The organism is Marinobacter sp. 1-4A (genome assembly GCF_016597725.1).
In the GTDB taxonomy this organism is placed as follows: domain Bacteria; phylum Pseudomonadota; class Gammaproteobacteria; order Pseudomonadales; family Oleiphilaceae; genus Marinobacter.
In genome coordinates this window covers 172,793-230,463 of sequence record NZ_VCGY01000006.1, presented here as the reverse complement: position 1 = coordinate 230,463, position 57,671 = coordinate 172,793, and the positions used below count along the sequence as shown (strand labels likewise).

Sequence of the window (57,671 nt, the reverse complement as noted above, 5' to 3'; positions counted from 1 at the left end):
GCCGTTCAGTTGCTGTTGGGACACACGAATATGTCGAGCACCGTGCGGTACCTTGGTGTCGAGGTCGAGGATGCTCTGGAGATAGCTGAGAGTATTGAGATCTAGGTGCGTAACTTGTGTCCTTGGTCCCTTTGGATGCCTCAGACGCTGCAAGCCCCGGTCGATGATCACCCTCGGGTTACAGGCTCCTCCCGTCGCTAAACAAAAGCGGACATTTGGGTCAGGGCTTTTCCCTCATAGACTCCAAGCTAATCAAAGCCGTCTATCTTGAAAAACACAGCAGCTGAGAACCTGATAAATTCCATTTGCCAAATTGGCATACTAAGTTGATCGAGGTGGTTAAGTGTGCCAGAATGGCACACATGGATTGAGTCCTTTGAATAACTATTATCAAGGAAGAGGGTTTTCTTGGGTTCCAGTCGATCCTATCCCACCATCGGTGAAGTATATGATGAACACACTAGGTAAAGACACGCGCTTGGTTGCCCGTGTCGATGAAGAAACGCAGAGACTTATTGCTCATGCAGCAGAGTTAACGGGCCGCAGCTTGAGTCAGTTCCTGATCTACGCTGCAAAGAAAGAAGCACAAGAGGCCGAGCGTCAGGCGCTACAAATCCAGGTTTCCCGGCAAAGTGCTGATCTTATGCTGGAGCTGCTGGATAACCCTGAGCCGATTAACCCAAAGCTTCGGGAAGCTGCACTCAACCACAGGAAGTTGGCTGGTGACTTTAAGAACCGAAGAGATCAGTAAAAAGCACAATCGGCGAGAGTTTGACTGCGGTAAACCTGCACTCAACGAGTTCTTGAAGAAAATTGCGCGGCAAAGCAGCCAGAAGAGGGCGACACGGACTTATGTGCTGATTGAAGATGAGGCCGACCCGACGGAGATTCTGGGTTATTACACTCTTCTTCCCAGCACCCTTGTCTTCCCGCAAGGGCATCCCCTGCAAAAGCGATTTCCGTCGGATCCGCCGGTTTACCGGCTGGCACGGCTTGCGGTTGATAACTCTGTGAAAGGATATGGATTAGGCGCATACCTTTTGATCGAGTGCCTGAGGCGAGTTGTTGATGCGTCGATTTCAGTTGGAGGTATAGGCTGCGCGGTAGATGCCAAGGACGCCGACTCGAAAGGATTCTACGAAAAGTTTGGGTTCGTTGCTATTGATGCCGTTGAGGGTGACTCTTTAGCTCTTTGGCTACCTTTTGAACAATGTTTGGAAGCAGTTGAACTCTCACTCGCAGGTGGTGAACAGTAGCCGGGTTCCGCCCTGTTACTGTGGATCTTGCCGAAAAGAGACGGAGTTTCTCTCGGGCAAGTATTGGCCTATCCGCCTGAATGTTCGCTTTGCGACCGTAGCAGCTAAACAAAAGCGAACATTCGAGTCAGAGCTTTCCTCCAGAGCCTCCAGTCATTCAGTAATCCTCTTCAAGCAGGCCAACAAGGTCCTGCCGAATGGATTGAGCGCTTAAATCTTCCGGCCGGATAAGCAGGCGAGGATTACCATCACGATCAAACACATAGACTGCACCGCTGTGAGTAACGGCATAGTCACCTTCTGCGTCCGGTTCTTCATGCCCGAACGTCTACCGGTATCGCTGGGTAAGCGTGCGGAGGTCAGAGGCGTTGCCGGTCAGCCCGATGATTTTGTCACCAAAAAAATTGACGTACTCCGCCAGGCGTTCGGGTGTGTCGCGCTGAGGATCGACACTGACGAACAACGTAAGTACTTCCTCCTGATTTTCCGTGCTCAGCCCGCTGACGGCCTGGCTGAGTTTTTGCAGAGCAGTGGGGCAAACATCAGGGCAAGAGGTAAATCCGAAAAACAGCATTCGTACCTGACCACTGTAATCATCGCCTGAAACCCGTGTTCCCTGACTGTCGATCAAATCGAATTCAAGCTTGGGCATCACGCCGCTGATTTCTGTCCCGTGCCAATCCGGCGGATCATCGCCCATGCAGCCAACAAGGAGGATTGCCAGCATCATCATTGCAATGGATGCAAAGCGCTTTGCGTGGTGTTGGAAGCAGGGTTTGATCATCAAGTGGTGTCCTTCAATTACGTGTTGGAAGGATTCTGGTGTCCCAGAACAATCGCCAAGTCTTCCGGCACCGCCATCGGTTCAAATGCGCTGACGTTGGCAAGTCCCGTATTGCCGACAGGAACCCGGATTCGTGAAACCAGCAACGCAGCGAAGGCCCGAGCCAGCTGACCGAGAACCTCGCGAGCATCGCGCGCGTGCCAGCCAAGCCGGAGCATGCGCAAATGTGTTGTCGTGTGCGCTAACGCGAACTTCTGGCTCAGAATATGAGCCCGTTCAAGATGTCTGAACGCTGTAGCGACATCGCCCTGATTGTCAGCATCAGCGGCTGCTGCCGGTTCTGTCAGATAGAACGTCTTGAGTTCACTGTTCACTGCTCAGTTCTCCTGCCTTATCGGCCAGCTAAGTTGTGGGCAAAGATTTGCCCGGGATCAACCGAGTCTTCCGAGTACCGGAAATGCGGATAACATCCATGATGCAAACCGGGTCATCTGTCCCGTCAGCACCATTACCCCCATAACAACCAGAACCAGCCCTGCCAGGATTCTCAGTGACTGACTCCAGCGGCTCATCCAGCGCACTCGCGCCCGAAAGTGCTTAATAAATAAAGCCGTTGCCAAAAATGGAATTGCCAACCCCAGCGAATAAACGGCCAGGTACAGCATGCCGGTTTCAGCATTCGCATGGGTGGAACTGAGAGCCAGGATAGCGCCCAATATCGGGCCAATACACGGTGTCCACCCGACGGCAAAGGCCAAGCCGAGAAGGAACGCTGCCGTGGGCCGTCCACCCTCAAGGGTTTGCCCAAAGCGCCAGTCGCGCTGTAACGCGGGCATGCTCCACCAGCCCAGCATAAATAGCCCCATCAGCACAATCAGAATGCCCGCCACCAGATTGGCTTCCTGCCGGTAGGCCATCAGCCACTGACCGAGCAGACTAGCGCTGGCACCAAAAGCGATGAACACTACACTGAACCCAAGGACAAAACAGATACTGAGCCACAGAGATTGCAGTCGACTCGAACGGTCTGTGACAGTGCCGCCCGTAACGACCGATAGATACCCCGGAACCAGCGGCAGAGTGCAGGGTGAGAAAAATGACACCAGGCCGCCAAAAAAAGCAGCCAGCATTCCCCATGTCGCAAGATCTGGCATTTCCGTGAGTCCTCAATTTTCTGAGTTCAGTTGACGGTGGAGGGCATCAAGCCCATCCGTGTTTTGTTCGACACCGGTCGACTATTTCTGTGCGTCTGGGAGCGACTCCTGAACAAGACGAAGTAGCGGTTTGGGACCAAACTCCGTGAGTTGGCGGCCATTCACGAAAAAAGTCGGGGTGCCCCGAACACCGATGGTTTTGACGTCCTGCATGTCCTGATCAAGGATGGCGCTTATCCGTTCGGATTGCATATCCTCACGGGCTTGGGACAGGTCCAGACCGGCTGCCTCGGCCGCTCCCCATGCCTTGGCAACCTTCGGGTCGTCGTGCCAGGCCGGCTGCACCTCCAACACAGCTTCCAGCACCGGTTCATAGACATCTTGCAGGCGAGCTGCTTCCAGAATTCTGGAGACTTCCTCGGAACCCTGATGGAACATTGTGTACCGCAAAACAAGCCGCACCTGGCCTGGATACTCAGCAAGTATCTGTTTCACGATCGGGTAGAACGCCCGGCAGGCTTCGCAGGAGGGGTCGAAAAACTCAACGATGATCACCGGTGCGTCGGCAGGCCCGAATGTGGGCGAATGGAAGCGTACCAATGCTTGTTGGTTCGCGATCGGTTCGGCAGCGGCAACAGACTTTTCGCCGGTGGTGGCCGTTTTTTGAGGCTGCTGGGGCTGTGGCTTGAATAGGACGGCGGCTGAAAAGGCTGCGATCAGCACGAGACACACGACAACAAAGATGGCACGACGATTCATGTATGAACTCTCCGACGGATAAGCAAGAGCAGAATGATGATGGCAACAAAAATGGCCAGCGATAGAAACGGAAGCGGCAGCCCACCAAATATCGTCATTCCGTCACCCGAGCAGGACGGGCCAGTGGCCGTGCAGGGCTGAATGGGTTGTGGAATGAGCCCCACATAAAGCAGTGAGTGGGCTAGAGCGAACAGGGAGCCAATGACAGACAGCGGCATAGCGTAGCGCCAAACGTTAAAATCCGAGTAGTAGCAGGCGACTGCGAGAATCACCGCCAACGGAAACATGAAGGCGCGCTGAAACCAGCACAGAACGCACGGAGCCTGCCCGAGAACTTCCCCGATGTAGATGGCTGAAAGCGAGGACCCCGCCGCCAGTAGCCAGGCTGACAGCAGCAGCCCCCATGGAATCACCCGGTTCTTGGTGGTCACCGGGATGGCTCTCTGGATTCATTGGCACAAGTGCTTTGCGAAGAAGAGCAGCAGCTGTTTCCAGCGGTATCGCCTTCATCTTTGCTCGATTTATCGGCGGTTTCAGCCCCACCGGCACGCCATTCCTCCATACCCTCACGGATGACCTGCCAAGCGGAGTGCAGGAATAGCGCAGCAATGGCGAGGCCCACAATGATGTCCGGCCAGAGGGTATTGGTGAGGGCGACCAATCCTGCCGCAATGATTACACTGCTATTGGCGAACAGATCGTTCCTGGAACACATCCAGGTGGAACGCATATTGAGATCGTCCGCACGATGACGGTAGAGCAACACAAAACAAACGCCGTTTGCAAACAGGGCAAGAGCGCCGACAGCGCCCATCCACTCGGCGGCGGGCACTTCCTGTATCACCAGCTTGCGGATGGCATCGGCGACAACAACAAGCCCGAACAACAGCATAAAGCCGCCTTTGAACAAAGCCGCTCCGGCACGCGCGCGACGGCTTCGGTCCAGCACGAACAGTGTCAGTGCATAGACAGACGCGTCGCCAAACATATCCAGCGAATCGCCCAGCAACGCGGTAGAGCTTGCAATCCAGCCGGCGCTGAATTCCACCACAAACATCACTGCGTTGATGGCAAGCGCAATGTAAAGCACCCGGCTTTGGCTCGCTCGCAATTGTGCCAGTTCACCGGCCTTGTTTTCACAGCAGCTGTCCACGACGAACCCTCCTAAAACGTGCAATACATCGATACACTGGTGGTTATAGTAACTATAAGGTCAATAGCGATGAGCGAAAAAAGGAACACGGTCGGTCGGCTAGCTGATGATACGGGCGTTAAGCCCGTGACCATCCGTTATTACGAAAAAATTGGACTGTTGCCGAAAGCGACCCGCTCGGAGTCGGGCTATCGTCTCTACTCCGAAGAGGATCATTCGCGGCTGCTGTTTATTCGACGAAGCCGCGGGCTCGGATTTAGCCTTGACGATATTCGTGAACTGCTTTCACTGGCGGATCGTCAGCAGGAGTCCTGTGCGGGTGTGGACGCCAAAGTTGAACAACAACTGGTTCAAGTGCGCTCTCGACTGAAAGATCTACATGCAATGGAACACGAGTTGGAAAGACTGAGTGCGTGTTGTGACGGCGGAGTTATTATGGACTGCCGAATTATCGAGACACTCTCCGGCTCTGCTTAACCACTTTGTATGTGCCCGCCAACCAGGACTGTCTCAATTCGAGTTGGGACAGTCTATTCAGTCAGGCATCCTCCTGAATAAGAGCAACGAGGTCATGCCGAATTTCTTCTCTACTCAGATCGGGCCGCATTAAGAGGCGGGGGTTACCTTCGCGATCAAATACATAAATCGCGCTGCTGTGTGACACCGCATAATTTCCATCAGCGGCAGGTTCGTCATAACCGAAGGTTGTTCTATATCGTTTTGCCAGTTCACGAAGCTGGGGTTCTTTTCCAGTGAGTCCTACAATATTGTCGCCGAAGAAATCCACGTATTTTGCGAGACGCTCAGGCGTGTCACGTTTCGGATCGACACTCACGAACAAAGTGAGTACTTCATCCTGAAGCGCGGGGTCCAGGCCACTGGTTGCCTGATTGAGTTTTTGCAGGGCGGTCGGGCAAACATCGGGGCACGAGGTGAACCCGAAAAACAGCATTCTCACGCGGCCACTGTAATCATCGCCAGATACAGACTTGCCCTGGCTATTGATCAGGTCGAATTCCAGCTCAGGCATCAAGCCACTGATGTTTTTACCGTTCCAGTCTTCCTCGTCATTGCCAAAGCAACCAGTCAGCAATAGGGCTGCTATCAGCGTTAAGGTCGCCGATATGATGTTGGTGCGCTGTCGCCAGAAGCGAGTTCTCATGACGCTGTTTCCTCAAGTTGTTTGGATTGGTTGGTATATTTTCCGTCCTGATGCATGGCTCGCCGGAGCATCAGAAGAATGCCAAGAATGCTCATCATGGCCGGAGGAATATAGGTCAGCATGCCTCCCAGTAGCTGGTCGACTTCCGGGTCCAGCGGCCAGGCCCTGCCACAGACTTCGTAAACGTCATAGACCATGTCACGTGAAAACACGATCCACGCCCCAAGAAACATCTGAAGCACACCTGCGGCGGCCAGAACCAACATGCGTCTGCCATACCCCAGCGATGAGGTGATCGCCGGCGGTCTTGGATCAAAGATCAACCACCAGAACAGCAGGCCATCCAGCAACATGCTCCAGTTCATGACCCAATACAGATCCCGGCTGAGCATGGCGTCAAAATGGATTGATGGCCACAGCCAGAAATAGATAAGCCCGACAAACAGGAAAAGGGCGATAAAAGGCTGTTGCAGAACGTTATAGACCCAGCCCAGAGGCCTCAATGTATGCCTCCAGCCCGGGCTGATTTTTGCGAACCAGAACCGCATGACCGGTAAAGGGTTGGACAGGGCGATCAGGATCGGACCGATATGATGAAGAATCAGGTGCTGACCCCGATGGACGAAGAACATGTATTGTGCGTAGTAATCGAAGCGGGTCTGCATCACCGCATAACAGATCAGTACCCCCAGGGTGAACGCAAAGATCCGCAGTGAGCCTGGCCGGTCCTGTTCCGGCATCCGAATTAGCCCGACGCCATAGAATCCCATCACGAGCATGTAGCTGAGTATGGTCAGCGGCGAGAAATCGTAGGGTAAAAGGTAGTCAAGCAGTGACATAGCGTTGCCGGTTGTTTTGTTGTTATTTCAGTGACCCTACCTTGGATGTCACCAGGTCGTACAGTTCCTGAGGCCCCAGGCGGCTCAAGGTGTCTCCGTTAACGTAGAATGTTGGGGTTCCGGAAATTCCAACCGCCTTAACGTCCGCAGCATCCTGTTGAATAATGCCGTCAATCTCGGGTGAGTTCATACCGGCCCGAGCGGCTTCGACATCAAGTCCGGCTGACTCCGCCGCATCCCATGCTGCGGCGACCTTTGGATCATCGTGCCATTTCGGTTGTGCTTCCATAACAGCGTCCAGTACCGGCTCATAGACCCCCTGTTCACGGGCGGTTTCCAGGATTCTGACGGCCTCTTCCGAGCCTTTGTGAAACAATACGTAGCGCAGTACCAGACGCACGTTGTCCGGGTAGGCAGCCTGAATCTGTTTCACATAGGGATGCATGGCGCGACAACCTTCGCAGGATGGGTCGAAGAACTCGACAATGGTTACCGGCGCGTCCTCAGGGCCAATAACGGGAGAGTAATCCCTCACCAGTGGCGTTTTTTCAACAACGGCGGGTTCATTAGTGCCCTGGGAGCGATCGTAAATAACAAAAGCACCAGCAAAGACAACCAGACAAAAAAGAAGGAGACTGATGACCAGGGTTCGGGTTTGCACGGGAGATCTTCCTATTTTAAATGAGTTTACGGGTTTCAGATTATTCAGGTGTCCGGTAGCAGCCGACTAGGCACCCACCGCAGATAAAGCATCATTCCAAACAGTTCCAACAAAGACTGGACGACAATCACCACGACGGCCACAGCCCAGGCCTCTGGCATTGACAGTGCCAAAGGTAAAACCACGAAGGAGTTGCGTGTTCCTAGGCTGAAGATGACGGTGCGACCGGTTTCTACCGGTAATCGAAAGACCCGGCGCAGAGCCTTTCCAACCAGAGCCGCAGCTAGAAGATAGGCCGGAAACAGAATCATCAAGGGCCAGATAAGTGAGCCGGTACTGTCGATCTGGCTGACCTGTGTCATTGAGATGATGAACAGTACGACTGTCAGCAGAGGGACCGGCATCAGACCCATGAAGCGAATGAACCCGATGGCTTTTCTGGAGTTTTCGGCCCATTTTTCAGTCAGAAATGCCAGGATAAGCGGGACAATAATCAGCCCGCCAAAGGCCGGCAGGAGGTGCCGCCCAAGCTCAAGATTCACGTCGAACTGATTACCCATGAAAAGCCAGAGGTAAAGTGGAAGAAGACCCAGTTGAGCAATCAGCAGAACCGGTGTTGCCGCAATGGCTCGGGTGCTGTCCCCCTTGCCTAGGTGAGTGAAGGTGACAAACCAGTCGGTACAGGGCATCAGCAATACCAGAAGCACTCCCAACTTCAGCGCGTCATTGTCCGGCAGCGCCAATATCAGCAAGGCAGTGATCGCCGGCATGACCAGAAAATTTCCGGTGAGCAAGGCACCCATGAACCGACGGTCCCGGAACATATCAGACAGGTGGGTCAACGGTGTTTGAGTAAATGTGGCGTAGAGCAGAACTCCGAGCAACCCCCAGATTAAGTAATCCGGCACACTGTCACCGAGGGACGATGTCCAATCCACAGACAGTCCGAAAACAACAGCGATGAGGTAGGCCCAGACCTGGTGGCGTTCAATTACGTCTCGCATGGCGTGCTCGTAACCGAGTGGAATGTCGGCCATTCGCAGCATATCTGCCACACGGTACCCTTTTCAGCAGCCCTGCTAGCCATGGCCATAAGTATGGGCATCTTTGTGACTGTGATCAGGATGTTCAAACTCCAATGTTGAATGAGTGATGCCGAACTCGTTTTCCAAAGTTCGTTTTATCCCACCCTTGACTTTTTCAAGTTCATTCCAGGCACTTATTTCGACCACCACATGGGCGTCGAGGGAGGCATCATGCTCACCCATCTGCCAGAAATGTACGTGGTGAAGGTCTAAAACGCCTTCTACGTTTGATAAAGCCTCGATGACAGAATCTGTGTCGATATCCAATGGACTACCCAGCATGAGTGTCCGGATGGTTCCGCCGATTTCCGTTAGACCCAGGTAGAGAATATAGCTTGCGATACCAATTGTGATCGCGGGATCAACCCAACGCATGTCGTACAGGAGAATCAGGGCGCCGCCTACAACGACTGCAATTGACGCAAACGCATCAGACAAGTTGTGTAGAAACAGCGCACGGATGTTGACGCTGTCCTTTTGCATGGAGTAAGTAAGCAGCGCGGTCAAACCATCCACTACCAATGCGATAATGCCAAGCCAAACTACCCACCACCCCTTGATTTCCGGGGGATCTATGAATCGCATGCCACCTTCGTAGATCAAATATGCCCCGATCATTATCAAAGTGGTGTAATTTATGAGTGCCGCAACAACCTCAATTCTCCCGTAGCCAAAGGTCATCTTCGAGTCGGCCGGGCGGCGTGCAATCTTCCGCGCCGCAAATGCGATAAATAGTGACGCCATATCCGAAAAGTTGTGTATAGCGTCGGCTATCAGCGCCAAGCTGCCAGCGAAGATCCCTCCAGCGATCTGAGCCAAGGTTAGGATACCGTTCGCCCAGATAGCTACTGCAACTCTCTTATCCTTAGTATCCGGTGACATGTGAGCATGCTCGTGGCCCATTGTTTTCTCCTTGGTCGTTGCTGTTCAATTAAACGTAGTCGCAACACTCGCTAAGCCTGGCTCAGAGGGCTTAGCGAGTGTTGCGACCGCGCGAAAACTAGCCATTCTGGCGATTTTCCATGTTATTCCCGGCACCTTTCTCGGCTGTGAAGCTCGTGACCAAAATCATGGCCACGCCCAGGACGATGAACACGTCGGCAAGGTTGAACGCCGGCCAGTGCCGGGATTGCCAATGAAAATCCAGGTAATCGACAACATAGCCTCGAAAAACTCGGTCGATGACATTTCCAAATGCACCGCCAAGTACCATCGAATAGGCTAGTGCTTCGGTTCGCTTATGGCTGTCCCGAATCAATTTGACCAGAACAGCCGAGACGACAATGGCTATCGCAATAAAAAAATATCGCTGCCAGCCACCGCCATCGGCAAAGAGACTGAAGGCAGCGCCTTTATTCCATACGTGCACCCAATTAAAGAAAGGGGTGATCTCAACCGATTGTCCGTAAGCCATGGATTGCTGGACGAGCCATTTAATAAGTTGGTCGGCCAGAGCTATAAGTGCCGAAAAGCCGAGAAAAGTGAGCGTAAAAAAGCGAGAACGGTCTTCAGACATCGAATTATCCTTTTAGCGCAAGGATGCGCTTGGCACCAATGAGTACAATGCCTCCCACAATACCGCCAATAACCAGATCCGGGTAGTTGGAGCCGGTCCAGGCAACAAGAAGGGCTGCAAGGATAACTCCCAGATTGATAACCACATCATTGGCCGAAAATATCCAGCTGGCTTTCATGTGAGCACCGCCGTCACGGTGTTTGGCGATCAGGAGCAGGCAACTGATGTTGGCAATAAGGGCCACAGATGCGACGGCCATCATCATTGACGACTGGGGATCACTGCCAAACAGAAAGCGCCTGCCAACTTCAACCAGTACCCCAGCGGCAAGGATAAGCTGGAGTATGCCAGCCACATGCGCCGCTCTGACCTGCATTTTGATGCCGTGCCCAACGGCGTAAAGCGCGAGACCGTAGACGGCGGCATCGGCAAGCATGTCTAGCGAGTCTGCAATCAGGCCAGCGGACTGGGCGATCAGGCCCATCGTCATCTCGACCAGAAACATCAGTGCGTTGATTGCCAGCAGTATCCATAAAGTGCCGGACTCTTCGCTTTCGTTGGCCTTAGAAGATTCAGCCGCTCTGACGGATTCAGCGCTGGCGTCTTCTGTCCTCTGCAAGGAAGCGCCCAGACCCAGGGTTTCCAGTTTGCTGGTAATAGGTCCGACTTCGCCTTGATGGATAATTTCCAGCTTTCGATTCGATAGGTCGAATGAGAGTGACTGAATGTTGTCAAAACCCGTGAGCGCCATTCGAATCATTCGCTCTTCTGAGGGGCAATCCATTTTCGGCACGCTGTAGGTGCTGAGCTGGCTGTCTGTTTCGGCGGTGACGGGGCTCTGAAGCTCATTGTTAACGACAGAATCTTCGCTGCCACACTGTCCATCGCAGGGTTTGCTCATTTTCGCGGCTCCGGTTCTCACACAAGTTCCGTTATTTAAAACCCTGTAGTCACTACAGGGTCAACGTTAAGTTGTTAGTTTTTGACGACACTGGTGAACCCACCGCGATTCGACGACTTGCGGTATGACCCTGTAGTAACTAAAGAGTTGAACTGGAGTACATTAAAAGGAGTTTGAGCAACGATGAGGCAGGGCAACAAGAGCGTACTAATCCTTGGTAGCTACGGAGCTGCAGGGGCGGCTATTGCAACACTCTTGGGCAACGGATCGACAGCGACATTGTCTTGGCAGGCCGGTCGCTGGAAAAAGGGCGTGAACGGGCGGAACAATTAGATCGCCCGGGGAATACCGGGCAGAGCTGGCATCAAATTAACAAGGTGGTGTCCGGTTTAGCGGGGGCCACCACAGGGAGCGAACAGAAGAATTTAGTGAATGACCTGGCGTCAGACGGAAAGCGCTTCCGTGCCCACGACGCGATGTACGAAGACAGCCGCTTATATTCAAGTTCAATTCAGTGTCAAAGGATATAATAAAAGGTTTTGGTTTTAGGTTGTTGAAATACAAAGAAAAAATTTAAAAATGTAACAACTCTGCAATAAGTGCAAAGCACCATCTACTCAGCATTTGAAAGACTTCAAGTGTCATTTTGAATCTATCTAATCTGAAGAGGTGTCCATGAAAAAGTGTCTATCAATGTTGGTGTTTGGTGGGGTTGCAGTAACTTCAATGAATGCACTAGCGGGGGAAGGTCCTATCCTGTACGGCAAAGCCAATGTTTCGTATGAAAACCAGGACGACGGTAATAGCGATACCTGGAAGCTCCAGAGTAATGCGTCCCGTCTGGGGGTAAAAGGGGCGCTCAATACCGACCTCGAAGGCTTGGAGGCGATCTACAAGGCAGAATTTGAAATATCGATTGATGATGGAGATAAGGATGGCCAGACTTTCTCGCAGCGTAATATTTACGGTGGCTTCAAGCAGGCGAACCTCGGTGCACTGATTGCGGGAAAATTTGACACACCTTTAAAGTCAGCGCAGGGCAAGGTTGACCAGTTCAACGACTTACAGGCGGATATAAAAAATATCATGGCTGGTGAAAATCGGACCAGCAACATTGTTCAATACAGTTCTCCACGTCTGTTTGATGCTGTGGGCGTTAGTGTTGCCGTCATCCCGGGTGAAGAGCAGTCAGCTGGGGCAGAGAACGACGGACCTGCGGATGCAGTTTCCAGCTCTTTTACGTTTGAGAATGACCATTTCTACGGAAGTATTGCCTACGATTCTGATATCGAAGATTCACTGGAAGCCGATTCAAGTGGCGATAGTCGTCTCAATATCCTGCGAACCGTAGGGAAGGTCCGATTAAGCAACTTCGAGATCGGCGCAGTTTACCAGTTGGCAGAAGAAAGCGATGGCCCTGGAGAAGATACGTCTTATCTGGTTGGCGGTGCCGTTAACCTTGAGCGTTGGAAGATCAAGGCGCAGTACGGACTGACAGAAGCCGAGACAACAAACGAGGAGCTAACCCTGCTGGCCTTGGGGCTCGATTATAAACTGGCTAGCAAGAGTAAGGTTTATGCTTACGTGTCTCAGGTGGAGGCGGACTTGGCTGACTCTGAGGACTCCACATTTGGTGTGGGCTTCGAGCATAAGTTTTCCATGTAGGGTCGAGCGTGATCGCTGAATACAGGGAGACCGACGTATCTGAAATCTTTTCCGGATTTCAAGTTCATTTAAGGTTCGTGTGAGAGCCTACTTGTGAGTTATCTAAGGTTATTTAATGGCGGGAATGCTTCATTCCCGCCTTTTTTTTGACCTTTAGTCCGTTGTTCTAGCTGGTTTTAAGATTTACGCCACGATCCGTACGAATCGGATATCACAAACAATCAAGAAAGAAACTGGAGGGGATTACATTGAAACGCAACATTCTGGCCACTGCGATTGCAGGGATGACAACACTGTCGGGAAGTTGGGCCGCGACGGCAGCGGAGATTGAATTCCACGGTGATATGGATAACCGCTTTCAGGCTTACACCAATCAAAGAGACTGGTTTTCTGGTGGTAACTCAGGTGGCGGTACGCTGAAAGATGACGAGCCGACCGAGAGCTTCGGCGAGGTCAAATATCGCTTCTGGGCGAAGGCAACTTCCGACGACAAGAAAGTTACCGGTGTATTCGCGACGGAGATTGGTGGCATCCGCTACGGTGAGGGGTCGGGTGGCGACTATTCCGGTGATGGTGTGAACATCGAAACACGGTGGGCTTATGTGGATTTCTTGGTGCCCAACACGCTAGACCAGCGCGTCTCGCTGGGCTTGCAGCCAGTGTCAGTGAACCGCCATGTCTGGACTGAAACCGCCACAGCCGCTGTTTGGAAAGGCTCACTGGGCTCTGGATTTGACTATCAGTTGTTATGGGGGCGAGGTGACTCTTCCAATGAGAGCGGCGTCGACTCAGAACAGGACGAAGGCTGGGATGGCGCGGACAACTTCGCGGTCAACCTGAACAAGCGTTACTCACCGAACCTGAGCGCGGGCCTATTCTATCTCTATCAGATGAATGATCAAATTGCTGAGGGAGTAGGTACGGTAAATAGCAGGGAGTATGAACTGAAGAGTATCGCTGATAACTCCAAATATTCCGTTTCCAGCTTTGGGGTGGAGATGGATTATGGTCAAGAGACGTCGCTAGGCCGCATGTTCGTGAAGGGTACGGTGATTGGCCAAAGCGGAACAATAGAAGGTGTAAATTTCGTCCCATTGAATGGTGCTACGAATCCCAATACGAACTATGACCTTTCGACCGTTCTGGGACGCGGCGAGCTCGGGCTGCAATTTGGACCAAACCAACTGACGTACACCGTGCTCTACGCATCGGGCGATGGCAATGAGAAAGACGGGGACTTCGACGCCTTCATCGCCACGGATGTCGACTTCAGCGACAGTATGATTTTTCAGGAAAACATGACGAGCGATGACTACTTCGCCGAAACGCCCTATATCCTCGACAAAGGGTATTTCATGAACAAGCTACAGCTCGATCATAAAGTAGCGGCCAATATTACGGTCAGCGGAATGATTGTCTACAACCGCTTGGCTGAGGACATTGCACTTGCCGATGGATCGTCCTCAAAAGATCTCGGACTGGAATTTGGCTCCAAGGTCTCGTACTTCCCATACCCTTCGCTTGAGCTGTCGGCAGAAGCTGCATACCTGGCATCAGGCGATGCCATGGATGCGCTGGAGGAAACTGCCTTACAGGACGGCAAAAGCGATCAGGACATTGTTCATGTTGCCGGTCGGGTAAGGTACAAGTTCTAACAAGAACGGGGTGGTGGGAGCGCCACCCCGCTTTTGTTATACGAAATGAATCCGCATTAAGTGACTTTTTCCTATGATGACTCGTTCTGCAGTATTTGTGTTCCTGATGCTACTACTAGCTGGTGCGGTACAGGCGGTTGAGCGTGAGCATCCAGCAAAGGCAAAGGTCATTCAGGTAGATCGTGATCAAAAAGTGCTTTCCCTCACAGTCGACGATGCCACTGTTGAGGTAGGTGATTTGTTTGTTGTGTTGCGGGAGCCTGATCATGCAGGCATCCCGGAGAAAAACCTTGCAGTCATCGGTATCGAGAGTATCGGAAAGGATCAAGCAGTAGGGAAAGTGCTGTTTGGAACGATGCCCTCCGTTGGCGCTGTATCGAAACGCTTCTACGGTATTCCGGCGGTGTTTACTGACAGAGTCGGCGATCCCACGCCGGTAACGCCGGCGTTGAAAGCCCGATTTCCTGATCTTTTGTGGCGGGACGAGCCAGAGGCGTCAAACGATGTGCCATTGGTGCGCTTTCAAGTTACCGGGAGAGGTCAAGCCGTTGCGACCTACAATAACACCTGGTTGGTCGGCATCGTACAGACCGATGCTGAAGCACATCGGGTAGGTTCAGTTGAGGGGGAGGCTTCATCGTCTCCATATGCGAAGCTGCCAATCAATGCAAAGTCGTTGTCCGCGTTTCGTTCTGGCAGCGATTACTATTTTGCGGCGGAGCATGGAAACAAACTCAGCTTTTTCCTTGTTGATTCCAGCGGGGCTGTTCAGAGCCTGGCGTCCATTGAGGTGCCCCGTCGGGAGAAAGTCATCCGAATGGACTGGTACGTTTCAGAGAACTCATATTACCTCATTTTGAATCAGTGGAATGGCCGTAGTGTTTCAAGTTCTTTGATCCAGTTGGCCGAGGGGAAGGCTGAAACCATCGGTTTCATTCCCTTAATCTTGGGATTGCAGGATTTGGACGCTGACGGTCGCCGGGAAACTATTCTCGGGCAGTCTTTCTACTCAGAGCAGGGGTTTGGTTCAGAGATCTATAAAATATCAATCTCACCGAACGGGCCTGATCTTGAGAAGGCCGTTCATGAAGAATTAAGCCAGTACACGCCAGTGTTCCGGGTAATCGGTGCCGTTGTTCAGAACGAACCGAGACCTTTGAATATGGTGACCGTCTCCCAAGGGAAGGTTTCATTTTTCCCTGCTGGCACCGAGGGCCCACATCTGGACTATGAGATTGGAAGCCGGGTGGCAGGCACGAGTATGACTTACGACGTGTCGCCTGAGTTGGTGTTTAGTCCGAGGCAAACACTATTTTTGCCGAACCTGCTCGTACGCTCCGGTGGGGACGCAGTTAATATCGGGATTCCACAGGAATCCAGTGCAGCCGAAGATATGATAGGTGTTTATGATACTCGAGTTGATTGGTTGACGCTGAGATCCGGGAAATCTCCCAAAACGCAGTCAACAAGTCTTCTAACGTCGGTTCCGGTGTCCCCCGTATCAGGCAATACAGAGTTATTCTTTATGTCGCCGGATGAAAACTCAGTTCAAAGTGACAGTTTTGACGTTGAGACGTTGGTGTATCGGGCTGCTATGCCTACTGGTCGCTGACTAAAGCTGGATAAGTTGCCCTTGTAGTCGTCAAATGCTTCTGGGAAGCTCGATTAGAACCCGAAGACCACCTTTGGGTGATATAGAAAAATGCATGGCACCACCGTAGTCATTGATGATTTCCTCAACGATTGATAGGCCAAGGCCATAGCCAGGGGTTTTTTCGTCCAGTCTTTTCTGGCGCTTGGTAAGATCGGCGAGTTGGTGTGACGCTACTCCGGGGCCGTCATCTTCAACAAGAATGGTCAAAGTGTCATCGTGAAGTTTCAAGTGTAGATGAACTTCCTGAGAGCACCATTTGCTTGCGTTATCAAGCACATTACCCAAGATCTCATTAAAATCACGCTCATCAATTGGCCAGACAAGCTCTCTGGGTAATGTTTCTTGAAGATGGATCTGTTTGTAAGGATAGATTCGACTGACTACGTCCACCAGTGCCAGAGTTCTCTCAATGATCGGTGTCGCCTTTCCAATGTACTGACCGGACATTTCGGTTTTTCTCATTTGAGTGTCGATCAGCTCGTGCATTTCAGACAGTTGAGACTTAATTTGACTCGCGATTGTGGTGGGAATGGCTTCGTCATTGATCATGGAGTTTATGACGGCAAGGGGGGTTTTTAAGCTATGAGAAATATCTGCGGCTAGGTGGCGTGAACGGGTAAGTTTTTTGTCGTACGACTCTAATAGACGATTAAGATGTTTGACAAGTTCATTGAATTCTTCAGGTACGTTCTCATCCAGTCTATTACGCTGACCCTTTTTAAGCGACGTTAATTGGGCACTCATCATTTTTAAGGGTTTTAGTGCGATAGTTACCCCAATAAATATGATCAATGATATCGTAACGAGAATTGTAAAAGATATTATCCATATAAGAACGTGGATTTTGTCAAGCGTGTTTGGTGAGTAGGAGCTTTTTTCAATTATAGTAACGCTTAGTTTATCTTGTCTGTTATTAAATATTCTGTAGTAGCCAAGGATTGAGCGATCATCATCCGATATGTGAAAAATTCCAGGCTTTCTGAACGATTCTACCACCTGTAATTTCGGTTTAATGTTCTCGCTTGTAAAACTCCGACCTTGACTGTCTTCGATGTGAACTGAATATTGAGACAATGAAAAATTTCTGAGAGAGGATTTTGTAATTTCTTCTTTATCATTTGTTAGCATCTTTGAGAGTCGGTTAGCTGCAGCCTCTAGCTGCTGCCTGTGAAGCTCGTCATGGATATAGTCGATTAAAAGGGTGTGTGAGAAGAATATCAGCCCGGTACACGCGAAACCCGTTAGCGTCAGGAAAGTAAGCAGTTTCCGTTTTATTGAAGGGCGTTGTTGTTTTCTGGGCATGTTGTCTGCCAAGCAGGTGGTTAGAATTTGTTATCGACTAAATCTAGGCCTAAAAAAGCCGCACTACAAAAGTAGTGCGGCAAGACGGAATGGTGGAGACCATTCACGATGCAACTGGTTTTAGAATGTCGTGTATCGACAAGTTTCTATTATTCAATCGAAAAAGCTATTGGTGCGACATTATTTCTAATGAGTAAGCTGATCTTTTGAGAATTGGTCTGATTTAGATAGATTAATATCGCCCGACTTCATCATCTCGTGATAAATGTCGTCTTTATTCGATTGCATCAATTTTCGGCGAGCTTCCATGCCTACTTCAGATAAGGCTGCCTGAGTCATTACCCTATGCTGTCTCTTCATGTCCTGAACGCTGCTTTCGGAGAGCATGTTTTGTGCCAGGCTGCCGTCATTGGCCTCAGAGGCATGGAGACTTCCTGCCGCCAAGGTTAATGCTAGAGATGTGAGCAAGAGATGTTTTCTCATAGAGTCACCTTTAAGTTGAATGGTCTGCATCCCGATGGAAACAGATGAACTTTAACTCAGCTTGAAAAAATAAAATTAGATGATGAAAAGAGAGCACGGCTAGAAAAGCGGGGGCGACGGGGTCGTTAATACAAAGGTGTTAAGGAGGCGTTTTTTCAATTTCGTTTCAAGTTCATCTGCTATCAATGGCAAGTCGTTGTTCTGGCGGAAAGAGCGAGAACAATGAACCACTTACCGGTAGTGGCCGACAACTGAAGCGCATTAGCTGTCTGTTTGTTCAGGGCCAAGTACCGGTCTGATGACATAGAACGAAAGCCCATGGAGACTGATTTACAATGCAAACTAATAAACTCAGGTTAGCGATTAGAGCAACACTAGCGCTTTCGGTTACGGGTCTGCTGGCCCCGTCTGTTCATGCGCAATCTGCAACTGAACTTCAGACACAGATTAATGATTTGCAGCGCCAATTGGATGACATGGCGGAAAGTAAGGGGGCGGAAGGTTGGATGGTGCCTGGCACCAACACCACTGTAACAATCGGTGGCTATGTCAAGCTGGACATGATCTATGATTTTGATCAGGACATGGGTGACAGCCTGTTCGTAGCAGGCCTTGATACTGCTAATAGCGATAGCGACCCTTCATTCCGAGCCCATGCTCGACAATCACGGGTTCGCATTAAGACAACCACGCCAACCGAAGTGGGTGATGTCAAAACGACCGTTGAAGGTGACTTCTACGGTGGTGGCGGTGATGAAGTTTTCTCCAACTCCAGAGGGCTGCGTCTTCGTCACGCCTATGGTGAGCTGAACGGCCTGCTCGCCGGTCAAACCTGGAGTAACTTCATGCAATTTACCGCCTATCCGTCCACGGTTGATTTCGACGGCCCAGTAGGTGTTTCTTTTATTCGTCAGGCACAGTTGCGCTACACCATGCCTCTTGGCGGCGGTGCTAATTTTTCCGTTTCTGCTGAGAATCCGGAAACAACGGGTTTTGACGGCTCCCGCGATAATGCGCCGGATCTGACTGCCAAGTACAAGTGGGCCGGCAGTGCTGGTGGCATTGAAGTTGCCGGTCTGGCACGTTCGCTTCAGACTGACTCTGCAGCTGCTACGGGCGACGATAACGCCTTTGGTTATGGCGTTTTGATTGCTGGTCGGCTAAGCCTGACCGACGCCACCACGGTCATGGCAGGGGCGATCTTTGGTGACGGCGTGGGTCGTTACATCTACAGTTCCTTCAGCAATAATGACAGCAGCGCTAGCCGCACTGGTATTGGTGAAGCATACATCGACGCCAACGGCGATCTTGAAACCATTGAGGCATACGGTGCCAACGTTGCTATCAGTCAGCAGTGGACGCCGAAGTTCTCCTCTGGTCTGTCCTATGGGCGCGTAGAGGGCGATCAGCCAGCAGATCTGTTCCCGAACTCCTTTGAAACCCTGCAAAGCGTTCACTTCAGCAACTTCTACAAAGTTGCTGACCCGGTAACGCTGGGATTGGAGCTTTCCTTCGCAGACAAAGAGTTGGCCAATGGCGAATCTGCTGATAACACTCGCCTGCAACTGGCTGCGCAGTTCGATTTTTAATCGTTCATAGTGTTGCTTCACATAATTGGACCCAACGACGGGCTGAAATAGGCCCGTCGTTTCTTATCTGCGCTCCCTCCCATGCGCTGGACGATGCCCTCCTCTTTTGTCTCTTTCTTTCACCTCTTTTTGGCGTATACCCCGCCATAGTTTCGTTGAACTCCGTACGAGTTTAGGTGTGATGGCGCCGAATTCAGACTGATTTAAAGGTCTGTCTGTAGGGTCGTCCTGGCATTTACGGCGAAAACGCTGATTCATGTATCTCAGTCAAATAGCCAGGATGATATTGAATGAACAAACGACTGTTGTTGTGGGTGCTGATAGTACCCGGAGTCTTGAACGTCATGCCTTCGGCGGCGGCCACCGCCGGGGAGAGCGTTTCACTCAAGGAGTACCAGCAAGCCAAGGCCAGACAGGCTGTCTCTTTGAATGAGGCAATGGTAATGGCATTTGAGAATAGCCCGATATTGGCTTTAAGGCGGGCTGCGGTGTCCATGCAGGAAGCCGAGCTCGATCATGCCAGCCGCTGGGCGCCCAGCAACCCGGAGCTTGAGCTGAGTGGCCGTGATAATCCAGATAAGGCAGATCAGTCACTGAATTACGAGGTTCGGGTTACTCAGGAAGTCTGGATGGGCAATCGGGGCGATCTCGGTCAGTCGCGTGCTCAGAGCACTCTCACTTCTCAACAGCAGGAACTTGAATACCTGAAGGTGGCGACCAAGGCCCGAGTGCGGTCAGCCTACTTCAAAATACTGCTTGCACAGAAAGAGCTGGAAACGGCAACCCGCACCGTTGAGCTGATGCACCGAACTAAAGAGCTGGTCGAGGTGTCCGTTGAGCGGGGCAAACAGACCCGGATTGAGCTCAATACCGCCGTCATTGGCTTGGCAAGAGCTAAGAACCAAAAGGCCGAAGCGGCGCAGAAGCTTAGGCAGTCAAAAATTGACCTGACGGAAGTTCTTGGGGTGTCCCCCTCCGATGCGGTAGGGGTCGCGGGAGAGCTCAATGTAGCTCGTGCCAACTTGCCACCAACTAATCGGCTTGTCGCGATGGCTCAGCGCCAGAGAGGGGATCTGAAGGCGGCAGCAGCCAGAATTGCTGCAAATGAGTCCGGTCTGGAACTGGCCAAGAGTCTAAGTATTCCGAACCTGAAAGTGTTCGGGTTCTACGAGCGGGAGGAAAGATCCAACCTTTTTGGTGCGGGTGTGTCGATGCCTCTGACTGTGTTTCATGATTATTCCGGTGAAAAAAGGAAGGCCTCGGCTCAGTTGAAAATCTCCGAGCTTGAGGCCGAGGCGCTGCGTTTGGCGACTGAACGCCAGGTCGTATCTGCTGTAGCTCAGTACGAATCCGCCGTACGCAGATTGCGCCAGATGAACGAGTCGATTCTCGAGCGTTCGGAGGAAACGCTGCAACTTATGCAGAAAGCTCTTCAAGCGGGAAAAGTCGATGCTTCCGATGTCCTGTCCGCTCAGGACAATCTTTTGTCGGTGAGGAAGGAATACGTCCAAGTGCAACACGACTATATCGACGCCGTCCGGGCGTTGGAAGTGAGCACCGGCGGTGCCCTTTCAATGTCATCCGGTTCCTGATGACAAGAAAATTAATGGTTGAACGTTCTCTTATATCGAAGGTGTTTAGATGATTCGAAATTTGCAGATATTGTTTGTCGCGATCAGTTTTCTGGTCTATCAGCCACTGGCGTACGGCGCCGAAGAAGCCGAAGGAGGGCAGCACCAAAAGGGTGAGGCTGGGCACTCGGCTGAAGGCAGTGAGGCCCGCGAAGTTCATCTGACTCCAGAGCAGAGGGAGTTGCTCTCCGTGCAGACTGTAACGGTGCCCCGAGGCCGTGCTGACAATATCGTCACTGCGCCAGCTGAAGTTCACTATGTTCCGGATCGCGTCGCGGAGGTAGGGCCGCTATTGCAGGGAAAGCTTACGAGACTGGCTGTTGATCTGGGGGACCAGGTTGAAAAAGGCCAGTTGTTGGCCGCGCTGAACAGCGTTGAGTTGGCCCGCATTCGTTCCCGCCTGAACTCGTTGAAAGCTCGGAAAGAAGCCGCGACTGCGGAGTATCAGCGAGAAAAGCAATTGCGGAGTGAAAGCTTCACCAGCGAAGAAGAGTTCTTGGACGCCAAGGCCGCTTATCTTGAGATTACAGCGGAGTACGATTCGATTCGTGAGCAACTGGCGGTTTTTGGCAGTGATTCGTCAGGCGCAGATAGCAGTCTCGCACAGTACGAACTCCGTTCTCCTATCCAGGGTCGCATTGAGCGCATGGATGCCCGGTTGGGCCAAACCTTAAGCTCTTCAGATACGCCTTTTACCGTAGCTGATACCTCTGTGGTGTGGGTGATGTTGCAAGTTGCCGAAACTGACATTGGCAGGGTATCCGTCGGAGATGAAGTTCAGGTCTTCTCAAAGTCAGTTGCAGACCGCTTTCACACCGGGGAAGTGTCCTGGATCTCAAATGAGCTTGATGAGGAAACCCGCACCATTCCGGTTCGCGTTGTACTCGAATCCCCCAACGGCGACCTTCGTCCAAATACCTATGCCAAAGCGAGAGTCATGACTCGATCGGCGGCATCACTGCCCCTAGTTCCACACGATGCCGTGCAAACCATCGATGACGAGTCCGTTGTATTTGTTCCGGGTAATGAAGGGGGAGCCTACAAGGCGGTTCCAGTCACTCTTGGTAAGGAGGCTAACGACTGGATAGAGATTAAGTCCGGCATCAGCGCAAACACGAAAGTGGTTTCAGTGGGCGCTTTTGATCTGATGTCGGCCATTACCGCCAGTGGCCGCAGCGCCGCTCACGGACACTAATACTCGGGGGGAGCATGATCAACGCAATTGTGAATTATGCGCTGAACAATCGTCTGATGACGCTTGTCTTTGCTATCGCCGTGATCGTTGCCGGCGTATTTTCATTTCAAAAACTGCCGGTGGATGCGTTTCCGGACGCGACACCGACCATGGTTCAGGTATTCACTACCAGTCCTGGATTGTCGCCGGTTGATATCGAAACGCTGATTTCCTATCCCGTTGAGATCAGCATGTATGGTATTCCCAAGTTAGAAAAAGTGCAGAGCACGTCGATTTTCGGACTTTCGCGGGTGACCATCTATTTCGAAGATGGCACCGATATCTACTTCGCCAGGCGGCTAGTTAACGAACGGCTATCCGAGGCCAAGCGCCAGATTCCCGAAGGGATGGGGGAACCCGAACTCGGGCCCATCGCAAGCGGTCTTGGGCGCATCCTGATGTATTCCTTGGAAACTGAGGATAAAGAGCAGTACAGCCTGCAGGAAATCCGCACGATCCAAGACTGGATTGTCAAGCCACAGCTCAGAACCGTGCCGGGTGTAACCGGTGTCCTGTCCATCGGCGGCGAGGTAAAACAATACCAGGTCAATATCGATGCGCAGGAGCTTCAGGCAAGGAACTTGACGGTGTCTGATATTCGCGGCGCTCTCACCCAGAATAATCGTAACGTCGGCGCCTCTTTCATTACGCGAGGCGGTGAAGAGTACATTGTTCGCGGTTACGGTTGGGTCGACTCAGGTTACGAAGGCATCGAAGACATCCAGAACATCATTGTGTCCAAGAGTGAGGGTGAGTCCCCTATTTACGTCAAGGATGTGGCGGAGGTTGGGCTTGGGCCAGCGATTCGCCGTGGGGCAGAGGTGTCCTCGGGTGAGGAATCCGTGGGCGGTTACGTGATGAAATTGATTGGCACCAACACCAGTCAGGTGCTTGAGGACGTCAATGCGAAAATCGACGATCTGAACAAGTCCCTCCCAGAGGGGTTGAAGATTGAAGCGTATTACTCTCAGGCAGACTTGGTGGGCAAGGCTATAGGCACTGTCGAGAAAGCACTGCTTGAAGGTTCGGTTCTGGTACTGGTTTTTCTCTATCTGTTCCTCGGAAATGTTCGTTCCACACTGATCGTGGTGGCGACATTGCCGTTGTCTGTACTCTTTGCGTTCATTGCCATGCGCATGTCGGGCCTGTCGGCCAACCTGATGAGTCTGGGGGGGCTGGCTATCGGCATCGGCATGATGGTGGACGGCGCTGTCGTGATGATAGAGAACATCTTCCGACACCTTGAGGAGCGATCCGATGAAAAGGTCAGCGTTTTGAGGCTTGTAGGTGAGTCCGCTCGGGAAGTGGCTCGTCCGATCGTGTTTGCGATTGGCATCATTATCATTGTTTTTTTGCCGCTGTTTACCCTGCAGGGCGTTGAGGGCAAGCTGTTTTCGCCCATGGCCTACACCATCAGCTTCGCGTTGATTGGTGCGCTGCTACTCGCGTTGACATTGGTGCCGGTTCTGGCCTCGCTCTCATTCAAAATGGGTGGGCAACATAAGGAGCCGAAGCTGGTTCTGTTCCTGAACCGGTTATACAAGCCGGTGGTGAATACTGTCGTCAAAGTCCCTAAGATTGTGATGGGCGTGGCCGTCGTTGCTTTTGCAGGCAGTCTTCTGCTCTTTCCCTATCTCGGAAGCGAATTCGTTCCCACGCTCAGGGAAGGCACGTTCCAGATTCGCTCGACACTGCCACCTGGAGCCAGTCTTGAATCCGCCATCAAATATGGCAAACGGATTCAGTCCGTTGTAGATGAATTTCCAGAGGTCACCGGCACCTATGCCAGGATCGGTCGTGCCGAAGTGGGTGGTGATCCTGAACCTGTGAACGTTGTCGCGACGCTTGTCAATCTGAAGCCCCTGGATCAGTGGCGAGAGGACGTGAGCTATGAGGATCTCCAAAGCAGGATTGCAGAGGCTTTGGATGAACGGGTCCCGGGGCTTGCCAACAATCTGTCCCAACCGATTCAGCTCAGAACCGACGAACTCCTGTCAGGCGTTCAGGCGCAACTGGTTGCCAGCATTTTCGGCGATGACCTAGACGAGTTGGGCCGGATCGGCAGGGAGGTAGCGGCCCTGGCGAATGATGTGCCGGGTGCAACGGATGTGCGCGCGCAGCAGAGTGCGGGTAAAAAACAGATCGTTATTCGCCCCGACCGTGAAGTGCTGGCGCAGTTCGGCATCAGCATCGATAACCTGATGAGTACGGTTGAAACCGGTATTGGCGGTAAAAGCGCCGGGCTGGTTTTCGACGGTGTCCGGCGATTTGAGATTTTCGCCCGGCTGCAAGAGTCCTATCGCGGGTCCATCGATGAAATCAGGAAGCTTCCCCTTAGGGGCAACAGCGGCGAGCTGATACCGCTTTCACGGGTGGCAGATGTTGAGATGTACGCGGGACCCAAGAAAATTTCACGCTCCAATGCCAGTCGGCGACAGTACGTGCAGATGAACGTACGTGGTCGCGATATGGGCAGTGTTGTTCAGGATTTGCGCAATCGGATTGAAAAGCAAGTGGACATGCCGCCGGGGTATTTCGTGGAGTTCGGTGGTCAGTTTGAGAACCAGGAAAGGGCCATGGCGCGGCTGGCGATTGTTGTGCCGATTACCCTGGCGCTTATTTTCCTGCTTCTTTTCTCCGCATTCAGCAGTCTGCGCTATGCGGCGCTGATCTTCATGAATGTGCCCTTTGCGGTTACTGGTGGCATTGTCGCGCTTTTTGTGACGGGGCTTTACCTCTCCGTGCCTGCAGCGGTGGGGTTCATCGCTGTGTTTGGCGTAGCCGTACTGAACGGTGTGGTGATGGTGAGCTACATCAATCAGTTGCGGGACGAAGGCTACGAAGTCATTGAAGCAGTCAAGCTGGGTGCTCAACGCCGTTTGCGGCCGGTTCTGATGACAGCCTCGGTGGCTATTCTGGGGCTGATTCCCTTGTTGCTGGCCGACGGTATTGGTTCCAATGTCCAACGGCCGCTGGCGACGGTTGTGGTTGGCGGTCTGATCACCTCAACGCTGCTGACGCTGGTGGTGTTGCCCAGCGTCTATCAGTGGTTTGCATCCGAACGTCGTGACGTTGAAGTCTGATAGTCAGGAGGCGGTTTATGTATGAAATAAAAGCGTATGTCAGAGAAGTGATGGCAGAGCATGTGGTTGATGCTCTGGCCAAAGTTAAGGGGGTGGCAAGCATTGCTGTCGTGTCTCTCAACGAATTTGGTCATCTGGTTGGCGATGAATCGCCTCTGGAGAAAGTGCAGATGGTCAAGCTGGAAGTAGATGTAGCGACCGATGCTGTTGCCGATGAAGTTGTGGACATCATTGTGCGAACGAGCAGGACCCGGGATGGGCACCCGGGGGATGGCAAGGTACTTGTATCCCGCCTGGTCCAGGCCGTTCGTATTGAAGACGGTGCGACCGACGAAAGCGCACTCCAACCCACTTCAATCTAGTCCCTTCCTGGAATGAGACGGTGGCATCGCGGCGATTGGTCGCGAGCTGCCGTTCTTAGCCTCATTGAGAAGCGCTGCAAAGAGTTTTTAGCGACTCATATCTGAACTGTTTTTCCGAATTCAAACTCATTTCAAAGTTCGCATTTATTATCTCGGCCTCTTCCTACCTCGTCATAGGTGCCATACGCCTATCATTTTTTGGTTATAAATCGCTTCGGGAGAAAGTCGATGAAGGCAAGCAAGCACTCGCCTCGGGCGTTGTTGTGTTCAGTACTACTATCCATTCCGCTGTTCGGTCAGGCGGAGACTGTTAATTGGGCGAGTTGGCTCACTGGCCAGATAAGCAAGCACCCGGAGGTACTGGCAGCGACAGAGCAGGCGGCTGCGCGGAAAGAGGACGCTGATGCAAGCGAACAACCGCTGTATAACCCGGAGTTGTCCGTGGGAGCAGACAGAACGGGTAGTGAGAATAACTTTGAGGCAGGGCTGTCACAAACGATCGATTGGTCTGATCAGCAGGGTGCATTAAAGGAGAAGGCAAAGCTGATCAGGCTTTCTGCGCAAGCTGGCTTGGGCGAAGCAGTTCTGACACAAACGTCTGAATCATTGTTTGCGCTTGTCGAGTGGCGCGCCACTACGCTGTTTGAGGAAATTGCTGAATCCCAACAGCAGCGCCTGGATACCTTGCTGGACCAGGTTGAACAGCGCCAGCAGGCAGGTGATCTGGGGCGTGCCGATGCAGAGCTTCTGTTTTTAAATCTATCCCGTCAGTTGAGCGAAGTCGCCCAGGCAAAGGCCGCAGTTGATCGGGCAGAAACTCAGGTTCAAGAACGTCTGCCGGACTGGAGGCCTCAGGATGGGGGAATCCCCGAGTATATATGGCCAGCGCTGGAGTCCCAGATTGGTGAGGCTGATCTGCTGTCACACCCGTCAATTGCAGTCGCTCGATCCGAGTGGCAGGTGCTGAAAAGTGAGGCAGAGGTTGCGAGACGCAAAGCCACAGCATCGCCGACAGTAGGGCTGAGCGGAGGGCGTGACGGCGGCGAGAACGTGGTTGGCCTGACATTCTCGATCCCTCTGAACGTCCGTAATAACTACAGCGCTGAAACCCGGGCTGCGAATCGACGGGCTCTGGAGGCGGAAGCGCGGTTTCAGGCGCTCTACCGGAAACGACAATATGACCTGGCAGGCGCTCGCGCTTCCTGGAAGCGATACGACAAGCAACTCCGTCGATGGAAAGAACTATCCCAGGGGCGTGTACAGCGAAGTGCCGATTTGCTTGAGAAGCAGTGGCAGGTCGGCGACCTCTCCACCTCTGAGTATCTCCAGGCGCTGGGCCAGCGCGCGGAGAGTCTGAAAACCGGTATTGAACTGGAAAAGCTGGCGCAGCTGGGCCTGATTGAGCTCTTGAGCCAGTCTGGCGAACTGATCACCCCCTTCCAATAATATTCTGGAAACTGGATATTCATCATGAAAAAAACTCTGATTTCAGTATTTGTTTTGACGCTGTTTATAGCTCCCCCTTCACTGGTGCAGGCCGAGGAAGATGCTCATAACGAGGCGGGCCACGATCATGCCGCCGGTGGCGACGATCATCGAGAAGGCACCGGTGAAGAGGATGAGTATGAGGGCGGGCATGCTGAAGAACGTGAGCATGAAGAGGAAGAAGGTCATGGCCACGAAGAGGAGAGCGATGGTGGTCATGAAGAAGCAGCTACCGCAAGCATCAATGCCAAACAGAAAGAGCTCGCCGGCATTGAGGTAGCAACCCTCGAGAGCAAGCGCGTTGACTATGAAATCTACGCTCCCGGTGAGCTGCTGACCAACGGCTATACCAGCTATCACGTGTCCCCCCGAGTTGCCTCGGTGGTGTTGAGACGTCACGTGGAATTGGGTGAGCACGTAACCAAAGGTCAGCCGCTGGTAACCCTGTTCAGTGAGACGGTGGCACAGGCGCAGGCTGATTACAGGAAGGCTTTTCCTGAATGGGAGCGAATCAGCGGGCTGGGTCGTTCCGTGGTGGGTGATCAACGGTTCAATACCGCGAAAGCCAATATTGAAGCGGCGAGGGCGACTCTGCTTGCTTATGGGCTAAACGATGATGACATTGGTGCGTTGAAGGCCAGCGGCGTAGGTAGTCTCGGTGAATACACGCTCAGGGCTCGCGTGGACGGCGCAGTGCTGACCGATGAGTTTGAGCAAGGACAAAGAGTTGAGGCAGGCCAACCGCTGGTGACTCTGGCTAATGAAAGCGAACTTTGGGTAGAGGCTCACCTGCCAGCAAACTCCGACATTGTCCTTAAGCAAGGGGCAGAAGCGGAAGTAAGAGTTGCAGGCCGAGTAGCTGTGGCAACGGTATCCCAGGAAGCTCATACCATTGACGCTGTGACCCGCACGCGAATTGTTCGGTTGGAGCTGGACAATCCGGAAGATCGTTTTCATCCCGGAATGTTTGCAGATGTGTATTTCCTTTTTAAAACCACGGAGCCGGTGCTTGCGGTGCCGGAGAGTGCGTTGATGCGAGGCGCCGATGGCGACTGGACGGTTTATGTGGAAGAGGCTGAAGCGGAGTATGAGCCTGTGGAAGTGGAACTGGGTCGCTCAATTGGCGGACTCCGTGAAATTTTCGGCCTGACTGCGGGCCAACGGATCGTTTCGCGGGGCGCGTTTTTTGTGGCCTCTGAAATTGCCAAAGGCGGCTTTGACCCACACAACCACTGATTCCGGGAGCCATTATGTTCAACCGAGTTGTCGACTGGGCGGTTCAGAACCGCCTGTTGGTTCTTATTGCGCTTGCAGTGCTTATCGCCACGGCCGCGTTTCAGATCCCAAAACTGAATCTTGATGCCTTCCCTGACGTTACAAACGTCCAGGTCGCTGTTAACACAGAGGCGCCCGGACTTGCGGCTGAGGAGGTCGAGCAGCTGATCACCTATCCCATTGAAGCGGTGATGTATGCGTTGCCGGATGTTGAGGAGGTTCGATCCATTTCCAAAACCGGGTTGTCCGGTGTCACCGTGGTCTTTAAAGAGGGCACGGATATCTATTTCGCGCGTCAACTGGTGTTCGAGCGGTTGCAGGCCGCGCGGGAGCTGATTCCGGACGGGGTCGGGGTGCCTGAAATGGGCCCGAATACGTCCGGTCTCGGCCAAGTCTACCAGTACTTGTTGATAGCGGACCCGAATTCGGGGTACGACGCAATGGAATTGCGCAGCTTGCACGACTGGCTGGTCAAACTGTTGCTGATACCGGCCGAAGGGGTTACAGAAATCCTGTCGTTTGGCGGAGAAGTTCGCCAGTACCAGGTGAACCTGAATCCGGCTCGAATGTTGTCCTATGACTTATCACAGAATGACGTCATGCATGCCCTGGAAAACAACAACTCCAATGTTGGGGGCTGGTATATGGGCCGCGGACAGGAGCAGTTGGTTATTCGCGGTATGGGATGGCTGGGCAATGGCGAGCAGGGGCTGGAGCAGATCCGTCAGGTACCCGTTAAAACCAGTGACGGCATCACAGTAACCGTGGACGATGTCGCTCAGGTGGGACTTGGCACTGAAATTCGCCAGGGTGCGGTGACCATGACCCGGAAGGACGAAGACGGTCAAGTTGAACAACTGGGTGAAGTGGTTTCTGGCATTGTACTCAAACGAATGGGGGCCAACACAAAAGCCACCATCGACGGCATCGAGGCTCGCATTGAGCGCATAAATCAGGCGCTTCCGAGTGGGGTTCGTTTTGAGCCCTATTACAACCAGGCGGATCTGGTGACCAAGGCCGTAGAGACGGTGACGAATGCGCTTTTGTTGGCTTTTGTGTTTATTGCGATTGTGCTTGCTCTCTTCCTGATGAATCTGCGAGCAACAACGCTCGTGCTGCTTTCAATACCGATTTCCATCGGTATTGCCCTGATGATCATGGCCTGGTTCGGTCTCTCGGCCAACTTGATGTCTCTGGGCGGCATTGCTGTGGCAATTGGCATGCTGGTGGACGGCTCTGTTGTTATGGTCGAGAACATGTTCAAACATCTGACGCATCCCGATGCTGAGCATGACGCCCATCGAGATGAATTGATTGAAAACGACCCCGATCCGTTGGACGCGTCACACGATGATCATGGCATTGCGCTCAGACTCCAGGAAGCCGGCCGGGAAGTGGCGCGCCCCATCTTTTTCGCCACGGCGATTATCTTGGTCGTTTTCATGCCTCTGTTCAGCTTTGAAGGTGTGGAAGCCAAGCTGTTCCAGCCAATGGCGATCAGCATCATGCTGGCCATTGTGTCCGCTGTGATCGTTGCTCTGATCGTCGTGCCTGCGTTGGCTTCGTTTGTGTTTCGCAAGGGTATCCGGGAACGGGAAAGCTTCGTTTTAAAACCTCTTGAGAAGCTTTATCGCCAGGGCCTTGACTGGTCGCTGAAACACACCCGATCTGTTGTCGGTGCTGCCGCTGTTCTTGTGGTGCTGGCGGCCCTGGTCGTGCCGCGACTCGGCACTGAGTTTGTCCCTGAACTGGAAGAAGGGACGATCAACCTCCGGGTGACGCTGGCCCCTTCATCAAGCCTTGATACGGCGATTGAAGTTGCGCCAAAACTGGAAGCCATGTTGATGGAATTTCCAGAAGTGACTTACGCTCTGTCCCGGGCTGGTCGAGCAGAAATAGGGGGCGACCCGGAGCCCGTGAACAACATCGAGATCTATATCGGCCTTAAGCCAACAGCCGAGTGGACCAGCGCCAGTAATCGCTATGAATTGCAGGCCCTGTTTGAGGAGAAGCTCGAACAGCACCCGGGGCTACTGTTTAACTTTTCTCAGCCTATCGCGACTCGGGTTGATGAATTGTTGTCAGGTGTTCGTGCGCAGTTGGCCATCAAACTCTTTGGCCCGGATCTCGACGTACTGGCGGAGAAAGGCCAGCAGATTGAAGCGGCGGTCCGAACAGTTCAGGGAACACGAGACGTCGCCATGGAGCAGATTGCTGGTGAAGCGCAGTTGGTGGTTCAGCCTGACCGTCAGGCACTCTCCCGGTACGGACTCGCCGTGTCTGATGTGATGAGTGTCGTCCGGGATGGACTGGGTGGTGCCGCCGCAGGCCAGATCATCAACGGAAATGAGCGGTACGATATCTATGTGCGTCTGGCCAAACGTTTCCGGGAGGACCGGGATGCCATTGCTGATCTCAGGTTACAAGCGCCGTCCGGGGCCTGGGTGAGACTCGGTGATGTGGCCGATGTGTCTATTGAGTCCGGCCCGCCTCAGGTGCGCCGCGATGACGTGCAGCGCCGTGTGGTCATTCAGTCCAATGTGCAGGGTCGTGACATGGGCAGTGTGGTTGCCGATATTCAAGATACCATCGCGTCAGAAGTGAACCTTCCCCCCGGCTATTCGGTGGATATTGGTGGTCAATTTGAAAACCAGCAGCGAGCTCAGAAGCGATTGGCCATTGTGGTTCCTGTATCCTTGGGTCTGATTGCGTTGTTGTTGTACTTTGCTTTCAGTTCGGTTGGTCAGGCGCTGCTGATTCTTGTCAACGTACCGCTTGCTGTCATTGGTGGCGTCTTTTCACTCTGGATCTCCGGCCAGTACCTTTCCGTGCCCAGTTCCGTTGGATTTATCACACTGTTTGGTGTGGCGGTGCTTAACGGAGTCGTTATGGTCGAAAGCATCAATCAGCGAATACAGGATGGGTTAAGCGTGGATGCCGCGGTGTTTGAAGGTGCCGTCTCCCGTTTGCGTCCTGTCTTGATGACAGCAATAACCTCGGCACTCGGTTTGATACCGATGCTATTGTCGACGGGCGTGGGTGCGGAAATCCAGAAGCCATTGGCCAGCGTGATTGTAGGTGGTCTCGTGACTGCGACTTTCCTAACGCTTTTTGTTTTGCCGGCTCTATTCACGCGCTTCTCAAGGTCTAAACTCGATGATATGCAACGGTAGAAAAGAGGTGGAAATACACAGTTTTGATCGCGAGCAGGGGAGGGTAGTCCCTCCGTCATAGCGGGGCGGAGGAATTATGGTTGTGCTCTACTCTGGGAAAGGAAGCACAACTGTAATTCTGGCGCCCCCCGTTTCTGAGGGGCCAATGTTCATCCGTCCGAAATTGTCTTCTAGTATTTCGGACACGATGGACAGTCCCAATCCAAATCCAGAAACGGTTTCGTCAAGCCGGGAACCTCTATCCATCACTTTTGAGGCCGCTTCTGGAGTAATCCCAGGGCCGTCGTCTGCAACTTCTATCGTTAGCCCGGAATCGGTCTGGCTTATTGAAACGTCAATCTCAGCCTGACTCCACTTCCCGCCGTTTTCGAGCAGGTTACCGAATAACTCTGATAGGTCCTGACGCTCCATGGGCCAACTGAAGTTATTCGGCAAGGATGTATTAATACGGAAACTCTTATCGGGAAAGATTTTTTCCATGACAGAAATGACGTTGTTCGCTATTTCAATCGGCAAACATGTTTGCCCCATCTGCCTGCCGGAGATATCTGCCTTGCTCATGCGGTAGTTCAAGGACCGGCTTAGATCCTTTAGGTTGGAGGTCATGAACTCTATGTCGTCGCGGGACGGAGGTAATGAACCAGTGTCTGACAAGATTGCGAGATTGGCAGAGATCGAGGTCTTGACCATGTGAGAAAGATCGGAATTGAGGCGGCGGTGGCGGTCAAGGCGACGACTTGCTAGTTCAAGTAGGTTATTGAACTGTTTGATCAGCGGACTGAACTCCTCTGGTGCGTCAGGATTCAAACGAGGTTGTTTGCCAGATTGCAGTCTCCTCATGTCTTCCTTGATGTGTTCGATCGGTTTCAAAGCCAGGTAAGTAGTGGTGCCTACCAGAGCCAAGAGAACAACAAGTAATATTGCGGAGGCAGCCAGCAAGGTCAGGTGAGCCCCACTGGATCGCTCAGCTAGTCCGCTTTCCATTTCCAAGATGGTGATTGACGAAAGCGAACTATCAATTCCGACACCACGTTTTAATCCGAGAAGGCGATCCGCACCGTGGGATATTTCGACAAAGCCCGCCGGCTTTTCTGAGATCATACGCAACTTCGTTTGATTTACGTTGTTACTGGCAATGACGCTTCCATCTTTCATTTCAACAATGAGGGCGTGTTCCAGTAGCAATTGGAATTGATCGATCATGCTTCCGATCTCGTCGGCCGTCGGCATTTCGTTTGCAATGATGGTTTGAAAACTCTCCACCTCTTTGTCAAGACGATGTTTTCTGGACTCGTTCGAAAGCTCCTCTATCACATAGGTGTGTGAGAAAAAAATAAGCAGAAAATACAGGATGCTAAAAACCATGCCATATTGGAGTGCAGTTTTTCGGATGCTTTTCTGCGCTGTCATGAGGGTGCTTTTGTCGATTGAGCGGAAGGGTTCAGTTGAAAGCAAACAGAGGTGTTCCGGTCCGAAAGCATAGTTGGAATCGAAGCGTGCCGCAACGGGTGCGAACCTGAGGGAGGGCGGCTCTGGCCTTCAGATAGGTCTGGCCTAGTCTTATTTTCTCAGGCATTGAAAAATTAGGTTTAGTGTCATCAAAGCCGACCTGAATGGCTTTTGAGCTAGGGGTAAACGCTAAAAAAACGTTTCATCACCATAGATTTTCAAGTGTGTTTAAAGTTTCGATGTTCTACTGATCATCCGAGGCCATTGAATTTTGTCGGTCTAATTGGAATAAATATCGGAGCCGTTTTATGAAGAAAGTATCCATGATTCTAGTAGCTTCTTTCCTGGCAAGTGGTGCTTCAATAGCCCTCGCAGGAGGGCAAGCGGACAGATACAACGAGGCAAGAACCTATCCTAATAAGAGCATAGATGAACGTTCCTCCCAGTATCGTGTGGAAGAGATCGAGACCATCAAAAAACTGAAGGAAGAACATAGATTGATTAAAGAGTTGATTGGGGATCTTTTGGCAAAGCAATAACATTTATCGTTGTTTATTTGGAGCCAGGCGCGCAATTGCGTGGCTCCAAGATTAGTTTGATGATAGATTTTGTTAATTTTTCCAAAAACGGCGAAAGTCGCGCTTTAAGGCTGATCAATTTCGAAAAAAAGACAGAGTGCAAAAAGTTGGAAATTTGCATTCTTTACTCAGAGTTTTTTTAGTAGTATTCATGACCAATTAAGACCTACCTCTATTTTCCTAATAGAACCATATCTTATCTCGAATTTTTGCGTTAAAAATATTCTACTTTAGTGATATTTTTATTTCAGTTTTTGTTCCTATTTGGTGCGCATTATTAATGAGTGCACTATCGTCGAGCAATGCGAAACTATGAAGCAAAATGTTCATTGCATTGAATGATTAAATATTCAACGGATTTTATTAACTATGGACCTGATTTGACAATAATTGCTCATAAACTAAGTCTCTAAAAGTTGGCGCAAAATATGCAGTCATTGTAGATGCGTTATTCGATGCGCAAATAACTAAGCTGTCAAAATTTAAGGTGAAAACGATGAAAAGACGTATCTCGACTAAGGATTGTTTGCTAAGTGTTGGTTTGCTCGTAACCCTCCAAGCGGTCCCGTTAATTGCCAACGCTAATGTAAGTGCAAATTTAGGTGTAACAAGCAACTACTTATTTCGTGGTGTGACACAAACAGATGGCTCAACGGCGACGCAAGGCGGGCTTGACTACGAACATGCGTCGGGGCTTTATTTTGGCGGCTGGGGCTCCAATGTGGATTTCGGCGATGGGACGAGCTATGAGCTTGATCTTTATGCTGGCTTCTCCGGTGCAATCGAGGATATTGGTTACGATGTTGGGTACATTTATTACTCTTACCCTGATGCTCCTGAATCTATTGATTTTGGCGAAATATACGGAGAGTTGAATTACAGCATTGCATCTATAGGTGTTGCTTACACAGCAAACAGCGACGTAAGCGGCGATGGGCTGTTCGTTCAAGGCGATATCTATTATTACGCATCTGTTGATGTGCCGCTGGAAGACGATTTCAGCACAGGTGTTTTGATTGGCTATTATGATTTCACTGATGATAGCAAGGCGTCTATTGGCGAGGCGAGCTACGGACATGCAGCTGTCAACATCACCAAAGATGCGGAGAGCTTTGGAGCTTTTAGTGTTAATCTGGAGTACGCTGATATCGATTCAAGTAACGCACTTGGTTCGGTCAATTCGGACGACCCGAAGTTTTGGCTGGGCTGGACTAAGTCCTTTTAATCTATTTGGTATTTTTCACCGAAATGGTTAATCGTTGAGAAAGCTGGCCCGGTTTGTGGGCCAGCGCATTTATCTGGCGAGCCCTGGTCCTTGAGGAAAATGGTTAAATCACAGTAAAATCATTTAAGCTTCAACCCTTTTTTGAAGAGAATCTCTTGCAAAGTAATATCCTTGTCCTCTCAATGTTTTTATTCGTTTTTTTCCGAGTATCTTTCTGAGTCTGGCTATGTAGACTTGAACGACATTTCTGGTTGGGCACCTTTCGATATTATAGAGTGCTTCAACAAGTTCGTCCTGTGAGAAAACTCTGTCAGGAGAGCGAAGAAAGCATTGTAAAAGGCGGTACTCCGTTGCGGTTAGTCTGAACTCTTTATGATCGGGAGTTGTTAGGGTTCTATAGGTTGCATTAAGTAGAAAACCATCCACGATGATCTTATCAGTTGCTCGCCCGTCTTTTCTTCGTATTATGGCGCTAAGTCGAGCTTTTAGTTCATCGAATTCGAAGGGTTTTGGAAGATAATCGTCTGCGCCGGCATTCAAGCCCTCAACTCTCTCTGTCCAGTTGGAGCGAGCAGTTAAAATAAGAATAGCCTCATCTTTGCCACCGCTTCTCCACTTCTGCATCAAGGAAAGTCCGTTCTGGTCGGGCAGTCCGATATCGAGTATAATCGCCTGATAACTGCATGTTTCTACGAAAGAATTGGCCTCTGCGCCGTTTTTGGCTACATCAACAGTAAAGTGTTCCTTCGCAAGCCAACCAGAAATTTTTTCTGCGAGTATCGCGTTGTCTTCGACAATTAGAACCTTCATCTATAAGCGCCGTCTCTGGATGTTGGAAAATTGTGGCTGTCGCCCTTCTCGAGAGCAAATCAAAATTAGCTAAGAGACCGGACTTCAAGCGACCCGCTATAACAACAGACGAAGCTGAATCTAGCTTGAAAAAGGCATTACGGTGAGGAAAGTTTTCTATACAAACACTATCCACATGTGATCGCTTAACCACATACCAGGTGGCCGGGTCAACGATTGATCACCGGGACCGCCCTGGGAAGGTCAACTATCACGGACAACCCACTTTTCGGAGCAGGTGAGAAGTTGAGGGTTCCACTGTAGCGTTCGACAATTTCTCGAACAATCGCCAGCCCAAGGCCATGGCCTGGGGTCTGCTCGTCCAGCCGCAACCCCCGTCGACCCAGATTGCCGATTTCAGCGTCCGCGACGCCGAGCCCATCGTCTGTTACGCCGATCTGCAGATTTCCGGAGTGTTGAACGAGTGACAGCTCCACGCATCGTTCCGACCATTTGCCTGCATTGTCCAGAAGGTTGCCCATGATTTCATTCAGGTCGTGCTCCTCGATCGGCCAGCGGGCGTCCTCCGGCAGGGAGCTCGACAGTTCAAAGGACTTTTCCGGGTATAGTCGCCCCAGCATCCAGACTAGATCCCGTGCCTGTTTCAGAGGGTAAGCGCTTTTCCCAACCTGTGGCCCTGCAAAGCGACTTCGGCGCATCTCGGCTTCAAGCTGTTTGTCGATGTCATTGAGTCTCGCGGTCATCTGAAGGCGGAGATCGTTGGAGAGCGGACGACTGGTGTCCTCAAGAATCTGCCGGACGGCCGCAATGGGGGTTTTGACGCTGTGAGACAGATTCGCCAGCGCATCCCTTGATCGTTCCAGGCGTTGATCCAGCGAGTCGAGCAATTGGTTGAGCTGCTGGACCAGCGGTCGAAATTCCTCAGGTGCTTGGACATGAATCCGCGAGACCTTGCCATCCTGAAGTCGCTTCAGCGTGGCCTTCAGTTCGACGACAGGGCGCATGGACAGATTGATACCGAACCAGATCACAACGACCAACAGCAGAATCAGCAGAATAGAGACGATGGCCGTCCACCCGTGCAACTCTGCCTGGCTGCGTTTCAGTGCGCCAAGATCCTCGGACACGATCACTACAATCGGCGTATCGCCGATCCGGAACGACTTTCGGTACGCAAGAATGCTCTTTGGGCCTTCGACGGTGTCCGCATCCCGAACACGAACGGTCCCATCCTTTGCTGATTCTATTAACGACGTTAACACCGGTGCCCAGGAATCCGGGGAAATGATCGTTCTGGACGGAGAATGTATGGCGAAGGCGTGGTGAAAGACTTCCTGAAAATAGTCACCAGTCTGGAGACTGTCCAATTGACCGCCAGAATCACGAATCTGATGCTCCAGAAAGGCGACCTCATCCTTGAGACGTGTCTCGACGAATTCCCGGGACATCCGGTCCAGTAAGAGGCCGTGAACCAGCCATGCAAGCCCCATTAGCGCAATGCCCGCTGGCAGTAGCAATAAAAGCAAGGTGCCTGGGCGCGCAAAGATCTGTCGCCGAAATGTCAGAAGCCAAAGTGGAGGGCTCAGATACTTGGGCCGACCCGGTCATCAAGTATGGCATTGCGCCTGAAACTCTAGAGGGACCTAATACAGTTGGGCATCGCTTTGAGGTAAGCCAGCAGCTGCCCTGGCCGGATCATCTGTCGGCGTCTCGCAAGGCAGCGGAGGCCGGAATGCTTGCCGCCCAGCAGGAGACTCAGTGGCTAATAAGGCAGCTGACAGCTCGCGTTAAGGAGGCGTATGCATATTGGTGGTATACCAATGAAGCGATCAATCTCCATCATGAGACACGCGCTTTGGTAGAGCAACTGGCCACCGTAACGGAACAGAGGCTTGACTATGGCATCGGCTCGCAAAGTGAAATGCTCAGGGTCAAAACGGAGTTGGACACTCTAGATGCCAGACTAGTAGAGCTGCAAGCGGAAAAGGCCGGGCTAGCCAGCGACCTGATTCCTCTGCTTGGGCGTCGTCCGACGGGGGCCAGTTTGCAACTGACGGAGGCATCTGAAACGCTTCTGTTCGCCGATGGACAGTTGGAACCAGATCATCCGCTGATTCGGGCAGCCGAGGCAAGGGAAGCCGAGGCGCGCGCGCGGCTGGATGTTGCCGAAGTCGATCGTAGACCTACGTTCACAGCTAATGCCGGCTATAACAGCCTGTGGGCTGACGAGAGAAAACGTTGGGTCGTCGGCATTGGCGTTCGGATTCCATTTAGTGGGCAGCGCCAGCACAGCGCCGTTCGAAAGGCGACTGCCGAAGCCTCACAAAAACGATGGCTGGCCACTCAGGCTCAGCGGGAATGGCGGGCTTCGATCGCTAAACTGAGGGCAAGCGTTGAGGCCGGCCATGGTCGCCTGAACATCCTCAACGAGCGACACTTGCCAAACCAGCGCGCGCACTGGGAAGCCAGTCTGAACGAGCTGGCCAGTGGCACTGGCAGACTGGAGGACGCAATAAATAGCGCAAGACAGCTTACTGGGGTCAAACTCCGTCGAGCTGGGGTGATCCGTGATCTATATAGTGCCTCGGCCGGATACGAAGCCCTGATACCGGTGCGTACTATCAATGCGTTAAATTAAAGAGGTAATTCAATGGTCAAGTCTTCGGGCATTTTGGATAGCACCAGAAAGTTCCATTCCAAATGCCCGAAGACTCGAAAAAACCACTTGGACCAAAACTCATGAACCTTCCTGAATGTTCGCTTTGCGACCTTTGCGATGATTGCGAAAGTTTCTATCCAAGACGTCGATTATTTTCTGGGGGGATTGCACAGTGAACTAACAAGCAAGGCGATTGTAAAAGCCCTCAATGCGGGACAGCGCGTTATCCACTGCTCTGGAATAGCCTTTTTTATTGAGGTAATAGCTGAACTGCACACTTACCCGGTAGCCAGTCTGGAAAGGGCGGCATTCTACAACGCGGGCGCAAACCTTCGATTCATTGATGTACTTACCCTCAAAATCCATATGCAAGCGTGTGCCGGGCTCCAGAGGTCGTGGGCATAGCAAAGCCATTCCGTAGCGGTTCAGATCAAGGCAGGTGGCCTGAAAAGGCTGCTTGTTTTTGGTGAAAAAACCACGTTCCCGAACCTGCACTCTCAGGCAGGAAGCAGGGTAGCGACCTTTGATTCGACGATCTTCGGAAACACTCATAATAAGTCGTCATCCGTTGCATATTTTGTAGTTTTTATAGCCGACGTTAAGACTAAAGAATAATAGTCACAAGATGAAGTGTAATGATTGAAAAAAGTTGAGAACAACAATAAAACAAAAAACGTGAGCTTGGTCACGCGGTGGCAGTTACGGGGTGTTTGCCACAATTCTCTCTCCCGAGCGCGACAGACCGGTTCACAGAACCTACAATGACCGGCCAATGAGTCAACTGTTACAGGACCCAACCTTGAAGTCACTGCCTCTGCATCAGCTTTATAAAGCCTGTGTTCTGAAAGAACTGCCGTTCAAATCCACCAGACAACTGGAGCCGCTGGCAGAAATTGTGGGCCAAAACCGCGCTCAGGAAGCTGTGCGCTTCGCGCTGGCCATGCCCCATGGCGGTTATAACGTATATGCCGTGGGCCGAAACGGTCTGGGTAAGCGCACCATGATGCTGCGCTATCTTGAGCACCACTTGGATACCGAGCAGCAAAGCCACGACTGGTGCTATGTCGCGGATTTTGAGGAGCCCCGTGTTCCCAAGCTTCTCCAGTTGCCTGCAGGAAAGGGCATGCGGCTTAAGCAGGACATGGAAAAGCTCATGAGCCGGTTGGTGAAAGTGATTCCCCAAACCTTCGACAGCGATAGCTTTCTTGAGCGTTCGGAACAGCTGAAAGAAGAATACGGCAAAAAGCAGGAAGACGAGCTTGAGAAAGTGGCCGCTCAGGCCCGCCGTAAAAAAGTCAGCCTGACCATTACGACACCTGGCGGTTACCGCCTTGTGGCGATGAAAGGTGACAAGCCGCATACCGCAGAGACGTTTAAAGAATTAACGGATGCGCAACGCGATAAGTTTGAAGACTCCATCAACAAGCTTGAGAAAAAGCTTCGCCAAGCGCTTCGTAAGCTGGCTGACTGGGAGCAGGAGTATGCAGATAAACAGCAAGCGCTAAACAAAGAAACTCTGGAAGGCATATCCGGACATCAGATTGATGAGCTGATTGAGAACTACAAAGGCCTTCCGGATGTGGTGGCCTACTTCGAAGCGGTGCGGGCAGATTTGGTTGAGAACCTCGAGATTTTTCTCGACGACAACGAAGAGCAGGCTGCCATTGCCTATGCGTCGCTGGATAAGAAGATGCCGCGGCGCTATCTGGTGAATGTCGTGGTGCACCAGAAGACTAACGAAGTACCTATGGTGGTTGAGGATAACCCCACGTATCACAACCTATTCGGGTACGTTGAGAATGTTACCTACAAGGGCACCGTATTTACTGATTTCTCTCTGATCCGGGCAGGCAGTCTGCATCGGGCCAACGGCGGCTACCTTCTGATGGATGCCATCAAAGTGCTGGAACAGCCCTTCGTGTGGGATGGCCTCAAGCGGGCACTGCGTTCCAAGTCTATCCAGATTAACTCGCTTGAGCGCGAGCTTACGCTCTCTGGCACTATCTCCATTGAGCCGCAAGCTGTGCCGCTGGATGTGAAGCTTGTGCTATTCGGTGACCGTGAAACCTGGATGTTGTTGCAGGACTATGATCCCGAGTTTGCAGAACTGTTCCGGGTGACAGCAGATTTCGAGAACGAGATGTATCGTTCCGAAGACAGTCAGGTCACCTATGCAAAGTTTATTGCCAGTGTTGTCAAAGAAAAGAACCTGCTGCACTGCACCAACAAAGCTGTGGCGCGAATTATAGAATACAGTGCCCGCATGGCCGAGCATCAAGACAGGCTCTCCCTGCATGCCGCCAACATCGCCAACCTGCTCCGGGAGTCGGACTTCTGGGCCAGACAGGCAGATGCCAAGCTCATTCAGGACATTCATGTAGAAAGGGCTCTGGAGAGCGCCAAATACCGAAGTAGCCGTATTCGTGATCAGTTTTACGATTCGATCCGCGATGGTTCTACACTGGTGTCAACCCAAGGCTCGGTTGTTGGTCAGGTGAATGCGCTTTCTGTGCTCTCTACTGGCGGGTTTGAATTTGGCTTGTCCAATCGCGTCACGGCGACCTGCTATTATGGAGACGGTGGCATTATAGACATTGAGCGAGATGTAAAACTGGGCGGCAATATTCACTCCAAGGGCGTGATGATTTTAAGTTCCTGGCTTGCTTCGCACTTTGCCGTCACTGATCCGATGCACCTGTCTGCCAGCCTTACCTTTGAGCAAAATTACGGGGAGGTAGACGGCGATAGTGCTTCGTTGGCGGAACTCTGTGCGTTGATATCCTCGCTATCTCGAATCCCTGTGCGTCAGGAACTGGCCATTACCGGTTCCGTCAACCAGTTTGGTGAAGTGCAGCCGATTGGAGGCGTGAATGAAAAAGTCGAGGGCTTTTTTGCGACCTGTCAGCTTAAGGATGGTCTGACCGGAACACAGGGCGTGATTGTACCAGCCAACAACGTGCAGAACCTGATGTTAGACAGCGAAGTGGTGCAGGCTGTTCGGGATAAGCGCTTTGCTGTTTACTCTGTTTCAAGTGTTGAGGAGGCAGTAACGCTGCTGTTGGGCAAGCCAGCTGGTAAGGCAGACAGCAAAGGCAACTATCCGAAACACAGTGTTTTTGGCATTATCCAGCAACGGCTTGAGCAAATGCGCGAACACGAGCGCCAGGAACATGCCCGGGACGATCAGAAAGATCCGTCAATCCATTGACCGGTCGGCATAATAAAATAGACAGGAGAAAACACCCCCATGACTGATATCCAGCAAACTGTATACGTGGTCGAGGACGACGAAGCCGTTCGTGATTCACTGGAGCTGTTACTGAAATCCGATGGTAAGCCGGTCAAAACCTATGAAAACGCGGCGATATTCCTCAAGGACTACTCCGAAAAAATGGCAGGCTGCATTGTGTTGGATATCCGCATGCCCGGTATGGATGGCATGGAGCTGCAAAAAAAGCTGAACGACAAACACTCCATTCTGCCCATTATTTTTGTGACCGGTCATGGCGATGTGCCCATGGCGGTTGATGCCATGAAAGAAGGCGCAGTGGATTTTATCCAGAAGCCTTATCGCGAAGAAGCGCTGCTTGAGAAGATTGAAGCGGCTCTGGAGCAAGACCTTGAACAGCGTAAAACGCTGGATGAGAAACAGGAGATCATCCGCAGGGTCAAAAGCCTAACGCCCCGGGAACACGAGATTATGGATCGTATGATCGAAGGTCAGGCGAACAAGGTAATTGCTATCGAACTGGAAATCAGCCAGCGCACGGTAGAAATTCACCGTTCCCGGGTGATGCATAAAATGGGTACCCACTCACTCGCACATCTGGTGCGTATGGTGCTGTCCGTAAAGAACCTTATCGACGCGCGGTAATCCCGGCGGCATCATGCGGTTATCTTTTTGACCGGCCGTTTACTATATGACTGCAGCTGTCAGCGAAAATTCAGAGGTTACGGTTCTGCTTGTGGATGATAATCCACAGAACCTGAAAGTTCTCTACGAGACACTCAAAGACAAAGGCTATCGGCTTTTGATTGCCAATGAAGGCGAAAAGGCACTGGATCTTGCCCATCGCCATCAGCCTGAAGTCGTCTTGCTCGACATCATGATGCCTGAGATGGACGGTTACGAGGTGTGCGAACGCCTCAAAGCCGATCCTGAAACAGCCGACTGCGCCGTCGTGTTCCTCTCAGCCCTTGATGATCTGGAAGCAAAAGTAAAAGGCTTTTCCCTCGGCGGTGCGGACTATATTTCCAAACCCTTCCAGTCTCAGGAAGTCATTGCCAGAGTTAAAACCCACGCCAGTGTTATCCGGCTTGAGCGTGAACTGCACGCTCGTAATCGGGAGCTTCAGAGCGATCAGGCGCGCATCCTCAACTCCATCAGTGAAGGCATCTATGGCCTCGATGAGAACGGCACCATCGAGTTCGCCAACCCTGCAGCCGCCGTCATTATGCGTTGCCCGGTTGAAGACCTGATTGGGCGCAATTTTTTCGAAACGCATTTCTCTACGGCGGCGCAGTGCCCGGATGGTCTCCCTGTTAATGCCACATGCCGTCAGGGTGTTGCCGAAAACCAGCGCGATATACGAATGCTGCGTGCCGATGGCACCGGGTTTCCGGCGGAATACCGGTCTACGCCCAAGCTTGATGGCGAGGATTTACACGGTGCAGTGGTGGTGTTCCGCGATATTACCGCCGAGCTTGAGGGCGAGAGGGCGCTGGAGGAAGCACGAGAGCTTGTTCAGGAGCAGCGTGATCAGCTGGCGCACACGTCCCGTTTAACCACCATGGGTGAAATGGCAGCCGGTGTGGCCCATGAGGTAAACCAACCGCTAACGGCGATTGCGAATTACGCCCGGGTGTCTAAGCGGATGATGGCAGTTGAAAATCCTAATCTGACGCTATTGCAGGAGACCCTCGACAAAATCGAGGCCCAGTCTCACCGTGCAAGTGAGATTATTCGAAGAATTCGCCGGTTCATGAAGAAGCCCGCCACGGGCAAAGAAGTCTTGTCGGTTTCCTCTTTGCTGGAGGATACGCGTCAGTTTGCAGAAGTGGATGCGCGCAATAACGACGGTGCTATCGAGCTTAGTGTGCCGGAGGACATGCCGGATATTCTGGCCGACCCTGTACAAGTGCAACAGGTTGCGCTCAACCTGATACGAAATGCTCTCGAAGCCACGCGCACAGCAGAATCTGACTCGCCAGTGGAAGTAACTGCGCAAGTGACGGGAGACGGCTGTGTTCGGGTTGAGGTGCGTGACTACGGCGTAGGGCTGGCTGAAGATGCCGAAGAAAAGCTGTTTCTGCCGTTCTACACCACCAAAGACGAGGGCATGGGGATTGGTTTGTCCACCTGTCGCTCGCTGATTCAGGCTCAGGGAGGGGAAATAGGTTTTGAGCGCCCCGAGGATGGCGGTGGCGCCCGTTTCTTTTTTACGCTTCCTGTGGCGGCACCGCTCCCCTCATCGAGCGATGAGAGCTCCTGTGGCGCGATTTAAAGCCATTCGATTTGACCGCTGAGGTGAGGCGCATCACCTCTCGCATTCAGTAGTTGATAATCCCATGCCGTTTTTCCTTCCCGCCAGTTCAGTTGCGCTGTGCCCGGCAAAAACACCGGTTTCTTGAACTGGCAGCTAACCTTCAGCGGACCTGATTGCCACCCATCCTGTTGCCCCATAATGGCCAGCGTGTGTGCCTTGCTCCACATGCCATGCGCAATGGCTTTGGGAAAGCCGAAAGCTTTGGCGGTCAGGGCGTGCATGTGAATCAGGTTGCTGTCACCAGAAACTTTTGCGTACTGGCGCCCGATAGACTCTCCTACTTTGATCTCTTTTGTATTCGGATACTGCTCTAAAGCGGGTGGCGCGGTTTTTTCAGTTGGCTTCCCGTTGGGTTCGGACTGGCGGAACAACATGGTGCTGCTTTCTTCCCAAACCACAGAGCCTGCAGAACTCGCCGTGGTGATCATGTCGAATTCAATGCCTCTGCTGGTTCGCTCCTGCCCGCTTAGGTGCACATCTAGCTTCAGGGCTTCACCCGTTCCAATTTGTCTGTACTGGGTAATGCTATTGCGCAAGTGAACCAAGCCAAGGAGCGGAAGCGGAAAGGTTTTTTCGGTTAGTAACTTCAATTGCAGCGGAAACGCAAGAATATGGGGCCAAGTAATGGGTAGTTGGTTGCTGGGCTGAAATCCGCACACACGCTCGTATTGCTCTAAGTCGGCTCGCGATGTGTGCGCATACAGAAGCGTTGCAGAGAGCTCAGGAATCCTAACGTCGGTTCCGGAAGAGACTTTTTTCGGTAGCGCGGCTTTAGCGAAAAGCGGTAGCAACGTGGGTGGTGTGTCTCTATATACAAGCGTATTCGACATAAGTATTTGTTCCCAATGGTCAAACGATAATTTATGGGCATCAAAGATAAGCAAAAGAAATCGAATGCAGGTGCCCGTTGTGCTCGGATTCTGGTAAAACTGTGAGTCTATGGCCTGATATGCTCTAATGTAAGACGATAGTCTAGGTCGATTTTTTTGCGATTCGGACAGAATTAGAGCCGGGCAGGCCGTTTTCTCAAGCTTGTTGCAAGTCTGGCAAACCCGTCCGGACGACGCATTGACTTAGTGTGTTCCGGCGGGTGTCCGTCGGGCCAAAGTAGTATCCAATAAATACGAAGCGGGATTATATGCAGGAACTACGTGACGCAGGCGTGATGTTGCGCCTTATCTACGAGGCGATGAAGACAAAGGGTATTGATACCGATCTCATATTTAGTCGCTTGGGCGTGGATGCAAACTATGTATACACGGAGCAGCTTCGTACTCCGCATAGCGCCCAGATGTTTTTCTGGCAAGCTGTAGAAGAAGTTTCCGGTGATCCCGATATTGGCCTCCATCTTGGTCAGGTTTTGCCGGTCTATAAAGGTCAGGTTCTGGAATACCTGTTTCTAAGTAGCCCGACGTTTGGGGAAGGCTTGCGGCGTGCAAAGAACTATCAGCGTTTACTGAGCGACGCGGCTAATACAGATTTTTTCATCGAAGGCGAGAACGCCTATATGTTGCTGGATACCGCATCCGATGATGTCCGGCGCCTGCGGCATTTCAACGAGTGTTTTGTTCAGGGGTTGATTACGTTTTTCCGATCCATCACCGATAACCAGTTTTACCCGTCGCGGATCGAGTTTGAGCATGATCGCAAAGAAGGGCGCGAGCATGTGGCCGAAGTGTTGGGGTGCGAGGTGGTTTTTGGTGCTGACGAAAACCGTTTGTACTTTCCCACAAGTCTGCTTTCCCACGCGTCCCCACATGCGGAACCGGAACTTTTGGACTTGCACGAGCGCTTTGCCAGCGAGCAGGTTGCTCGTTTGGAGAAAAAGGACATTGTTGGGCAGGTGGAGCGAATCATCGCCGAATTGCTCGATAGCGGCGACGTGACTTTGGATTCGGTAGCAACGCGGTTAGGCATAAAACCCCGCACGTTGCGCACACGGCTTACCGAGGCAGAAACCAGCTTTAATCAGGTACTGGCTGATTTCCGCTACCGTCTTGCTAGGCAGTTGCTGGCGACAACAGACGAGTCGATTGACGAAATTGTATACCTCACCGGATTTTCGGAGCCAAGCACCTTCTATCGCGCGTTCAAGCGTTGGTCTGGTATGACCCCGATTGAGTACCGGAAAACAGCACAGGGCAAAGATGCCATGGTCGATGCTATGTAAAACGCGGGTTTTTTGTTTTTTTTCAGAAAAGGCGTTGACTTAATCAGGCACCTCTTTATAATGCGCTCTCGTTGTCACCGAGCAATCTCCTGAAGTTTGCAACGCTTTGAATGTATTTAGAAAAGCAATCGGTTATAACTGTGGAGCGGTAGTTCAGTTGGTTAGAATACCGGCCTGTCACGCCGGGGGTCGCGGGTTCGAGTCCCGTCCGCTCCGCCACTATTTCGAAAAGCCGTTAGCTAGTTCCTAGCTAACGGCTTTTTTCGTTTTGTGTTCTGCTCAATTGGTCCTGTCTGTTTCTTGCATTTGGAGTCTACCGCTCGGCTGAAGGCAGTTGCTCAGGTAGTCCAGTAACATGCGCACTTTCGGCGATAAGTAGCGATTATGGGGGTAGATGGCCCAAACTCCGTCGTCTTCCTCTTGGCAATGCGCAAGAAGAGGAATCAGTTGGCCTGAATCCAGAGAAGGCTGCACATAATAATCCGGCAGCTGAACAATGCCGATGCCTTTCAGTGCCGCATCAAGCAAGCTCCAGCCACTATTGCATTTTATGTTGCCAGTGATTCGGATATTGCGCGGCTTGCCTTTCTCCTGAAAGCGCCAGTAGTCTAGGTTGCCTTGCAAGCAGTTGTGTTGTTCCAGCTCAGACAGTGAGTGTGGAATCCCATAGCTCGACAAATAATCGGGTGAGGCGCAAACGTAGAGGGTTCTTGATGATAGTCGCTTAGCCATCATGCTTGAAGCCTCAAGCTTGCCCATTCTCACTGCCAAATCATAACCTTCTGCAACGAGATCCAGCGTTTGGTTGGTGAGGTTCATATGCACCTCAAGATCCGGATAACGTAGGGCAAAGTCGTTAACTAAAGGAGCAATAACTTTTTCCCCAAATGTTACGGGCGCCGTCAGTCGTAGTTGGCCTTTGGGAACAAGTTGAAGGTTGGTGACGGAACGTTCGGCCTCTTCAAGCCCATCAAGCACTCTTCGGCACTGTTGATAGTAGATTTGGCCGGTATCCGTCACCGACACTTTGCGAGTGGTTCGATAGAGCAGTTTTGTAGATAGCCGGGCTTCCAGTGCGCTAACTTGGCGGCTGACTTGAGCCGTAGAGATACCTAGCCTTTTTGCCGCTGCGGTAAAGCTTTGTGCCTCGGCCACCGCTACGAATTCACTAACTCCTTCCCATATCACAATTTTCTCCTTCTAGTTGTTGTGTGGATGGCGGGTAAAGATATACGTAAGACGGCCATACAGCTTATCATTGTTACGTATTAGTAAAAGTGAATTGCCGGTTTGTGGGATTATCTACGCGTCTGGAAATAATATAATGCTTCTATCAACATGGCGGAAGCATTCTGCCTGAACATTACAACGACTGGAGCGCTATATGACCCAAACAATCAAATCCAAAGCCGCCATCGCCTGGGGCCCGAAACAGCCTCTGTCTATCGAAGAAGTGGATGTTATGCCACCGCAGGCCGGTGAAGTGCGCATTCGCGTTATTGCCAGCGGTGTTTGCCATACCGATGCGTTCACCTTGTCGGGTGAAGACCCTGAAGGAATCTTTCCAACCATTTTGGGTCACGAAGGTGGTGGCATTGTTGAATCCATCGGCGAAGGGGTTACCAGTGTGGAAGTGGGTGACCACGTAATTCCGCTTTACACCCCTGAGTGTGGCGAGTGTAAATTCTGTACCTCTGGTAAAACCAACCTTTGCCAGAAGATTCGTGAAACTCAGGGCAAGGGTCTGATGCCGGACGGCACCACGCGTTTCTCCTTGAACGGTAAGCCTATCTACCATTATATGGGCTGCTCAACCTTTTCTGAATACACTGTGCTGCCTGAGATTGCGCTGGCAAAGGTCAACAAAGAAGCACCGCTTGAAGAAGTCTGCTTGCTCGGTTGCGGTGTGACCACCGGCATGGGTGCGGTGATGAATACCGCTAAAGTTGAAGAGGGTGCCACCGTGGCTATCTTCGGTATGGGCGGCATTGGTTTGTCGGCTGTTATCGGTGCCACCATGGCGAAAGCCAGCCGCATCATTGCCATCGATATTAACGAGAGCAAGTTTGAACTGGCCCGTCAGCTCGGCGCGACCGACTGCATTAACCCAAAGGATTACGACAAGCCGATTCAGGAAGTTATTGTTGAGCTGACTGATGGCGGTGTCGACTACTCCTTCGAATGCATTGGCAACGTGGATGTGATGCGTTCGGCTTTGGAGTGCTGCCATAAAGGCTGGGGTGAGTCAGTGGTCATCGGTGTTGCCGGCGCAGGTCAGGAAATATCTACCCGCCCATTCCAACTGGTCACCGGCCGGGTTTGGAGAGGGTCTGCATTTGGTGGTGTGAAAGGGCGTTCTGAGCTGCCGGGTATTGTAGAGCAGTACATGAGAGGTGAGTTCAAGCTTAACGACTTTATTACTCACACCATGGGGCTGGAAAGGATCAATGAGGCCTTCGATTTAATGCATGAGGGCAAGAGCATTCGTACCGTTATTCACTTTGACAAATAACGAGGAGGGTCGCTTGGGTATGGCGCAGGCGACCATCTATCAGGGAGATTGCAATGAATATTGAGAATCTTAGTCGAAACAAAAGCTTTGGTGGCTGGCACAAGCAGTACAGTCACCACTCAGACACATTGAATTGCGATATGCGATTCGCTATTTATCTGCCGCCGCAGGCTGCCAACGGTAACAAGGTTCCTGCTTTATACTGGTTGTCTGGCTTAACCTGCACCGATGAAAACTTCATGCAAAAAGCGGCTGCTCACCAAATGGCTGCTGAGTTGGGCGTTGCTATTATCGCCCCTGACACCAGCCCTCGCGGTGACGATGTGGCCGATGACGAAGCCTACGATTTAGGTAAAGGCGCAGGGTTCTATGTTAATGCCACTCAGGCACCCTGGAACCGGCACTACCGCATGTACGATTATGTGCTGAACGAATTGCCGAATCTCATCGAGTCTGTTTTCCCGGTGAATGATAAGCGGTCAATTTTTGGTCACTCTATGGGTGGTCACGGTGCTCTGGTGCTGGCGATGCGCAACCCCGAGCGCTTTCAGTCGGTATCGGCCTTCAGTCCGATCAGTAATCCGGTAGATTGCCCCTGGGGAAAGAAGGCATTCGCTGCTTATCTGGGTGATGATCCCGACAGCTGGGCTGAATATGACTCCAGCTTGTTGATGAAGAACGCCACGCAGTTTGTGCCTGCGCTGGTAGATCAGGGTGAAGCCGATAACTTTCTGGTTGAGCAGCTCAAGCCGGAAGCGCTGGAGGCTGCAGCGAAGGTGAGTGGTTATCCACTGACTCTGAATCGCCACGAAGGCTATGACCATAGCTATTACTTCATTGCCAGCTTCATTGGTGAACACCTGCGCTTTCATGCTGAGCACTTGAACAAATAATATTAATCCCCGATGCGCTCTGCCGCTTGGGGTCGCTATTACCTTTGTTGGCTACGGGGTGGCCCGGAACTGTTTCCGATGCTCCCCCGGGCTTATTTCAAACCAACGGCGGTAAGCTTTGTGCAATGCCGCCGGGTTGGAAAAGCCCAGTAGCCAAGCGATTTCTGATAACGATGTTTCTGTTTCCCGAATATAGTCCCGCGCCAACTGTTTTCTGGTATCGTCCATCAGTTCTCTAAAGCCTGTGTTTTCAGAGGCAAGTTGTCGTTGCAGTGTCCAAGGCGTAACTCCAAGTTTTGACGCAATCGTCTCAAGGCTCGGTGTTTCTCCTCGAAACAAAGGCGTTAGTAAGCTCTTTACCCTGTCCCCGGTTGTCCACCCTCGTTGGATATCGCGCAATTCCGTTTCACACAATAGCAGCAGTTTCTCGTGCATGGCCGGTTGTGCCAGTAGGGTTGTCTGGCTCCAAATATCTTGACGTACCGCTATGCTATTTGTGGCTGCCCCAAACTGAACCGGGCAACGAAACCAGGCTTCATAAAGCTCATCCATGCCGGTAGAAGGGTATTCAATACAGACTTTCTCCAGCACATCCCATTGCCCGCTCACGGTTCGCAGAAACTGAGTCCAGGCGCTTAGCACTGAGTCAACAACGAAATAATTAAATGCGTTGTAGGGTTGAATGGAATAAAACTGAATGAGCCGTTTTTCGGGATCTGCGGTGGGTGTTCCACGGCTATTCCGGCTGGTCAGTAGGGAATAGTGAATAAGTGTTTGTATAGCGTTGCCCACGGTATTGGCGCACTCACCTGCAATGCCCGGCAATCCCATATCTACAGGTCTGGTCAAGGCGCCAGTGCGCAGCCCCAATGTGGCGTTGCCGCAGGCCTGAATCGCTGCATGCCCAAGTCTCATAAAGCGCGGAATGCTGATTCGAGCCTCAGCGGACGTAAGAGTTTGTGGGCTGAGCTGAAAGTGGCGGGCCAGTTCCTGCGCGTTTACGCCTTCGGCTTCAGCAGCCCGGAGCAATACCGAAATGTGGAGCACGCTGATGTCACCGAGCGGGTGACGGTTTGAAAAGGGCTGAAGGTGTGCTGGTTTCATGTCGATTCGTCACGCGCTGTTTTCTTAGGATAATATATTGTTGTTCAGGGATATTGTTGAACGCAACCTGCATGGGTACTTTAGACATCATCAAAAAAGAGTGGGGCGGTTAAGATCCTGCCTTTGATCACTATGAGGAGACCCGTTATGACGACCAATGCGACATCTGGCCTGGCCAAGTACCCTAACTTGCTTGAACCACTGGATCTGGGCTTTACCAAACTGCGGAACCGTACCCTGATGGGGTCCATGCACACAGGTCTGGAAGAGGCCAAAAATGGCTTCGAACGTCTTGGCGAGTTTTACGCTGAGCGCGCCCGTGGTGGTGTTGGCCTGATTGTAACCGGTGGTATAGCGCCAAACCCGGAAGGCGCCGTTTTTCAGGGTGCCGCCAAATTGACCAACGACGACGAAGTGGAAAAGCACAAGGTGATCACCAGCGCCGTCCACAAAGCGGATGGCAAAATCTGCATGCAGATTCTTCATGCCGGTCGTTATGCTTATTCCCCTGCGTTAGTTGCCCCTTCTGCTATTCAAGCGCCTATCAACCCATTCAAGCCCAAAGAGCTGGATGAAGCCGGTATCGAAAAGCAGATTGAGGATTACGCAGTTTGTGCCCAGCTTGCGCAAAAGGCTGGCTATGATGGTGTTGAGGTCATGGGTTCTGAAGGCTACTTCATTAACCAGTTTATTGTAGCTCACACCAACCACCGCACAGACCAATGGGGTGGCAGCTATGAAAACCGTATCCGTCTGCCTATCGAAATCGTGCGTCGCGTTCGCGAGCGTGTTGGCGAGAATTTCATTCTTGTTTATCGCCTTTCCATGTTGGATCTCATCGAAGATGGCAGCACCTGGGAAGAAGTAGTGCAGCTGGCTAAAGAAATCGAGAAGGCAGGCGCAACCATTATTAATACCGGCATTGGCTGGCACGAGGCACGAGTGCCTACTATCGCCACGTCTGTTCCCCGCGGCGCGTTCACTAAGGTAACCGCACGCCTTAAAGGCGAAGTAAGTATCCCATTGGTGACTACCAACCGTATCAACATGCCGGATGTTGCCGAGAAGATTCTGGCTGAGGGCGATGCAGATATGGTGTCTATGGCTCGCCCATTCCTTGCGGATGCCGACCTAGTATTGAAAGCTGCTGAAGACCGTGCAGAAGAAATCAACACCTGCATTGGCTGTAATCAGGCCTGCTTGGACCACACTTTCAGCGGTAAGCTGACTTCATGCCTTGTTAACCCTCGCGCTTGTCATGAAACGGAACTCACTTATGTGAAAACTGCAACGCCCAAATCGATTGCGGTTGTGGGTGCTGGGCCAGCAGGAATGGCGTTTGCAACCGTGGCGGCAGAGCGTGGCCACAAGGTGACGCTGTTTGATGCCGGTAAAGAAGTTGGTGGCCAGTTCAATGTGGCCAAGCTGATTCCGGGTAAAGAAGAGTTCTATGAGACCCTACGCTACTTCCGCGTGATGCTGGATAAGCACGGCGTAGATGTGCGCCTGGAAACCCGTGTAAATGTGGATGATTTGATGGCGGGTGGCTTTGATGAGGTAGTACTGGCAACAGGTGTGGAGCCACGCACGCCGGATATCGAAGGTATTGATCACCCGAAAGTGATCGGTTATCTGGATGCTCTGCTTGAGCGTAAACCGGTCGGCCAGAAGGTTGCCGTTGTTGGTGCTGGCGGTATTGGGTTTGATGTCTCGGAATTTATCGTGCACAAGGGAACCTCTGCCGCGCTGGATCCGGACCACTTTATGCGGGAATGGGGCGTTGACCTTACGGTAGAGCATCGCGGTGGTATTAAAGGCATGAAAGCAGACGTGCCTGAGCCAGCTCGCGACGTTTTCTTGTTGCAACGCAAAACCTCGAAAGTAGGTAAGAACCTCGGCAAAACCACAGGGTGGATCCACAGAACATCACTCAAAAACCGTCAGGTTCAGATGGTGCCCGGTGTGGCCTATCGCAAGATTGATGACGAAGGCCTGCACATCACCGTCACCCCTAAGGGTGCGGAGCAGGGTGAAGATCGCATTCTGCCGGTAGACACCATTATTCTGTGCGCCGGTCAGGAGCCATTGCGTGAACTGCAGGGCGGGCTTGAAGCGGCAGGGCTGCCTGTGCACTTGATTGGTGGTTCAGATGTGGCCGCAGAGCTGGATGCCAAGCGGGCGATTGATCAGGGTAGCCGGTTGGCCGCCGAGATCTAATCACAAAACATTGTAGTTTTTTCCTATGCATCGGAGACTCTCTGACTAGACTATAAAGTCTTAGTCTGCCAGAGAGTCTTTTGATTTTGGGGAGTCTGTAATGGTACCTGCCGGTCAGGCAACCGATGATTATTCGGCCGTATTCTTTATCGAAGGTAATCAGGTGGCCCGGCAGATGCGTGCCAGCGAGTTTGGTGCTTTCCTTGATGGCTATGTTGGACTGTCGGACCTTGCTGAAACCGATGTGAAAGCCGTTCTGGTGGACCTAAGTAGTGATCTTCTGGTGCGCGCCCTTGTGTTTTTCCGTATTTGGTTTGATGAGGAAGGCAGGGCAGACAGCAACTGGAGTGTGCCCATCGAAGAGCTTGCTCGCATGGGTGCAAAAGGGCCAGATATGGGGGGCGGCGCTATTCGCCTCGTATGTCGCAGCCTGTGCCCAAAGCCCAGTTACGCCTCTGAATTGTGGGACCCGGACATGACGCCGGGAAACAACCACTTTCAACTTATCCGCAAAACTGTCAGCGCCAATGCGTTGAAATTCCGCCACGTGCCTCCCGAAGAAGAAAATATCCCGGTGCTACGAGCCGGAGAGAACGAGCCCGCTCCGGATGACGAATCGCGCATTGGCGCTGACCGGGCCCGCTTGGCTCAATTAATTCGCGAACAGCGCTTGCGCATTAAAACCCTGCAAAGCGTGCATCGGGATGTGCTTTCCGATGTTCAGCGAGAGCACCGGCTTGAGCTTAAAGCATTGCGCACTCAGGTTGATGATTTGGAGCAGAAGTACGAGCGGCAACGTCACAGCAATGAACAATTAAAGCAACGTTTGGCTGAGCGTAACCAGCAATACCTGAGCATGCAGGAGCAAGTTGAGTCCAACGGGGCGGGGAAAGACCGGGAAGATGCCAAGGCCATTGCCGAATTGGTCCTGCTCCGCGAACAGCTAGATCGCAAGCAGCGTGAGCTGGAATACAGAGATGAGAAGCTTGTTGCTCTGGAGCAGGAAGTACATGAGCTTCGAAGCCGGGAACCGGCAGAAAATACGGTGATGGGCCACCTAAAAGCAGAGTCCGTATTTTTAGTGGCCTATCGCCCGGGTGTGGGGCATTTGACGCTACCTTACGAAGATATTGAAACCTACTTTAGCAACCCGACAGCCTATGCTGCTGAGCGCTGTGGCATGAACGAACCAGCGTATCTGCAGTGGCTCGCCCATTACGAGAATCCGGTTTGCCAGTATTGTATCGAGAACGAAGAACCTTGCGGCGAGCCACTGTTGCGCGTCAGTCAGCCTGGGGACTTTCGGCCGGGAATCGACAATCGTTGTGAGAACCATCAGCCTTAAAAATAATGCCCCACCTATTGCATATGCCAGAACTCTTTTCAGTATCCGGGTGACTTTGGGTAGACTGTAGCTCAGATAGTTATGGGTGAGAGCGGGCTTGGTTGTTTAAACCGTATTCCGACATTACAGGAAGCTTCATGGATCAATTCAGAAATATAGGCGTTATTGGCCGCATGGGCAGCGTGAAAGTTGTCGAGTCTCTGCGCCAATTAAAACAATATCTGGTCGCCAACCACTATCACGTTATTCTTGAGGAAGACACTGCCAGCATGCTGCCCGGCCACGGTTTGCAGGTTGCCAGCAAAAAGCTCCTTGGGGAAATATGCGATCTGGTTATTGTGGTAGGAGGTGATGGAAGTTTATTGGGCGCGGCTCGGGAACTGGCCAAGTCCAAAATTCCATTGCTCGGTGTAAACCGGGGGCGGCTGGGTTTTCTAACCGACATTTCACCCGGTGATCTGGAAGAGCGCCTTGGTAAGGTACTTGAGGGTGAATACATTGAAGAAACTCGGTTTTTGCTCGACGGTAATGTAGAACGCAACGGGCAACCGTTGGGTTTTGGTACCGCTTTGAACGACGTGGTGCTACACCCAGGCAAATCTACCCGAATGATTGGGTTTGATCTCTATGTTGATGGCCACTTCGTTTACAGCCAACGCTCGGATGGCCTGATTGTCTCGACCCCCACCGGCTCTACCGCTTACTCACTGTCTGCGGGTGGTCCCATAATGCACCCTAAGCTGGATGCCATTGTTTTAGTACCCATGTTCCCGCACACCCTTAGTAGCCGCCCAATTGTGGTGGATGGAAAGAGCGAGATAAAGCTGGTTATTGGGGAAACCAACGAAACCTACCCGCAAATTAGCTTTGATGGCCAGATGAACATTGCCTGCGCGCCGGGCGACATCATTCGCATCGCCAAAAAGCCTTTCAAAATTCGGCTGATTCATCCCACAGACCACAATTTTTACGCCACCTGCCGCGATAAGCTTGGTTGGGCAAATGAAATAGCAGCGAGTTGATCATGGCTGGAAATAATCATACTGCAAGTCGTGGTTACGACATCATCGGCGATATCCATGGTTGTGCACACACCCTCGCGATGCTGCTGGAGCAGATGGGATACAGCAAGGTAAACGGTGTTTACCAGCATCGTCAGCGTCAGGCTGTATTCATCGGCGATATTATTGATCGCGGCCCGAGAATTCGTGAAGCTCTGCATTTGGTTAGGGATATGGTTGAACGCGGTTCGGCGCGTATTGTCATGGGAAACCACGAATATAATGCTTTGGGCTACTGCACGCGGGCCAGGGCGGGCAGTGATAAAACCTGGTTGCGCGAGCACAACCCGAGGCACGACCGACTGATTCGGGAAACGCTGGAGCAGTTCGACGCCTACCCCCATGAATGGAACGATTTCCTCGAGTGGTTTTACACGATTCCTCTATTCATCGAGGAAGACGATTTCCGTGCGGTGCACGCCTGCTGGGATGACGAGCTCATCCGGAAGTTCAAGCAAGTACAAGGTGGCGCCTGCATTGACGAGGATTTTCTTCATGCGTCTGCAGCAATCGATTCATTTGCCGGTCAGGTAATGGACACCTTGTTGCGTGGAACGGATTTGCGCCTTCCTCCGGGTATGAAAATAACGGGGCGAGACGGCTACGTTCGAGAGTTCTTCCGCACCAAGTTCTGGGCCGATAATCCTCGTACTTATGCAGATGTTGTGTTTCAGCCAGATCCTTTGCCGCCTGAGGTGGCCAACCGCGTACTCACCGAGGACGAACGCAAGCAGTTAATCAGCTATCCGCTGGACGCGCCACCGGTGTTTGTGGGGCATTACTGGATGGACAGTGAACCTGCTCCGTTAAAATCCAACGTCGCATGCATTGATTTCAGCGCAGTAAAATACGGCCGACTGGTAGCCTACCGAATGGATGGCGAGCGAGAACTTTCCCGCGACAAGTTCGTATGGGTTAACGTTGCTCGGGATCATCAAGACTCCCCGGATTATCCCACCAGTGAGGACAGTGTCGCACGCTAAATGCTAAGCAATAGTAGTGTGGGTCATTAATCTGAACATCCCGCGAGGCAAGGTAGATTGTGTACCGAGTAAAGCAGTTGGATATCAGTGTAGATCTTGGCGGGTTCAGCCAGTGGTTGAGAAGCCAAGGCGTTCCTCACCGAATCAGTGAAGAGGGCGGGTTTCAGGTATTGTGGCTGGAACATTCCGAGCATGCCGAACCCGTTCTGGAAGCGCTTGAGCGATTCCTTGCCGAGCCCGGCATTCGACAGGCGGTTGAGCAACAGAATCACTCGCCGGTGTTTGTGGCTGGACGTTGGCAGCCCTCTCCGCGCCATGCACCTCTGGTATTGGGGATCATTGTGCTTGGCGTGCTGATGGCCTGGTTTACGGGTCTCGGCAGTAATCAGCTCACGGCTAATTTGCTCATTGTCGACCCTAGGGCTTACGACTGGGGCACTATTGCCAGCCGCATCGATGCGCTTGCCGCAACGCTTGTTAGCGGCCAGATCTGGCGGCTTTTTACCCCTGACTTCCTGCACTTCAGTTGGACTCACATTATTTTCAATTCCGTGATGCTATGGTTTCTGGGAAGCCAAATTGAATGGTTTGACGGTCGTGGCCGGTTGGTATCGCTTTTTATAGTGACCAGTCTTCTCTCCAACGGCTTGCAATACATCGTTTCGGGACCGTTTTTTGGCGGTCTTTCGGGCGTTGTTTATGGCATTCTGGGCTATTGCTGGCTAAGCCAACGATCAGTACCGAGGTTCCAGTTCCCGCCAGCGTTGGTAACCTTTGCTGTAGTGTGGATGGTCATTGGCTTCACCCCTTTGCCCGAAATGCTAGGGCTAGGCCGAATGGCAAATGAAGCGCATTTAGGCGGGTTTGTCGCGGGCTTGGCCGTAGCCGCTATTTTGCCGCCACGTAAGAAGCGGCAAGCATAAAAAAACCCCACCAGAGGTGGGGTATAAAAGAAGCAAATTGCTCCTGATGAGAGAGACCAAATGATACGACCGTCGTCATTTGGTAGAGCAATGATAATCATTATCGTTTATATCTGTCAAACGATTCCTCTACTTTTTTATGAAGGTTTGTTCAGGAGAACCGGATGACCTACGAAGAGTTAATCAAGCGACTCGACCCTAACGTTTACCAGAGCCTGCGCCAGTCCATTGAACTTGGAAAATGGCCCGATGGCCGGAAGCTTACGCCGCAGCAGCGTGAAATTAGTCTGGAAGCTGTTATCTACTACGAGAACCTGCATGGTATCCCGGAGCAG

Annotated in this window: 52 protein-coding genes and 1 tRNA gene (2 of these 53 running past the window's edge); 31 read left to right on the top strand and 22 right to left on the bottom strand. The window is 52.0% G+C overall.

Going from position 1 to position 57,671, the window contains the following annotated elements; translation table 11 throughout:
• The 3 genes from FE845_RS14380 to FE845_RS14370 form a co-directional block, all read left to right on the top strand.
• On the top strand, positions 1–105 hold the final stretch of the coding sequence (locus FE845_RS14380; RefSeq protein WP_200365882.1) for a tyrosine-type recombinase/integrase. 510 nt of this gene lie to the left of the window's left edge; only the last 105 of its 615 coding nucleotides appear in the window; the start codon falls outside the window, past its left edge; it ends in the stop codon at positions 103–105.
• A gap of 343 nt (positions 106–448) precedes the next feature.
• Positions 449–751 (top strand): DUF1778 domain-containing protein, encoded by a 303-nt coding sequence (locus FE845_RS14375; protein ID WP_200365871.1) that lies wholly within the window; start codon positions 449–451, stop codon positions 749–751.
• On the top strand, positions 723–1,256 hold the full coding sequence (locus tag FE845_RS14370; protein ID WP_200365868.1) for a GNAT family N-acetyltransferase: 534 nt from the start codon (positions 723–725) through the stop codon (positions 1,254–1,256). Before FE845_RS14375 ends, FE845_RS14370 begins: the two co-directional genes overlap by 29 nt.
• Positions 1,257–1,584: 328 nt before the next feature.
• Here FE845_RS14370 and FE845_RS14365 read toward each other — a convergent pair whose 3' ends face one another.
• The 6 genes from FE845_RS14365 to FE845_RS14340 all read right to left on the bottom strand — a co-directional run bounded on the left by FE845_RS14365 (position 1,585) and on the right by FE845_RS14340 (position 5,106).
• Entirely contained in the window at positions 1,585–2,040 is a 456-nt protein-coding gene (locus FE845_RS14365; RefSeq protein ID WP_227507855.1) for an SCO family protein, read from the bottom strand.
• Between the two features lie 17 nt (positions 2,041–2,057).
• On the bottom strand, positions 2,058–2,414 hold the full coding sequence (locus FE845_RS14360; RefSeq protein WP_053113384.1) for a DUF3703 domain-containing protein: 357 nt from the start codon (positions 2,412–2,414) through the stop codon (positions 2,058–2,060).
• 57 nt (positions 2,415–2,471) lie between these two features.
• Positions 2,472–3,194, bottom strand: a complete 723-nt coding sequence (locus tag FE845_RS14355) for a cytochrome c biogenesis CcdA family protein (protein ID WP_008173647.1) — start codon at positions 3,192–3,194, stop codon at positions 2,472–2,474.
• 81 nt (positions 3,195–3,275) lie between these two features.
• Positions 3,276–3,953, bottom strand: coding sequence for a DsbA family protein (locus FE845_RS14350; RefSeq protein WP_008173644.1), 678 nt, complete (start codon positions 3,951–3,953; stop codon positions 3,276–3,278).
• Positions 3,950–4,384, bottom strand: coding sequence for a disulfide bond formation protein B (locus FE845_RS14345; protein WP_200365857.1), 435 nt, complete (start codon positions 4,382–4,384; stop codon positions 3,950–3,952). The genes FE845_RS14350 and FE845_RS14345 overlap by 4 nt, the downstream gene beginning before the upstream one ends.
• The gene (locus FE845_RS14340) at positions 4,381–5,106 is read right to left on the bottom strand and encodes a cation diffusion facilitator family transporter (protein WP_008173639.1); all 726 of its coding nucleotides are present in this window, start codon (positions 5,104–5,106) and stop codon (positions 4,381–4,383) included. Before FE845_RS14340 ends, FE845_RS14345 begins: the two co-directional genes overlap by 4 nt.
• Positions 5,107–5,175: 69 nt before the next feature.
• Between FE845_RS14340 and FE845_RS14335 the strand changes: the two genes are divergently transcribed.
• Positions 5,176–5,583: a MerR family transcriptional regulator gene (locus tag FE845_RS14335; RefSeq protein ID WP_008173636.1), complete on the top strand. Its 408-nt coding sequence runs from the start codon at positions 5,176–5,178 to the stop codon at positions 5,581–5,583.
• A 61-nt stretch (positions 5,584–5,644) separates the two neighbouring features.
• On the opposite strand, the gene FE845_RS14330 is transcribed toward FE845_RS14335, so the two are convergent.
• The 7 genes from FE845_RS14330 to FE845_RS14300 form a co-directional block, all read right to left on the bottom strand.
• Positions 5,645–6,268 (bottom strand): SCO family protein, encoded by a 624-nt coding sequence (locus FE845_RS14330; protein ID WP_058341922.1) that lies wholly within the window; start codon positions 6,266–6,268, stop codon positions 5,645–5,647.
• Positions 6,265–7,107, bottom strand: coding sequence for a cytochrome c oxidase assembly protein (locus tag FE845_RS14325; protein ID WP_023010648.1), 843 nt, complete (start codon positions 7,105–7,107; stop codon positions 6,265–6,267). The genes FE845_RS14330 and FE845_RS14325 overlap by 4 nt, the downstream gene beginning before the upstream one ends.
• 22 nt (positions 7,108–7,129) lie before the next feature.
• On the bottom strand, positions 7,130–7,768 hold the full coding sequence (locus FE845_RS14320; protein WP_058091791.1) for a DsbA family protein: 639 nt from the start codon (positions 7,766–7,768) through the stop codon (positions 7,130–7,132).
• A gap of 44 nt (positions 7,769–7,812) precedes the next feature.
• Positions 7,813–8,814, bottom strand: coding sequence for an arsenic resistance protein (locus tag FE845_RS14315; protein ID WP_206769037.1), 1,002 nt, complete (start codon positions 8,812–8,814; stop codon positions 7,813–7,815).
• Between the two features lie 33 nt (positions 8,815–8,847).
• Entirely contained in the window at positions 8,848–9,756 is a 909-nt protein-coding gene (locus FE845_RS14310; RefSeq protein ID WP_008169406.1) for a cation diffusion facilitator family transporter, read from the bottom strand.
• Between the two features lie 97 nt (positions 9,757–9,853).
• The gene (lspA, locus tag FE845_RS14305; protein WP_023011862.1) at positions 9,854–10,369 is read right to left on the bottom strand and encodes a signal peptidase II; all 516 of its coding nucleotides are present in this window, start codon (positions 10,367–10,369) and stop codon (positions 9,854–9,856) included.
• Between the two features lie 4 nt (positions 10,370–10,373).
• Positions 10,374–11,270, bottom strand: coding sequence for a cation transporter (locus tag FE845_RS14300; protein ID WP_023011861.1), 897 nt, complete (start codon positions 11,268–11,270; stop codon positions 10,374–10,376).
• Between the two features lie 675 nt (positions 11,271–11,945).
• On the opposite strand from FE845_RS14300, the gene FE845_RS14295 reads away from it, so the two are divergent.
• The 3 genes from FE845_RS14295 (at position 11,946) to FE845_RS14285 (ending at position 16,202) form a co-directional block, all read left to right on the top strand.
• The gene (locus FE845_RS14295; RefSeq protein WP_227714370.1) at positions 11,946–12,935 is read left to right on the top strand and encodes a porin; all 990 of its coding nucleotides are present in this window, start codon (positions 11,946–11,948) and stop codon (positions 12,933–12,935) included.
• A gap of 248 nt (positions 12,936–13,183) precedes the next feature.
• Positions 13,184–14,590, top strand: a complete 1,407-nt coding sequence (locus FE845_RS14290; RefSeq protein WP_200365846.1) for a hypothetical protein — start codon at positions 13,184–13,186, stop codon at positions 14,588–14,590.
• A 73-nt stretch (positions 14,591–14,663) separates the two neighbouring features.
• A complete protein-coding gene (locus FE845_RS14285; protein ID WP_058341920.1) occupies positions 14,664–16,202 on the top strand; it encodes a hypothetical protein in 1,539 nt (512 codons plus the stop codon).
• A 30-nt stretch (positions 16,203–16,232) separates the two neighbouring features.
• On the opposite strand, the gene FE845_RS14280 is transcribed toward FE845_RS14285, so the two are convergent.
• Together FE845_RS14280 and FE845_RS14275 are read right to left on the bottom strand one after the other, a co-directional pair.
• Entirely contained in the window at positions 16,233–17,546 is a 1,314-nt protein-coding gene (locus FE845_RS14280; protein ID WP_113880235.1) for an ATP-binding protein, read from the bottom strand.
• A gap of 186 nt (positions 17,547–17,732) precedes the next feature.
• The gene (locus FE845_RS14275; protein ID WP_094625953.1) at positions 17,733–18,029 is read right to left on the bottom strand and encodes a hypothetical protein; all 297 of its coding nucleotides are present in this window, start codon (positions 18,027–18,029) and stop codon (positions 17,733–17,735) included.
• Between the two features lie 335 nt (positions 18,030–18,364).
• Between FE845_RS14275 and FE845_RS14270 the strand changes: the two genes are divergently transcribed.
• The 8 genes from FE845_RS14270 to FE845_RS14235 all read left to right on the top strand — a co-directional run bounded on the left by FE845_RS14270 (position 18,365) and on the right by FE845_RS14235 (position 31,861).
• Positions 18,365–19,618 (top strand): DcaP family trimeric outer membrane transporter, encoded by a 1,254-nt coding sequence (locus tag FE845_RS14270; RefSeq protein ID WP_226595803.1) that lies wholly within the window; start codon positions 18,365–18,367, stop codon positions 19,616–19,618.
• Between the two features lie 290 nt (positions 19,619–19,908).
• Positions 19,909–21,210 carry a TolC family protein gene (locus FE845_RS14265; RefSeq protein WP_200365844.1) on the top strand — a complete coding sequence of 434 codons (1,302 nt, stop codon included), beginning with the start codon at positions 19,909–19,911 and terminating at the stop codon, positions 21,208–21,210.
• Between the two features lie 49 nt (positions 21,211–21,259).
• Positions 21,260–22,444 (top strand): efflux RND transporter periplasmic adaptor subunit, encoded by a 1,185-nt coding sequence (locus FE845_RS14260; protein WP_200365842.1) that lies wholly within the window; start codon positions 21,260–21,262, stop codon positions 22,442–22,444.
• 14 nt (positions 22,445–22,458) lie between these two features.
• Complete coding sequence (locus FE845_RS14255) at positions 22,459–25,566, top strand: efflux RND transporter permease subunit (RefSeq protein ID WP_200365839.1); 3,108 nt, start codon at positions 22,459–22,461, stop codon at positions 25,564–25,566.
• A 17-nt stretch (positions 25,567–25,583) separates the two neighbouring features.
• Positions 25,584–25,928 carry a P-II family nitrogen regulator gene (locus tag FE845_RS14250; protein ID WP_007151691.1) on the top strand — a complete coding sequence of 115 codons (345 nt, stop codon included), beginning with the start codon at positions 25,584–25,586 and terminating at the stop codon, positions 25,926–25,928.
• 228 nt (positions 25,929–26,156) lie between these two features.
• Positions 26,157–27,374: a TolC family protein gene (locus tag FE845_RS14245; protein ID WP_200365837.1), complete on the top strand. Its 1,218-nt coding sequence runs from the start codon at positions 26,157–26,159 to the stop codon at positions 27,372–27,374.
• 24 nt (positions 27,375–27,398) lie between these two features.
• Positions 27,399–28,649, top strand: a complete 1,251-nt coding sequence (locus tag FE845_RS14240; protein WP_200365835.1) for an efflux RND transporter periplasmic adaptor subunit — start codon at positions 27,399–27,401, stop codon at positions 28,647–28,649.
• A 14-nt stretch (positions 28,650–28,663) separates the two neighbouring features.
• Positions 28,664–31,861: an efflux RND transporter permease subunit gene (locus FE845_RS14235; RefSeq protein WP_200365833.1), complete on the top strand. Its 3,198-nt coding sequence runs from the start codon at positions 28,664–28,666 to the stop codon at positions 31,859–31,861.
• A gap of 87 nt (positions 31,862–31,948) precedes the next feature.
• Here the strand turns inward: FE845_RS14235 and FE845_RS14230 are convergent, their stop codons facing one another.
• Positions 31,949–33,271 carry a sensor histidine kinase gene (locus tag FE845_RS14230; protein WP_041646046.1) on the bottom strand — a complete coding sequence of 441 codons (1,323 nt, stop codon included), beginning with the start codon at positions 33,269–33,271 and terminating at the stop codon, positions 31,949–31,951.
• A 347-nt stretch (positions 33,272–33,618) separates the two neighbouring features.
• On the opposite strand from FE845_RS14230, the gene FE845_RS14225 reads away from it, so the two are divergent.
• Positions 33,619–33,849 carry a hypothetical protein gene (locus tag FE845_RS14225; protein ID WP_014575748.1) on the top strand — a complete coding sequence of 77 codons (231 nt, stop codon included), beginning with the start codon at positions 33,619–33,621 and terminating at the stop codon, positions 33,847–33,849.
• Positions 33,850–34,384: 535 nt separating this feature from the next.
• Positions 34,385–35,113 carry a TorF family putative porin gene (locus tag FE845_RS14220; RefSeq protein ID WP_041644866.1) on the top strand — a complete coding sequence of 243 codons (729 nt, stop codon included), beginning with the start codon at positions 34,385–34,387 and terminating at the stop codon, positions 35,111–35,113.
• A gap of 123 nt (positions 35,114–35,236) precedes the next feature.
• Here FE845_RS14220 and FE845_RS14215 read toward each other — a convergent pair whose 3' ends face one another.
• Positions 35,237–35,923 carry a response regulator transcription factor gene (locus FE845_RS14215; protein ID WP_200365831.1) on the bottom strand — a complete coding sequence of 229 codons (687 nt, stop codon included), beginning with the start codon at positions 35,921–35,923 and terminating at the stop codon, positions 35,237–35,239.
• A gap of 209 nt (positions 35,924–36,132) precedes the next feature.
• Positions 36,133–37,413, bottom strand: coding sequence for a sensor histidine kinase (locus FE845_RS14210; protein WP_226595800.1), 1,281 nt, complete (start codon positions 37,411–37,413; stop codon positions 36,133–36,135).
• 68 nt (positions 37,414–37,481) lie between these two features.
• Here FE845_RS14210 and FE845_RS14205 point away from each other — a divergent pair, with 68 nt between their 5' ends.
• The gene (locus FE845_RS14205) at positions 37,482–38,561 is read left to right on the top strand and encodes a TolC family protein (RefSeq protein WP_133005111.1); all 1,080 of its coding nucleotides are present in this window, start codon (positions 37,482–37,484) and stop codon (positions 38,559–38,561) included.
• 198 nt (positions 38,562–38,759) lie between these two features.
• On the opposite strand, the gene FE845_RS14200 is transcribed toward FE845_RS14205, so the two are convergent.
• Entirely contained in the window at positions 38,760–39,134 is a 375-nt protein-coding gene (locus tag FE845_RS14200) for a PilZ domain-containing protein (RefSeq protein ID WP_227714368.1), read from the bottom strand.
• Between the two features lie 247 nt (positions 39,135–39,381).
• Between FE845_RS14200 and FE845_RS14195 the strand changes: the two genes are divergently transcribed.
• Genes FE845_RS14195 through FE845_RS14185 form a run of 3 tightly spaced genes read left to right on the top strand, consistent with a single transcriptional unit; the run spans position 39,382 to position 44,086 of the window.
• On the top strand, positions 39,382–41,790 hold the full coding sequence (locus FE845_RS14195; protein ID WP_200365940.1) for a Lon protease family protein: 2,409 nt from the start codon (positions 39,382–39,384) through the stop codon (positions 41,788–41,790).
• A 39-nt stretch (positions 41,791–41,829) separates the two neighbouring features.
• Positions 41,830–42,456: a response regulator FixJ gene (gene fixJ, locus FE845_RS14190; RefSeq protein WP_200365829.1), complete on the top strand. Its 627-nt coding sequence runs from the start codon at positions 41,830–41,832 to the stop codon at positions 42,454–42,456.
• Positions 42,457–42,502: 46 nt separating this feature from the next.
• Complete coding sequence (locus tag FE845_RS14185) at positions 42,503–44,086, top strand: response regulator (protein ID WP_200365826.1); 1,584 nt, start codon at positions 42,503–42,505, stop codon at positions 44,084–44,086.
• On the opposite strand, the gene FE845_RS14180 is transcribed toward FE845_RS14185, so the two are convergent.
• Positions 44,083–44,958: a MaoC/PaaZ C-terminal domain-containing protein gene (locus tag FE845_RS14180; protein ID WP_200365824.1), complete on the bottom strand. Its 876-nt coding sequence runs from the start codon at positions 44,956–44,958 to the stop codon at positions 44,083–44,085. The two genes, FE845_RS14185 and FE845_RS14180, sit on opposite strands and share 4 nt — an antisense overlap.
• 308 nt (positions 44,959–45,266) lie before the next feature.
• Here FE845_RS14180 and FE845_RS14175 point away from each other — a divergent pair, with 308 nt between their 5' ends.
• Positions 45,267–46,298 carry an AraC family transcriptional regulator gene (locus tag FE845_RS14175; RefSeq protein ID WP_200365822.1) on the top strand — a complete coding sequence of 344 codons (1,032 nt, stop codon included), beginning with the start codon at positions 45,267–45,269 and terminating at the stop codon, positions 46,296–46,298.
• 142 nt (positions 46,299–46,440) lie between these two features.
• Positions 46,441–46,517, top strand: a tRNA-Asp gene (locus FE845_RS14170).
• A 60-nt stretch (positions 46,518–46,577) separates the two neighbouring features.
• Here the strand turns inward: FE845_RS14170 and FE845_RS14165 are convergent.
• Complete coding sequence (locus tag FE845_RS14165; RefSeq protein ID WP_200365938.1) at positions 46,578–47,489, bottom strand: LysR substrate-binding domain-containing protein; 912 nt, start codon at positions 47,487–47,489, stop codon at positions 46,578–46,580.
• A gap of 193 nt (positions 47,490–47,682) precedes the next feature.
• On the opposite strand from FE845_RS14165, the gene FE845_RS14160 reads away from it, so the two are divergent.
• A complete protein-coding gene (locus tag FE845_RS14160; RefSeq protein WP_227714365.1) occupies positions 47,683–48,810 on the top strand; it encodes an S-(hydroxymethyl)glutathione dehydrogenase/class III alcohol dehydrogenase in 1,128 nt (375 codons plus the stop codon).
• A gap of 53 nt (positions 48,811–48,863) precedes the next feature.
• Complete coding sequence (fghA, locus tag FE845_RS14155) at positions 48,864–49,703, top strand: S-formylglutathione hydrolase (RefSeq protein WP_200365820.1); 840 nt, start codon at positions 48,864–48,866, stop codon at positions 49,701–49,703.
• A 51-nt stretch (positions 49,704–49,754) separates the two neighbouring features.
• On the opposite strand, the gene FE845_RS14150 is transcribed toward fghA, so the two are convergent.
• The gene (locus FE845_RS14150) at positions 49,755–50,807 is read right to left on the bottom strand and encodes an AraC family transcriptional regulator (protein ID WP_200365817.1); all 1,053 of its coding nucleotides are present in this window, start codon (positions 50,805–50,807) and stop codon (positions 49,755–49,757) included.
• Positions 50,808–50,954: 147 nt separating this feature from the next.
• Between FE845_RS14150 and FE845_RS14145 the strand changes: the two genes are divergently transcribed.
• The 6 genes from FE845_RS14145 to FE845_RS14120 form a co-directional block, all read left to right on the top strand.
• Positions 50,955–53,024: an NADPH-dependent 2,4-dienoyl-CoA reductase gene (locus tag FE845_RS14145; RefSeq protein WP_200365814.1), complete on the top strand. Its 2,070-nt coding sequence runs from the start codon at positions 50,955–50,957 to the stop codon at positions 53,022–53,024.
• Positions 53,025–53,124: 100 nt separating this feature from the next.
• The gene (locus FE845_RS14140; protein ID WP_200365812.1) at positions 53,125–54,369 is read left to right on the top strand and encodes a DNA repair protein; all 1,245 of its coding nucleotides are present in this window, start codon (positions 53,125–53,127) and stop codon (positions 54,367–54,369) included.
• A gap of 137 nt (positions 54,370–54,506) precedes the next feature.
• Positions 54,507–55,391 carry an NAD(+) kinase gene (locus FE845_RS14135; protein WP_200365810.1) on the top strand — a complete coding sequence of 295 codons (885 nt, stop codon included), beginning with the start codon at positions 54,507–54,509 and terminating at the stop codon, positions 55,389–55,391.
• A 2-nt stretch (positions 55,392–55,393) separates the two neighbouring features.
• A complete protein-coding gene (locus FE845_RS14130) occupies positions 55,394–56,413 on the top strand; it encodes a metallophosphoesterase (protein WP_200365808.1) in 1,020 nt (339 codons plus the stop codon).
• Positions 56,414–56,472: 59 nt separating this feature from the next.
• Positions 56,473–57,336 carry a rhomboid family intramembrane serine protease gene (locus FE845_RS14125; RefSeq protein WP_200365806.1) on the top strand — a complete coding sequence of 288 codons (864 nt, stop codon included), beginning with the start codon at positions 56,473–56,475 and terminating at the stop codon, positions 57,334–57,336.
• A 164-nt stretch (positions 57,337–57,500) separates the two neighbouring features.
• Positions 57,501–57,671: the 5' portion of a YeaC family protein gene (locus FE845_RS14120; protein WP_200365795.1), read on the top strand. Its footprint extends 123 nt past the window's final position; only the first 171 of its 294 coding nucleotides appear in the window; it begins with the start codon at positions 57,501–57,503; its stop codon lies off the right edge, out of view.

Coding starts and splice junctions, on each gene's coding strand:
- FE845_RS14375 (WP_200365871.1), top strand. CDS start 449: ATGATGAACACACTAGGTAAAGACACGCGCTTGGTTGCCCGTGTCGAT.
- FE845_RS14365 (WP_227507855.1), bottom strand. CDS start 2,040: ATGATCAAACCCTGCTTCCAACACCACGCAAAGCGCTTTGCATCCATT.
- FE845_RS14355 (WP_008173647.1), bottom strand. CDS start 3,194: ATGCCAGATCTTGCGACATGGGGAATGCTGGCTGCTTTTTTTGGCGGC.
- FE845_RS14350 (WP_008173644.1), bottom strand. CDS start 3,953: ATGAATCGTCGTGCCATCTTTGTTGTCGTGTGTCTCGTGCTGATCGCA.
- FE845_RS14335 (WP_008173636.1), top strand. CDS start 5,176: ATGAGCGAAAAAAGGAACACGGTCGGTCGGCTAGCTGATGATACGGGC.
- FE845_RS14330 (WP_058341922.1), bottom strand. CDS start 6,268: ATGAGAACTCGCTTCTGGCGACAGCGCACCAACATCATATCGGCGACC.
- FE845_RS14325 (WP_023010648.1), bottom strand. CDS start 7,107: ATGTCACTGCTTGACTACCTTTTACCCTACGATTTCTCGCCGCTGACC.
- FE845_RS14315 (WP_206769037.1), bottom strand. CDS start 8,814: ATGCTGCGAATGGCCGACATTCCACTCGGTTACGAGCACGCCATGCGA.
- FE845_RS14310 (WP_008169406.1), bottom strand. CDS start 9,756: ATGGGCCACGAGCATGCTCACATGTCACCGGATACTAAGGATAAGAGA.
- lspA (WP_023011862.1), bottom strand. CDS start 10,369: ATGTCTGAAGACCGTTCTCGCTTTTTTACGCTCACTTTTCTCGGCTTT.
- FE845_RS14300 (WP_023011861.1), bottom strand. CDS start 11,270: ATGAGCAAACCCTGCGATGGACAGTGTGGCAGCGAAGATTCTGTCGTT.
- FE845_RS14295 (WP_227714370.1), top strand. CDS start 11,946: ATGAAAAAGTGTCTATCAATGTTGGTGTTTGGTGGGGTTGCAGTAACT.
- FE845_RS14285 (WP_058341920.1), top strand. CDS start 14,664: ATGATGACTCGTTCTGCAGTATTTGTGTTCCTGATGCTACTACTAGCT.
- FE845_RS14280 (WP_113880235.1), bottom strand. CDS start 17,546: ATGCCCAGAAAACAACAACGCCCTTCAATAAAACGGAAACTGCTTACT.
- FE845_RS14275 (WP_094625953.1), bottom strand. CDS start 18,029: ATGAGAAAACATCTCTTGCTCACATCTCTAGCATTAACCTTGGCGGCA.
- FE845_RS14270 (WP_226595803.1), top strand. CDS start 18,365: ATGCAAACTAATAAACTCAGGTTAGCGATTAGAGCAACACTAGCGCTT.
- FE845_RS14265 (WP_200365844.1), top strand. CDS start 19,909: ATGAACAAACGACTGTTGTTGTGGGTGCTGATAGTACCCGGAGTCTTG.
- FE845_RS14260 (WP_200365842.1), top strand. CDS start 21,260: ATGATTCGAAATTTGCAGATATTGTTTGTCGCGATCAGTTTTCTGGTC.
- FE845_RS14255 (WP_200365839.1), top strand. CDS start 22,459: ATGATCAACGCAATTGTGAATTATGCGCTGAACAATCGTCTGATGACG.
- FE845_RS14250 (WP_007151691.1), top strand. CDS start 25,584: ATGTATGAAATAAAAGCGTATGTCAGAGAAGTGATGGCAGAGCATGTG.
- FE845_RS14245 (WP_200365837.1), top strand. CDS start 26,157: ATGAAGGCAAGCAAGCACTCGCCTCGGGCGTTGTTGTGTTCAGTACTA.
- FE845_RS14240 (WP_200365835.1), top strand. CDS start 27,399: ATGAAAAAAACTCTGATTTCAGTATTTGTTTTGACGCTGTTTATAGCT.
- FE845_RS14235 (WP_200365833.1), top strand. CDS start 28,664: ATGTTCAACCGAGTTGTCGACTGGGCGGTTCAGAACCGCCTGTTGGTT.
- FE845_RS14230 (WP_041646046.1), bottom strand. CDS start 33,271: ATGACAGCGCAGAAAAGCATCCGAAAAACTGCACTCCAATATGGCATG.
- FE845_RS14225 (WP_014575748.1), top strand. CDS start 33,619: ATGAAGAAAGTATCCATGATTCTAGTAGCTTCTTTCCTGGCAAGTGGT.
- FE845_RS14220 (WP_041644866.1), top strand. CDS start 34,385: ATGAAAAGACGTATCTCGACTAAGGATTGTTTGCTAAGTGTTGGTTTG.
- FE845_RS14215 (WP_200365831.1), bottom strand. CDS start 35,923: ATGAAGGTTCTAATTGTCGAAGACAACGCGATACTCGCAGAAAAAATT.
- FE845_RS14210 (WP_226595800.1), bottom strand. CDS start 37,413: ATGGGGCTTGCATGGCTGGTTCACGGCCTCTTACTGGACCGGATGTCC.
- FE845_RS14205 (WP_133005111.1), top strand. CDS start 37,482: ATGTCAGAAGCCAAAGTGGAGGGCTCAGATACTTGGGCCGACCCGGTC.
- FE845_RS14200 (WP_227714368.1), bottom strand. CDS start 39,134: ATGAGTGTTTCCGAAGATCGTCGAATCAAAGGTCGCTACCCTGCTTCC.
- fixJ (WP_200365829.1), top strand. CDS start 41,830: ATGACTGATATCCAGCAAACTGTATACGTGGTCGAGGACGACGAAGCC.
- FE845_RS14185 (WP_200365826.1), top strand. CDS start 42,503: ATGACTGCAGCTGTCAGCGAAAATTCAGAGGTTACGGTTCTGCTTGTG.
- FE845_RS14180 (WP_200365824.1), bottom strand. CDS start 44,958: ATGTCGAATACGCTTGTATATAGAGACACACCACCCACGTTGCTACCG.
- FE845_RS14175 (WP_200365822.1), top strand. CDS start 45,267: ATGCAGGAACTACGTGACGCAGGCGTGATGTTGCGCCTTATCTACGAG.
- FE845_RS14160 (WP_227714365.1), top strand. CDS start 47,683: ATGACCCAAACAATCAAATCCAAAGCCGCCATCGCCTGGGGCCCGAAA.
- fghA (WP_200365820.1), top strand. CDS start 48,864: ATGAATATTGAGAATCTTAGTCGAAACAAAAGCTTTGGTGGCTGGCAC.
- FE845_RS14150 (WP_200365817.1), bottom strand. CDS start 50,807: ATGAAACCAGCACACCTTCAGCCCTTTTCAAACCGTCACCCGCTCGGT.
- FE845_RS14145 (WP_200365814.1), top strand. CDS start 50,955: ATGACGACCAATGCGACATCTGGCCTGGCCAAGTACCCTAACTTGCTT.
- FE845_RS14140 (WP_200365812.1), top strand. CDS start 53,125: ATGGTACCTGCCGGTCAGGCAACCGATGATTATTCGGCCGTATTCTTT.
- FE845_RS14135 (WP_200365810.1), top strand. CDS start 54,507: ATGGATCAATTCAGAAATATAGGCGTTATTGGCCGCATGGGCAGCGTG.
- FE845_RS14130 (WP_200365808.1), top strand. CDS start 55,394: ATGGCTGGAAATAATCATACTGCAAGTCGTGGTTACGACATCATCGGC.